General features: G+C 45.3%; 39 protein-coding genes, 1 other RNA gene and 3 pseudogenes. 8 read left to right on the forward strand and 35 right to left on the reverse strand.

What is annotated here, in order from left to right; all coding sequences use genetic code 11:
* From ACKX14_RS12365 to ACKX14_RS12405, 9 genes are all read right to left on the reverse strand, one after another.
* A partial coding sequence (locus tag ACKX14_RS12365; protein WP_422448157.1) for a transposase occupies nucleotides 1–158 on the reverse strand: 158 nt, incomplete at its 3' end.
* Between the two features lie 101 nt (nucleotides 159–259).
* On the reverse strand, nucleotides 260–1,336 hold the full coding sequence (locus ACKX14_RS12370; protein WP_422448084.1) for an LPO_1073/Vpar_1526 family protein: 1,077 nt from the start codon (nucleotides 1,334–1,336) through the stop codon (nucleotides 260–262).
* Nucleotides 1,330–1,563 (reverse strand): hypothetical protein, encoded by a 234-nt coding sequence (locus tag ACKX14_RS12375; RefSeq protein ID WP_422448086.1) that lies wholly within the window; start codon nucleotides 1,561–1,563, stop codon nucleotides 1,330–1,332. The genes ACKX14_RS12370 and ACKX14_RS12375 overlap by 7 nt, the downstream gene beginning before the upstream one ends.
* A gap of 101 nt (nucleotides 1,564–1,664) precedes the next feature.
* Entirely contained in the window at nucleotides 1,665–3,614 is a 1,950-nt protein-coding gene (locus tag ACKX14_RS12380) for an AAA family ATPase (RefSeq protein WP_422448088.1), read from the reverse strand.
* A 152-nt stretch (nucleotides 3,615–3,766) separates the two neighbouring features.
* On the reverse strand, nucleotides 3,767–6,478 hold the full coding sequence (locus ACKX14_RS12385; RefSeq protein WP_422448090.1) for a phospholipase D-like domain-containing anti-phage protein: 2,712 nt from the start codon (nucleotides 6,476–6,478) through the stop codon (nucleotides 3,767–3,769).
* 16 nt (nucleotides 6,479–6,494) lie between these two features.
* Nucleotides 6,495–9,434 (reverse strand): anti-phage-associated DUF1156 domain-containing protein, encoded by a 2,940-nt coding sequence (locus tag ACKX14_RS12390; protein WP_422448092.1) that lies wholly within the window; start codon nucleotides 9,432–9,434, stop codon nucleotides 6,495–6,497.
* Nucleotides 9,427–9,996: a DUF3780 domain-containing protein gene (locus ACKX14_RS12395; RefSeq protein WP_422448094.1), complete on the reverse strand. Its 570-nt coding sequence runs from the start codon at nucleotides 9,994–9,996 to the stop codon at nucleotides 9,427–9,429. Before ACKX14_RS12395 ends, ACKX14_RS12390 begins: the two co-directional genes overlap by 8 nt.
* Nucleotides 9,996–13,106, reverse strand: coding sequence for a DUF499 domain-containing protein (locus ACKX14_RS12400; protein ID WP_422448159.1), 3,111 nt, complete (start codon nucleotides 13,104–13,106; stop codon nucleotides 9,996–9,998). Before ACKX14_RS12400 ends, ACKX14_RS12395 begins: the two co-directional genes overlap by 1 nt.
* A 58-nt stretch (nucleotides 13,107–13,164) precedes the next feature.
* The gene (locus tag ACKX14_RS12405; protein ID WP_422448096.1) at nucleotides 13,165–13,542 is read right to left on the reverse strand and encodes a hypothetical protein; all 378 of its coding nucleotides are present in this window, start codon (nucleotides 13,540–13,542) and stop codon (nucleotides 13,165–13,167) included.
* Nucleotides 13,543–14,605: 1,063 nt separating this feature from the next.
* Between ACKX14_RS12405 and ACKX14_RS12410 the strand changes: the two genes are divergently transcribed.
* The 3 genes and pseudogenes from ACKX14_RS12410 to ACKX14_RS12420 all read left to right on the forward strand — a co-directional run.
* Nucleotides 14,606–14,806 (forward strand): hypothetical protein, encoded by a 201-nt coding sequence (locus ACKX14_RS12410; RefSeq protein ID WP_422448098.1) that lies wholly within the window; start codon nucleotides 14,606–14,608, stop codon nucleotides 14,804–14,806.
* Nucleotides 14,807–14,911: 105 nt separating this feature from the next.
* Nucleotides 14,912–15,466 carry a recombinase family protein gene (locus ACKX14_RS12415; RefSeq protein WP_422448100.1) on the forward strand — a complete coding sequence of 185 codons (555 nt, stop codon included), beginning with the start codon at nucleotides 14,912–14,914 and terminating at the stop codon, nucleotides 15,464–15,466.
* A gap of 100 nt (nucleotides 15,467–15,566) precedes the next feature.
* Nucleotides 15,567–15,914 (forward strand): annotated as a pseudogene (locus ACKX14_RS12420) (recombinase zinc beta ribbon domain-containing protein); the annotation flags it as partial.
* A gap of 494 nt (nucleotides 15,915–16,408) precedes the next feature.
* Here the strand turns inward: ACKX14_RS12420 and ssrA are convergent.
* Nucleotides 16,409–16,758: a transfer-messenger RNA gene (gene ssrA, locus ACKX14_RS12425) on the reverse strand.
* A 67-nt stretch (nucleotides 16,759–16,825) separates the two neighbouring features.
* Complete coding sequence (locus tag ACKX14_RS12430; RefSeq protein ID WP_422448102.1) at nucleotides 16,826–17,137, reverse strand: Fic family protein; 312 nt, start codon at nucleotides 17,135–17,137, stop codon at nucleotides 16,826–16,828.
* A gap of 139 nt (nucleotides 17,138–17,276) precedes the next feature.
* Between ACKX14_RS12430 and ACKX14_RS12435 the strand changes: the two genes are divergently transcribed.
* Entirely contained in the window at nucleotides 17,277–17,660 is a 384-nt protein-coding gene (locus ACKX14_RS12435; RefSeq protein WP_422448104.1) for a VOC family protein, read from the forward strand.
* 131 nt (nucleotides 17,661–17,791) lie between these two features.
* Here ACKX14_RS12435 and ACKX14_RS12440 read toward each other — a convergent pair whose 3' ends face one another.
* The 3 genes from ACKX14_RS12440 to ACKX14_RS12450 are packed head-to-tail and all read right to left on the reverse strand — an operon-like array spanning nucleotide 17,792 to nucleotide 18,882.
* Nucleotides 17,792–18,538, reverse strand: coding sequence for a glucose 1-dehydrogenase (locus tag ACKX14_RS12440; protein WP_422448106.1), 747 nt, complete (start codon nucleotides 18,536–18,538; stop codon nucleotides 17,792–17,794).
* A 22-nt stretch (nucleotides 18,539–18,560) separates the two neighbouring features.
* Nucleotides 18,561–18,710, reverse strand: a complete 150-nt coding sequence (locus ACKX14_RS12445) for a hypothetical protein (RefSeq protein WP_422448108.1) — start codon at nucleotides 18,708–18,710, stop codon at nucleotides 18,561–18,563.
* A 16-nt stretch (nucleotides 18,711–18,726) separates the two neighbouring features.
* A complete protein-coding gene (locus ACKX14_RS12450; RefSeq protein ID WP_422448110.1) occupies nucleotides 18,727–18,882 on the reverse strand; it encodes a HEPN domain-containing protein in 156 nt (51 codons plus the stop codon).
* A 406-nt stretch (nucleotides 18,883–19,288) separates the two neighbouring features.
* Between ACKX14_RS12450 and ACKX14_RS12455 the strand changes: the two genes are divergently transcribed.
* A complete protein-coding gene (locus ACKX14_RS12455; RefSeq protein WP_422448161.1) occupies nucleotides 19,289–19,378 on the forward strand; it encodes a DUF438 domain-containing protein in 90 nt (29 codons plus the stop codon).
* Nucleotides 19,379–19,562: 184 nt separating this feature from the next.
* Here ACKX14_RS12455 and ACKX14_RS12460 read toward each other — a convergent pair whose 3' ends face one another.
* The 6 genes and pseudogenes from ACKX14_RS12460 to ACKX14_RS12485 all read right to left on the reverse strand — a co-directional run.
* Nucleotides 19,563–19,862, reverse strand: coding sequence for a sensor histidine kinase (locus ACKX14_RS12460; RefSeq protein WP_422448112.1), 300 nt, complete (start codon nucleotides 19,860–19,862; stop codon nucleotides 19,563–19,565).
* Between the two features lie 263 nt (nucleotides 19,863–20,125).
* Complete coding sequence (locus ACKX14_RS12465) at nucleotides 20,126–21,004, reverse strand: HAMP domain-containing protein (protein ID WP_422448114.1); 879 nt, start codon at nucleotides 21,002–21,004, stop codon at nucleotides 20,126–20,128.
* Nucleotides 21,001–21,570 (reverse strand): annotated as a pseudogene (locus ACKX14_RS12470) (response regulator transcription factor); the annotation flags it as partial. The pseudogene ACKX14_RS12470 and the gene ACKX14_RS12465, both read right to left, overlap by 4 nt.
* Nucleotides 21,555–21,863 (reverse strand): ABC transporter permease, encoded by a 309-nt coding sequence (locus tag ACKX14_RS12475; protein ID WP_422448116.1) that lies wholly within the window; start codon nucleotides 21,861–21,863, stop codon nucleotides 21,555–21,557. The pseudogene ACKX14_RS12470 and the gene ACKX14_RS12475, both read right to left, overlap by 16 nt.
* On the reverse strand, nucleotides 21,863–22,621 hold the full coding sequence (locus ACKX14_RS12480; RefSeq protein WP_422448118.1) for a lantibiotic immunity ABC transporter MutE/EpiE family permease subunit: 759 nt from the start codon (nucleotides 22,619–22,621) through the stop codon (nucleotides 21,863–21,865). Before ACKX14_RS12480 ends, ACKX14_RS12475 begins: the two co-directional genes overlap by 1 nt.
* Nucleotides 22,622–22,700: 79 nt before the next feature.
* Nucleotides 22,701–22,973 (reverse strand): annotated as a pseudogene (locus ACKX14_RS12485) (hypothetical protein); the annotation flags it as partial.
* Between the two features lie 368 nt (nucleotides 22,974–23,341).
* On the opposite strand from ACKX14_RS12485, the gene ACKX14_RS12490 reads away from it, so the two are divergent.
* Genes ACKX14_RS12490 through ACKX14_RS12500 form a run of 3 tightly spaced genes read left to right on the forward strand, consistent with a single transcriptional unit; the run spans nucleotide 23,342 to nucleotide 25,243 of the window.
* Entirely contained in the window at nucleotides 23,342–23,734 is a 393-nt protein-coding gene (locus ACKX14_RS12490; RefSeq protein WP_422448120.1) for a GntR family transcriptional regulator, read from the forward strand.
* Nucleotides 23,719–24,588, forward strand: coding sequence for an ABC transporter ATP-binding protein (locus ACKX14_RS12495; RefSeq protein ID WP_422448122.1), 870 nt, complete (start codon nucleotides 23,719–23,721; stop codon nucleotides 24,586–24,588). Before ACKX14_RS12490 ends, ACKX14_RS12495 begins: the two co-directional genes overlap by 16 nt.
* The gene (locus ACKX14_RS12500; protein WP_422448124.1) at nucleotides 24,581–25,243 is read left to right on the forward strand and encodes an ABC-2 transporter permease; all 663 of its coding nucleotides are present in this window, start codon (nucleotides 24,581–24,583) and stop codon (nucleotides 25,241–25,243) included. The genes ACKX14_RS12495 and ACKX14_RS12500 overlap by 8 nt, the downstream gene beginning before the upstream one ends.
* 157 nt (nucleotides 25,244–25,400) lie before the next feature.
* Here the strand turns inward: ACKX14_RS12500 and ACKX14_RS12505 are convergent, their stop codons facing one another.
* From ACKX14_RS12505 to ACKX14_RS12575, 15 genes are all read right to left on the reverse strand, one after another.
* Nucleotides 25,401–25,973 carry an HDIG domain-containing metalloprotein gene (locus tag ACKX14_RS12505; protein WP_422448126.1) on the reverse strand — a complete coding sequence of 191 codons (573 nt, stop codon included), beginning with the start codon at nucleotides 25,971–25,973 and terminating at the stop codon, nucleotides 25,401–25,403.
* Nucleotides 25,974–26,171: 198 nt separating this feature from the next.
* Nucleotides 26,172–27,641 carry a glutamate--tRNA ligase gene (gltX, locus tag ACKX14_RS12510; RefSeq protein ID WP_422448128.1) on the reverse strand — a complete coding sequence of 490 codons (1,470 nt, stop codon included), beginning with the start codon at nucleotides 27,639–27,641 and terminating at the stop codon, nucleotides 26,172–26,174.
* 143 nt (nucleotides 27,642–27,784) lie between these two features.
* Complete coding sequence (larC, locus tag ACKX14_RS12515; RefSeq protein ID WP_422448130.1) at nucleotides 27,785–28,975, reverse strand: nickel pincer cofactor biosynthesis protein LarC; 1,191 nt, start codon at nucleotides 28,973–28,975, stop codon at nucleotides 27,785–27,787.
* Nucleotides 28,972–29,730 (reverse strand): nickel pincer cofactor biosynthesis protein LarB, encoded by a 759-nt coding sequence (gene larB, locus ACKX14_RS12520; RefSeq protein WP_422448132.1) that lies wholly within the window; start codon nucleotides 29,728–29,730, stop codon nucleotides 28,972–28,974. The genes larC and larB overlap by 4 nt, the downstream gene beginning before the upstream one ends.
* The gene (gene larE, locus ACKX14_RS12525) at nucleotides 29,718–30,551 is read right to left on the reverse strand and encodes an ATP-dependent sacrificial sulfur transferase LarE (RefSeq protein ID WP_422448134.1); all 834 of its coding nucleotides are present in this window, start codon (nucleotides 30,549–30,551) and stop codon (nucleotides 29,718–29,720) included. The genes larB and larE overlap by 13 nt, the downstream gene beginning before the upstream one ends.
* Before the next feature lie 66 nt (nucleotides 30,552–30,617).
* Nucleotides 30,618–32,810 carry an SF1B family DNA helicase RecD2 gene (recD2, locus tag ACKX14_RS12530; RefSeq protein ID WP_422448136.1) on the reverse strand — a complete coding sequence of 731 codons (2,193 nt, stop codon included), beginning with the start codon at nucleotides 32,808–32,810 and terminating at the stop codon, nucleotides 30,618–30,620.
* Between the two features lie 156 nt (nucleotides 32,811–32,966).
* Nucleotides 32,967–34,661: a sensor domain-containing diguanylate cyclase gene (locus tag ACKX14_RS12535; RefSeq protein ID WP_422448139.1), complete on the reverse strand. Its 1,695-nt coding sequence runs from the start codon at nucleotides 34,659–34,661 to the stop codon at nucleotides 32,967–32,969.
* Between the two features lie 251 nt (nucleotides 34,662–34,912).
* Nucleotides 34,913–35,392, reverse strand: a complete 480-nt coding sequence (locus ACKX14_RS12540; protein WP_422448141.1) for a glycosyltransferase family 2 protein — start codon at nucleotides 35,390–35,392, stop codon at nucleotides 34,913–34,915.
* A 59-nt stretch (nucleotides 35,393–35,451) separates the two neighbouring features.
* Nucleotides 35,452–36,093: a response regulator gene (locus tag ACKX14_RS12545; protein ID WP_422448143.1), complete on the reverse strand. Its 642-nt coding sequence runs from the start codon at nucleotides 36,091–36,093 to the stop codon at nucleotides 35,452–35,454.
* A 2-nt stretch (nucleotides 36,094–36,095) separates the two neighbouring features.
* A complete protein-coding gene (locus ACKX14_RS12550; RefSeq protein WP_422448145.1) occupies nucleotides 36,096–37,262 on the reverse strand; it encodes a sensor histidine kinase in 1,167 nt (388 codons plus the stop codon).
* An 88-nt stretch (nucleotides 37,263–37,350) separates the two neighbouring features.
* Nucleotides 37,351–38,547: a methionine adenosyltransferase gene (gene metK / locus ACKX14_RS12555; protein ID WP_422448147.1), complete on the reverse strand. Its 1,197-nt coding sequence runs from the start codon at nucleotides 38,545–38,547 to the stop codon at nucleotides 37,351–37,353.
* 28 nt (nucleotides 38,548–38,575) lie between these two features.
* A complete protein-coding gene (locus tag ACKX14_RS12560) occupies nucleotides 38,576–40,159 on the reverse strand; it encodes a HEAT repeat domain-containing protein (protein ID WP_422448149.1) in 1,584 nt (527 codons plus the stop codon).
* A 65-nt stretch (nucleotides 40,160–40,224) separates the two neighbouring features.
* Nucleotides 40,225–40,890 carry a class II aldolase/adducin family protein gene (locus ACKX14_RS12565; protein ID WP_422448151.1) on the reverse strand — a complete coding sequence of 222 codons (666 nt, stop codon included), beginning with the start codon at nucleotides 40,888–40,890 and terminating at the stop codon, nucleotides 40,225–40,227.
* A gap of 55 nt (nucleotides 40,891–40,945) precedes the next feature.
* On the reverse strand, nucleotides 40,946–41,368 hold the full coding sequence (locus ACKX14_RS12570) for a PPC domain-containing DNA-binding protein (RefSeq protein WP_422448153.1): 423 nt from the start codon (nucleotides 41,366–41,368) through the stop codon (nucleotides 40,946–40,948).
* A gap of 98 nt (nucleotides 41,369–41,466) precedes the next feature.
* Nucleotides 41,467–42,270 (reverse strand): S-methyl-5'-thioadenosine phosphorylase, encoded by an 804-nt coding sequence (locus ACKX14_RS12575; protein ID WP_422448155.1) that lies wholly within the window; start codon nucleotides 42,268–42,270, stop codon nucleotides 41,467–41,469.
* Between the last annotated feature and the right edge of the window lie 103 nt (nucleotides 42,271–42,373).

The following is a 42,373-nucleotide window of genomic DNA, read 5'->3' on the forward strand; positions in this document are numbered from 1 at the left end:
CCATCGTTAGGGTTTAAAAGCTTTTTTCTCCAGTAATCGATTGTAGTTTTTGATATTCCGTATTTCCTACAGACAGCTATTTTAGTGGTACATGAACTCTGAGCTTCGGATAAGATAGCAAGCTTTTCTTCCGTAGTAAAATTCTTCCTCGCTGCCATAGAAAAATTCCCCCTTCAAGAGTTATTTTATCATGTTGTGCGTTTTGGTCTAATTCTCTTGAGGGGCCAGCAAGTCCCAAAATACTGATAAAATGCTGCTGTTATTTAATCCATATAGACAAATTAAAACTTTCGTTAATTTTGCGGCGTATATTAGCATGTGCAATTGCAATACCTACACTGGTTAGAACTATATTCTTCATATAAGAGTTATCCCAGTAATCAAACAATTTATCCATACAAGGATGAATCTTTTTTAAGAATTCTTTCACTTCTTGTTCAGACATCAAGTAATTTGAATAAATGTTTTTTATCTTAGTAATATTGTCTTTACTTATTCCCTTTGATGCACAAAGTTTCTCTAATTCTTCGTTGTCTTTGACTCTAAGCTGGTATAAATTAATGCTATGGAAACATGGAATAAAGAGTTCCACAAGTGCATTTATTTCTTCAGAAATAAATGTTTCGCTAGAAATAATTTGGTTCATAAATTCATCTTTTTTAAACCCTCTACAAAATAAACCAGAATATCTCTCACGAAATGCTGTTTCAATACGAATTTCCGCTATGCTTATTGAACCACATCCAGTATATTGCAAGTGTTGGTAGCACGATGCTTCTTTTGTTAAGTTGTCCATGAAAGGAACATAATATTTACTTATACAATCTGACAAAGTTTGGATACTGTCTACACCTAAGAATTTAGTATATTTAATAAGAAAAATCAATGATAAAGCATCGAATTGTTCTATTGTCAGTTTTGGTACAACGGATAAAGACTCGTTTAGAACTATTTGCATTAATGTTCTCTCGCTGTTTTTCGCACGGTCCACTAGAATGTCAACAAGTAGTTGACCAAGGTCTTTATCACCTGTCCGAGCATATTCTCTTTGTGAGGTATAGAGAGCGAACTGCATGTCAGGGTCTAACATTGATGAAAGGGCATTTGGAGCTCTCTTTTGAAGTTCAGAAAGAAAATAATCGGTAATTTCATTGGCCCTTGCTTTAGCTACTTGCATAGCCTGTTCTGAAAGACGATAGAAATTGGCTTCAAATACTTCTTCGGCAATTTGTCTAGCTTCTGAGTAAGTAATCCCATTTATTATCTTTACTTCATTGGCTTGAATGTTAGTTGAATTATTACCGCTTTTTTGAACTTGTTTAATTCCATCTAACATTCGACATCATCCCCAGATTTATTTATTTTTACAATTTCGCCAATTTGAATGTTCATGGAACTATCCCCTGCAATTTGTTTTTGGTTAATACGCTTATCTCGTTTGGACTTGAAAAGCGAAAATATGACTGTTAAAACAGCAACACCTATGCCACTAAAAATCCATTCCTTATTAGCTATAAGCCAATTCCACATAAAAATAACACCTTCTTTTTTTCTTAAATTCATGAGCCTTTCCTTTTCAAAACCTTACATCATTCTCATCTGCGATGTTTTTACCTACCGCAGCTTTAGCTAAATCAGTAGATTGATATTCAAATACTAATGCATCAGAAATGTGGTATTTCAGATGTGCGAAAGATCGCATCAAGAAATTCCTTTATTTCTATAACATTAAATATGCTAGAAATTTTCTGGCCTTTATTTAATATTGAATTTATCTCGAAGATTTTTTCTAATGATAATTTATGGGTTTCGTCGACTAATTGAAAATCCTTGTTAAAAAAGCTTTCAATATCCCCAGAGAGAATACATATACCATTTGTCCTTAAGGTTTGTAAAATAGATTCGAATTTGTCAAAGTTTTCTTCACCTCTAAAAGCTTCTATGCTTTTTGCTGTATAGAATTTTTCTTCGTAGTTTCGCTTTATAATATTCCTAATTTTTGCTATTAATCCAAACATTTTCTTCCCTTCTTCTTCCCCAAAACGACTAATAAAGAATTCTACTCCTAAATTTTCGATACTCTCATGGCACTTAGCACCTTTATATTTTTTAACACGCTCATTATCTTTATCCCTTAAAAAATAGTCAAAATCAGCCATGATATAAGTGTCAATTCCCAATTCCAAAGTTAAGTCAACAAATTTACTAAAATTATCCTTGCCTCCAACACTTATAACTGATATATTTTCCTCATTAAGTTTATTGCCATAGAATTCCTCTGCGATCCATTTAATTATGTAGTTATCGTACCCCTCACAAACAATTACTTTATCTGCAAAGAACATCTCATTTTGATTGCTATCAATTAAAACATCTTTAAACTCCTTAATATTTAATTGATTTATCACAGTTCGGCCTTCATACTTTCTTGCAAGGATTAAATTCATATTTGGCTCAATTGTTTTTAAAAATTCTGGGCTATGCGTTGTAATAATAACTTGGTTGTGCCCCTCATGTAAAAACTTGTCTAACTTATAATTAATAGTTCTGCAGGCATGTGGATGTAAATAAAGTTCTGGTTCTTCTAAGCATAGTAAAACAGATGTTTTTGTATTAACATAATTTGTATAGTAACTGAATAAACCTATAATCGTAGCACTTTGAATACCTGAGCCTTTATCTGTAATTAATGATTTGTATCCATCGTCAATATATATGACCACATTCCTATAAATATCTGGCTTTTCATCGGCACTAAATTGAAACAATATTTCAGTACCAGGAAAGGCTGCATTAAAAGAACTGTCACTAATTTTTTGTTTTACATCACTAAATAATTCGTCAGCAATTTCTTTAACTCGTAAAAAAGCTTTCTTCAACTCATCATTTTTACTATGGTTTTTAGTTAAATGCTTTAATAATTTCCCATACCAACTCCACTGGTTAATTCTTAACTGTATCATTGGGTCTCTAAAAGAAGGTATTATTGCACTTTGAATAAATTCATTACGAATTGGTGCTGTAAATCCCATAGTCCAATCTGACTCTTCATCTTTTCTATAAAAAAATCGCAACTCTTTCTTTACATCCCCATCTTCATTCCTATGTGCTTTTAAAATAAAAGCAAATATATATTTATCATCAAACTCCCTTATAATAAGATTAATATCTTTTTTGGGATTTATATATTGCTTTTCCTCGTATCTTAACTCGTCAGGATTAATTAAAAACTCGCTTTCAAAATAATTTTCTATAGCGTCCTTATTTATCGGTCGTAAATACTTATAAAATCCTGTACAATCAAGCATTGTATCGTATGGAATATCTTCTCTTTCACTTCGCCGTAATTCACAATATATAAAAATATCATTAGTAATTACAACTTCTTCTGCCGTTTCACTCTTAATCTTATATGTGAAAAAATCCTTCTCTGTTATATTTTCATTTTTCCCGTATGCTGGATTACTTTCTCCCAAAACCAAATCAATTGCTTTTATAATATTGCTCTTGCCACAATTGTTTTTCCCAACAATGATATTTTTCCCTTTAGAAAAAGTTATATCTGTCTCTTCAATGCTTCTAAAATTCTTAATAACTACCCTATGTAAATACACTTTTCTCACTCCATTTAAAAATGGTCATACCTCACTTAAAGCTAATACTCATCTATTACGCCACATCTTCAAACAAATATACAGCCTGTTCTATGACCAGTTTCACCACTTCGGATACAAATTTTAAACAATTTTAACTTACTAAAAAACTTCTATTTCCACCCCGCCATCAGATGTTTCCGCTTCTCCCTGCTGTCCAGCACTTTTGCACAGCTTTCCCAGTCAACTTTACCGACATTGGCATGATACCTCAATTCAAAGGGATGCTGCTTTGGAATGGCATCGATTTTCCGTTTTGCCTCCTCAATATCGTTTAATGCCACATGAATCCAGACATCTTCCAAAACGTCAGGAATTTGCCCGAACATGCCATAGATATTGGCGAGCCGCTCGGAAAGAAGGGAATGCACCCTGTCTTCTACCGACCCTTTATATCTCATGTTGTAAATAAAAACCTTGTCATAAATTTGCCCGATACGTTGAATCCTGCCTTTACGCTGTTCAAGTCTTGTGGGGTTCCAGGGCAGGTCGAGGTTCACCAGGGAACCTAAAGTCTGCAGGTTTAGCCCTTCGCTGGCGGCATCGGTGCCTACTAAAATCCGCAGTTCCCGCCTTCTTACCATTTGTTTGATTTCTTCCTTGCTCCGTTTTTCATAAATACCGCCGATAAATATTCCTGACTTATCTCCGCCTGCATAAATACCGATTTTTTCATTAGGCAGGTCACTGGATAAATTCTCGGCCACCCAGTAGGCGGAATCATAATACTGGGAGAAAATAATACAACCCCGTTCAATCCAGTTGTCATCGAGGAGAAGTTTTAAAAGCAGCTTGTATTTTGGGTCTTTCTCCTTATTGGCATTAAGGGTTTCAATAAATTTCACCAGGCAAGCTCTTTCTTCATCCGTAATATTTTTGATTTCGCTCTGCAGGGCCTTTTCTTCTGCCATATCCTCTTCTTCATAGTCTTCCTCATCGATAACCTGCCCCCAGTTAAAAAGCATTTTTTCGGCGGTATTTTTCCCTGCAACGATGGTACTGCCAACCCTTTTTAAAAGTAAAGTCTTTAAAAAACCGCCCCCCTTTACTCTCTTCTGTAGTAATGTACAAAATTCTTCCGCATACCCGTAGGCTTCTTTTAAGTACGGCGGCAAGACAATGGCTTCCTCATCGCTCTCCCCAAGCAGTTCTACCTCGACTTTTTTCAAATAAGGCTCGCCCGTTTCAGGATTGATGGTGTTTTCCAGGAAATCCCGCGTCCTGCGCACAATATGCCTGATAAATGGGTTGTGTTCGGCGATAAAATTATCATCAATTATTCTCCCAATCCTTCTTTTGTCAGGACCGCTCAACTCTTCAATCGCCTCTGGCTTGATGACGAATTCATCATCAGCCATGCCGAACTGCCGCCTGATGCGTCCGAAGGTCATCTCCCCCTCGGCAGCAGGTGGGAAAGGATCCCTTAGCCATTCCCAGTTCTCCTTATCAAAACGGTCGAGGCTTTCTTTGCCCATAATCAGGTTAAGGGCTCGGGCAGGATATCTTCTCCACTTGCTGAACTGACTGCCCAACACACTATCGCTGCCCTGGGCCAGGACGTTTAAAAGATCCCAGGCTTCAATAGGATACAGCTGCACAGGGGTAGCAGTAGCCAACAACATGCTTTTGGTGCGTTTGGAGATTTCAAGAAGGAATTTCAGCAAATTATTGGGGTTTGGTTTTTCCTCCTCTTTTCCAGGCCCTAAATTCCTTCTTCTTGCCCTGTGGGCCTCATCGACGATGACGCATTCGTATTCCATATTTAAAAGGTGTTGTACCTGTTCGGAATTGGCGGTGATCAACCCCTGGGAAATAATGCCCACCCGCCTGGGGCATCTTTTGATGGCTCCATCGCCGTTAGCAGGATATTTAATGCCGTTCTCATCCACCCATTCCCTGCCGTTCCAGACTGCCGACGGCATATCCAGAAGGTTCAATATTTCGTCCTGCCACTGCCATAAAAGGGTCTTAGGGACAATAACCAGGATGGGTTTATCGCCGTAAAGGGCCATGAGCTGGGCCGATAAGGCAAGCTGGACTGTCTTGCCCAGCCCAACCATATCCGCCAGCACATACCTGGCGCCATACTTTTTGTGGTCATTAAAGGCCAGATTCACGAAGTATTTTTGGTGTTCCCACAGGCCGAATTCCTGTCGGTAGACGGGAGCCTCGATCACAGCGGATGCAGGTTCGGGATTTTCCTTCCATTCGTCAACCGAAGAAATAACCTTTCGTTCAGAAATCCGTTTGATGTCTTCAACAATAAAGTCCGCCAGGGGCACAGCATAGGGGCTGTTCCAGAAATAGTCAAATTCTTCCTGAACCCACTTAACCCCCTCGTCGGAATCGTCTTCCCAGAGGATTTCGTAGTTCAACTTCCAGCCCGTATAAGTTTCGTTCACACTGCCGATAAAAGATGTTTTTCTCCCGTCTTTTAAAGTAATCACGCCTGCTTTCCCGTGAATAAGACCGAAAACATCGTTGGGAACTACCTTTATCTGAAGTTTTCCGCTTTTAATCAGGTTATACAACTTTTTCAGCCGTGCAGGGGCGCTGCTGTAGATCTCTTCTGGTTTTTTGCTGCACCACTCTCGCCGCATGGCATTGACCGCGGCGCTGGCCGTAACGGCATCTTCCTTTTGCATTTCCGCATTGCAGACGACCCTGACACATCCCTGTATTTCTTCAATAGCTTCCCCTGCAATCTCCAAAATGGAAGAGCTGAAATAACCTGCAATCCTGTCGTAGCTCAGCGCTCCTTTTAACTTTTCATTCAAAAAAGCTGCATCCAGCTTTTTTCGCCTGGAAGAATACCGATAAATCATTTTTCCCTTCACCTGCTTATACACCGTCATTCTTTACAAGTTCAGCCAGGAGCCTGGCATACCTTGCCTCTTCCTTCCAGTGCGGCATGTTTTCAATATGCTCAAGAGCGGAAATGTAATTAAGAATTTCTACGATTGTATTCCGCTGGTTCCAGTAGTTGGGCAGCTCATTTTTCAGCCAGTTTCTGCCCTGCATGGTGTCTTCGGCTTTGATTGCCTGATGAAGAGCCGCGAGCACATTGCGGAGCAGGGAATTGCTAAAACTGTCGGCACCGCCCAAGCCTCGCATGCCGAATTCCATGGCGGTCTTCAATCTTGCCTGATTGGCGCGGGTAGAAGCGAGCAAGTCTTTGTATTCTTTCACGCCAAACCCCCTGGCTAATTCCTGATAAGCCCCGATTTGGTATATACCGTCTTTTTCCAGGTCAAGGCCTTTGATGTAGAACCTTTCTTCAGGCGTCAGCATCTTCCACAGATAAGAGTCAAAGCCGCTGGGCGTCAGATAATCGTAAGCTATTTTTACCGCCTCGTTGATGATTTTCTCTACAGGGGACTCCTCTCCAGAAACTCTGGTCTTGGAAAGCTCGTAGTTAACATCAATGTCTTCAATCCGCTTATATGAAGTCAATATCTTCAGGGAAGCCGCATAGGCTGCCAGCAGATAATCCGTATCGCTGAAGTTGGGATCTTCCTTGTCGTCCAGCTCCCGCATGCTGTCAATCTGCCTTTTCACTTCCAGCTCTATCTCTGGGTAAAGCTCATCAAGATAGGCTGTTTCTTCCGAAGTCTGCTTGCGAAGCACAAGAAGCACAGTACCCTTAACATAGTTACCCTGCTTCAGCCCGCTGGCATCGGTTTCTGTGGCAATGTTCCAGGCTGCCGTAACCCTAAGACCCGCTGCCCAGAGGATCAGGGTCAAGTCTGCCCATACGCCTACATTCTGGTGGGTAAACATGACAATCTGCATGCCGTCCTCTGGCATATGTTCAGCCAGATTCCGATAAATTTCCACCATACTCTGATTAAAGCTCTCTCCCGTCCCTTTTACCGCTAAAGCCCTTTTGCTGTCTGCATACCAGTCAGGAAAGATATCAAGCAGCATCTTTTTGTCCCAGGCCAAGAAGAATTCGGAGAGCTCGTGGTAGTTTATAGCATCGGCATAGGGAGGGTCGGTGAGCCAGAAACAACATGTATTTACAACATTTCTTGCATCTTTTACTTGTAAATACGCATCACTACTAATCGAATAATTTTTTATATCAAAAAACCATACATTTATTAGATCTTGTAATGATCTAGCCCCAAAATTATATATGGTATTTAAAGCTTGATTACTATAAGTATCCACTACTTTTTCCACACCATCTCCTGGATTCCACCTACTTAGTCTTGAATTCCAATTACAACACTTATTGATCCCCAACAACCCCACAACCTTCTCCTTCTGTGTCTTCGCATGCTTATCAATCAGCTCCATCAGCAGCCCGTGCACTAAGAGCTGCCTGGAGTTGAACAACTGGTGCCAGTATGCCCAGCCTCTTGTCCTGATTGGTTCAAAAGTTTTTTCCCCTTCTTCGATAATACTGTTTGGAATATACCCCTTCTCCTGCCACTGGGCAAACCTCTCTTTGAGAAGCCGTATTACCTTCTCTTCCCTGGCTAAATCCTCTTTGGTCGGCGCAGTGTAGTACCTTTCGGTCTTCACTTTGCCGTTTGCATCAACATACTCTTTTTCATACCTGATACAGTACAGCCGCTCCTGGAAAACATCATCGGGGCGGGGAACAAACTCATGAGACTCCCAGCGGCGCAGGCCGTATTCCACCGTCCCATCATCGTGCCTTCTGTCCTTGCGGATAGCAGTTATAGGAGTGGTATTTTGACAGTGAGGACAGTACAAACTGCTGTCTTTAATCGTCGCCATCTTCTCTGCCTGTTCCATCTCTGTTTTTGTGGCATTCGATTTTATTTCGATGTCAAACCCTTTTTTGTCTGCATTTTCTTTTAAGATAGCCACCGTTTTTGTTCCTTTACCGATTACCCAGGAAGGGGCCAGGGGCACACTCCAGCCGCATTCGGGGCAAACCGTTTCATTGCAGTAAAGATAGGAATTTGCCCTGTGTCCCTTTTCGTTGTGCTCTATCCCCCACTCGGTAATCTGCTTGTCGGCAAGTGCAAATATCTTCTCTTGAAATTCCCGCAGGCTTGCTATTTCTTCATCGGAGCTGCCGTTGATATTGAGGGCTGCCCAGGTTAAAAGCATGGCAATGGGGTTTAAATCGGAAGCATAAACATCACAGCCCATCCTGGCTGCCTCAAAGGGGACACTCCCCCCGCCGCAAAAGCAGTCGCCCACCACCGGGATTTTGCCAAACCTTCTCCTGCCAAGTTCCTGCACCAGTTCCTGGAGGTTTGATGCGTTTGTGCCAAGATATTCGTTGATTTTTTCCCACTCGGATTCGGGGAGGTTGTCCACTTCTTCAGGCCTTATGCAGTAAGTAAGCTTTTCATCATAAGAAAGCCTGTTGAAAACCAGTTTCTGCAGGTTTTCCTTTTCTTCCCTGGTTATATCTTTACGGTAAGATATCTTACCGTTACCTTCTTCTTCAAAGTACCTTTTTCTCTCCCCTGGAGTAAGGTTATCATAAATCTCCTGCAGGGGTATGGATTTATTTTTCCTCAGCCATAGTCCTTCTTCATCCATGGTCAGGATTTTCAGGAAAATCTCCCGATCAAGTTTTGGATTATCGCTGGCAGGCATTAACAGCCCAAGTAATGCCGCCCTTACAAGGATGAGAGGCTTCCTGCCCCACCACTTGCCAAGTCCAGTCAAAGTTTGCCCCAAATTTGCCTTCCTTTCCTTGTAGCTCTCCTTGGATACCTTGGATACTGGAAACTGCACCTCTATAAATGATTGAGCATAATCAGCCATTTTTACACCGCCTCTTCTAGTCATCAATTTTCCTGCCGATCAGCAGGTCGAAAAGCTCCATCTGCCTATTGGACTCTTCCACGGGGTTTTCGGTCAGGGCATATCTTACTGCCTTTCGCCATCCCCGCCTGTCTTTTAACCCCCCCGTGGCAGCATTGGTCATGGTGAAAAGCCACCAGCGCTCCTCAGGGCTTAAACCCAGCCAGTTCTTGATCGCCGTCGGAATAACCGACGGGTCGCAGTCCTCGATGGCCCAGGCCAAAAGCACCATTTCTTTTCCGAAAAGCCGCTGGACGGGTACCTGCCCGATATGCCACTTCCCAACAGGCAGTTTTTCTTTTTTCAGCCTGCTGTTGAATTCGTCTTTCAAAGCGTCTTCGATCAGTTTCCATTTGTATTTGCCAAGCTCCACCTTCGGCCTGTCTATGGTATAATCAATAGCCTGTACCTGAGCATCATCCTGCCACTTAAAGCGCTCGTAGATAACCACCTTCCCGTCATTACTGCGGGGGATGGTGACTAAAAAATGGTGCTGGGACTCTTCAGGAATAAAACCAAAACCAATTACCTGTCTTCTTTCCGCCATTATTGCACAATCTCCTGTTCCTTAAAATCTTGCAGGGATTTTTTCTTCGCAGCCACCCAGTCCAGAAAGTCCTGTCCTGTGGCAAACCGCGTAATGCCGTATTCCAGGCTTATGTTTACTTTGCCCTCAGATAGAAAATTACTTCTGACAGCATCCATGCTGTTTTCTAAACGTTCTATATCCACTTTCAGGGAAGAATCAACGGTCAGCTCAATCCAGCCTTTTTCTCCGCCACCGTCATCCACCCTGTAGAAGGTTACAATCACATCGGAGAGCTCTGCGCCATGTTTTTTTAAGAGTCCAAGCTCCTGGTAGGTTTCTGCCGTGTCATTGGTTTTGCACCGTTTGTAGAGTTTCAAAGGTTTGTTTTTATCGATGGCAATACTCGTTCCTTTTGCTCTGTCAATCTTTACCTGAATAGTGTCGGAATATATTCCCTGGGCTTCCGCCACCGCCAGTACAAAAGTGCAGTTTTTCGGGACGATAATTTCCTCATCATAGATACCGCCGTACTCTTTGGGATTTGAACCGTCCGTTGTATATTTGATGGTGACAGGGGGGGCTGATAGAAGTTCTACGACCTTGTCTTCACCCCTATCAAACACCCTGTATTTGAGCGTGATTTTATTCTGCCATTCCACAGGGTCCCCCGTCTCGTGCTCTCCTGTACTGTCTACGCACAAAAATGACAGTTTCATCTCCCTTGTTTTAAATTCGTTAAGATTTTCTACCAGGTTCGAAGCTGCTGTAGCAGGCGCACCTATTTCGTAATGTACTCTGTCCCCGTATTGGGGGATAAGCTTTAAGGTTACCTCTCCCGTTGTGTCGTCTCTGCGTAATTCTTGAACTAAAACCTTCGTTTTTTCTTTTGGAAAGGGAGGCTTTTCAATATAACCGCCGTGTTCCCGCCAGATGCCTTTTTTCAGCATGTCATCTTTTAAATCATCCAGGGCCCGCGGCAGGTGCCACTGCCAGGCAGGATTGGTAGCTGCCCGATCTTTTACATCGCTCCAGCGCATTTCCTTCTGGGTAAACAGGCGGTCTTCGCATTTTTTCCTGAAAGTGTCATCTGCCACATCCGTAGTAAATTTCTGTCTCTGTAAGAGGACATCCCTGATTTGTTTTTCACCGTTATAATCATTGCCTGTAAACTCCATGAAGAAGTCGGCCTTTAAAAGCCCAGTTTTGGCAGGGTAGTAGAGCTGGACAAAGGTTTCCCTGGCCGCCTGCAAAAGCTCAAGCTTGATCCTGTCCCGTTTCTCCAAAGCCTTTTGGTACTGAGGATTATTGGCAGGGGTTTTTTCTTCTTCCATCCTGGCAATGATCTGGTTAATCGCTTTGTGCTCTTTGGCAGCGTGATAGAGTTTATCCATGGTGCTTCTTGTGCCAGATAGAAACATCACCCTGTTTTTGTAGCGTTCATTTTCGTAGAATTTCTGCAGGTCTGGGTGCAGGCCCGAGCCTCCCGTATAGGGCTCGAAAAGGACAAGGAGCACCTTGTCTTCGGAAAGGCTGATTTCATCAACGGCTGGGAAGACCTGCACTTTTTGATAACAATCTCCTACTGTCGGCTTAAATTTTTCCTCCAGAAAAGTCCTTAATTCTTTTTTGGCGCTTTCGTTATCATAGGAATCCACAAGGGAATTCAATTCGGCAATGAGGTTTTTGGTGTTTTTAAAAAAGAGCCTACCGTCCCTGTCGGTAAAGAGGTACCAGGCCCGCATGACAAATTCGTCCAGAGCCCTTTTGACCCTTGTTATGTCCTTACCTGGTTCGCACAGGTACCCTATTGTTTCCTGTAAGGAAAGCCCCAGAAGAGCATTGGGAATATCAGCAAGGGACGCCACAAGAATAAGTTTGGCCAGTTCCTGCATGCAGGTTTCGTTCATGGTCGCATCAACGATTTCGGCAACAGCTTTACCATTGGCAGCGATATCATGGGCAATGGCGTTGGCAAGGGAAGGCTTGATCTGGGTCACAGCTGTAAGCATTTCGGGGTCGTTTAGGTCAAAATCATACACATTAACCAGATACTTCTCCTGTGCCTTCGGCTTGTCTCCCCTGTATAACTGAGAAATGATAATCCGCATGAGGCGAATCAGGCCCCGCGTCTGCTGAAAGCCTGGATTTTCTTTAAAGCGGGCGTACAAGTCCCTGATAGAAGGATGGAAGGGGTAAGAATCCTTGATCCCTACAAAAACCTGCTCTGGGGATAGATTGGTATATCCCATCTGTTTTGCTTCCAAAACAGCCTGTTTGTAAGCATTGGCAATTTCGTTTATTTCACTTTCCGCAGGCAGCTCCTTAAAAAGCCTTTTTCTTAAGATGTGGTAGATTTCATCCGAAGTGCTGCTAACTGGCTCAATATTCAGCGCAGAACGGTTGACCTCGTTTTCCAGTTCCTTAAAAGAAGACTGCAATAACTCGCTCCCGCTCTCATATGTAGCTTTTAAGTCGGAAATAACAACACAGACATTGGAAAGCTCTTCTTTGCCCAAAGCATTGAACAGATTGGCCAATGCTGTCGTCGTCACTGTAGCCAAATTCGAATCGCCGATCATTTTCGCTTTAGCGTTTTCCAGATAAGGAGGCAGCTCGTCTAACAAAATCAGGAGCGGTTCACCTTTTAAAAGGTTAATCCACGCTGTCTGCCCAGGCGCCTGCAGAGGGGTATAGTAATCCTTAAAGACTTCTTTTTTGCCCAGTTGCTCGGCAATGGCTCCCCAGATGCCATAAGGTGCATCGCTTTCCCTGCCCGTGAAGGCCACAACTTTGATCTTCCCAAGATGGCTGTTTTTAAATCTATCGCCCATTACTTTTTGTCTGAATTCGGGATGCTTTGCCAAAAGCCCTAGGGCAATCATGTTGTGAGTTTTACCGCCGCCCATTGATTGAGTCAGTTTTATTAAGCCCGTCGCTCCCTGCCTGTGGAAACGCTTGAAAGCAGTTTCCAATAAGATTTTCATCCCTTGAGTCATGAAGTTCTCCTCAAAAAAACGATGCGGATCGATGCGGTTTTCAATTAAATCAGCCAGGTCTAAAACGTCGCCCCTTTGCGTTTCATCAAAGACGCTCTCTCTCGGCTTGCAGAGTTCAAACAAGGTTTTCACCATTTCAGCCCCTCTCTTAATCCACTTCATATTTTAACAAATTGCATAATTAAATCCTTTATTCCATGGTCTGTTTTTCCCGCATATCAATTGAGCCGCCAGCTATTTCCCCCTTATCGAGGGTGTAAAAATAGGTATAAACCATGTTGCGCAAAAGGCGGCTAATTGTCACGTTATACTTTTGAGCCAGGTTTTCAATATAAGACAGTTCAGTTTCCGAGACCTTAATATTAATCATTTTTCCTTCTTTCGTGCGAAAGGTATAGTCCTCTAAAAGCTGCTTTGGGTGGAAGTGGAACAGTATATACATAATCATTTTTGCTCTCGTTGCAGCAATTTTGTTCTCTTCTGCATACTCCTTTAATTTTCGGTGCATCTGCGGTGTTACCACAGTCCAAATTTCATTCGTCTTTTTCACTAAGTCAACACCTCGCACATAGTCATCCAATATAATAGTAAATTATGGAATGAAAATAATCAAGTTTTTTTTAAATTTTTATTTAAAATTAATCAGGCAAATGCGTTAGCTTAGTGAGGCTTTCCGTAGCTCTCGCTTGATAATAGGTTTATAATTACAAGATAAAATTTATCAAAATTACGTTTTTAAGTTAGCCTTAACGTATTATTTAGTCTTATCCCAATATTAATGCGTTTTTCTTTCAGTTTTTAGTGTTTTCTTTACTGTACACTTTAAAAACCTCTTTACTTGTGGCGTTTTAAAATCGTAATTATAACAAGCCCCACTTCTTTTCTATGTTTTACCAATTCCATTAATACTGGCCAATACAAATTAATTTGTGTTAACACATACTAATGTGAATTAATACATATTAGTAGAAAATATCTTATTCGCTTTTTCTTTGCACGATTTTAAAAACATAAAGTAAAATCATAATACGTTTTTAGAAGTAAAAACTTATTTGCTCAAGTTTTTTCTACTAATTTTTTTATCGATTTTTTTAAGAAAATATATTGATGACCAAAATACATAATGGTAAAATATTACTGCAGTAAGGCTTAGCACCGATTTCCGAAAGGAGATGATAATAGCATGGTTACCTTCAATAAATTTGTCTGCTCAAATAAAGGTATTTTTTGGTTAACTGTCCTAAAAAGAGACTTTTGGCACGCTGACGCAATAATTGAAGTCCCGCGTATAGACGGAAAAAGAACTGTAGTTTTCCGAAAAACATTTTTTGCCCCCTTTGCTGCCACACTAACAACTTTATCCATGCGCCTGGCGGAGGCATTTACGGTATAGATTTATAGGACCTGATTAAAACCCTGACAACAGGGCTTTTTTTGTTTTACCACCATCCGAAGAAAATTGCCCATGAACATGTTACTTTTTAACCCTTTTTATTTTTTATGGAGTAAAATTTGAGTTTTAAAATTTGCTTCCTTATAATTGTTTTTGTAAATAAACCCCTTGAAATAACTCCAGCTTAAAACATGAAAGGAGGTCAACTATTATACAAATCATTAAGGGGTGGTAAGCATTGAAAAAGGGCAACGTAATAATTAAAACAGAGGAGTGTATTTCAAAGGTAAAACTATTGAAAAGAGAATACATGCCAGATGTTGTAAAAATCATAGAACAAAAAGCATTTATGAGTACAGAGGAAGAAGATGAATTTTATAGGCCAGCAATAGAACTGCTTGACTTCATATACAGCCAAATTCAAAACAAAGCAAGCTGAATAATTAGCAAAAGGAGGGAGTCACAGCGAACAAAATAAAATCGTCTATTTTCAGCAAAAAAATAAAATGTATGAGCAAATAAAGGCAAGTAAAGGGGTGATAACATGGAAAACACAATCAAAGCAGCTGCTTATGCTCGATATTCCAGTGACAACCAATCGGACTCGTCGATTGATGCGCAACTCAGAGCTATAGAAGAATACGCAGCAAGAAATAATATCACTATTGTTAAGACTTACATTGACAGAGCTAAGACGGCCACCACAGATAATAGACCTGAGTTTCAAATTAACGATAGTAAACTGGGTTTGTTTAATGTTGTAATTGTCCATAAACTGGACAGGTTTTCAAGAGACAGATATGATAGCGCTTTTTATAAACGTCAACTGAAAAAGAATGGTATTAGGCTTATTTCAGTTCTTGAAAACATTGATGACAGCCCTGAGTCCATAATCATGGAATCCGTGCTTGAGGGTATGGCAGAATATTATTCTCGCAACCTCGCACGGGAGGTAATGAAAGGTATGAAGGAAAGGGCTTTTTTATGTCAGCATTTAGGTGGTATTCCCCCGTTGGGCTACGACGTTGATCCTCAATCGAAGAAATATGTCATAAACGAGTATGAGGCCGAAATTGTAAAGACTATCTTCAAAATGTAGCTCGATGGTTACGGCTATTCTGCAATAATAGACTATCTAAATACAATAAGGTTATAAAACAAAAGTCGGTCAGCCTTTTGGGAAAAATTCCATCCATGACATTCTTGTAAATGAAAAATATTCTGGTACTTATATTTTCAATCGATGTGCATCAAAAAACGCAGATGGTAAAAGAAATAACCATGCGTCTAAATCTGAAGAAGAAGTGATCAGAATACCTGGCGGAATACCCGCTATCATATCCAAGGAAGATTTCCAGAAAGTCCAGGAGAAGATGCAACGAAATAAGAAACGGGCTTCCGCTTACAAAGCAAAGGAAACGTATTTGCTTTCAGGACTAATATACTGTGGGGAATGCGGGCACGCCATGATAGGAAACGTCAAGCACTCTGGCAGAAACAAACTCAAGTACGTTACTTATAGATGTGGAAATAGAGACAGGACAAAAGGCTGTAAAAACAAGGAAATCTACAGGGAATATATTGAAGAGTACGTGTTACAGCAATTGGAAGAAAAAATATTCAACGAAGCAAACATACCGCTTCTTGTCGAAAAACTGAATAAGAACAATAAAAACGATGAAGCTAAACAAAAGATCAAGGCTCTCACTGAAAAGATTAGACAGGTAGACATACAAATAAAAAATGTCCTATCTATGATTCGCAGCGGATGTAGTTCCAGGATATTAGCCGAAGACCTGGAGAATCTAGAAAAAGAAAAAATGGAGCTAGAACTCCAACTCCATGAAATAAAGGATAACTCACCAAAAAATATAATTGACGAGAAAACGCTTGCCAAGATTTTCTCGTCGTTCCGCCAGTTTGTGAAAGACAGAAACATACAAGAAGTGAAGAGATTTATTCATCAATATGTAGAAAAAGTACTCGTTTATGAAGATCACGTTAAAGTGGTCTTCAAACTGTACATAATTGTGGCTACATTTGGTGGAGGCGAGGGGAGTCGAACCCCTGTCCGAAGGTGCATCGATAAAAGCTTCTACAGGTTTAGCTCTCGATTTGGTTCTCGCCGGCTTTTCTCCCGAGAGCAGGATAAAAGACCGGCCAGCTCCGTAAGTTTCTCCCGCAGCGCCGGAGCAACGCCACAGGAAGATCCCGCTATTATGACACCCTTTTCCCGGCCGGCGGGCGCGTTCGGGAAGGGCGCGCCGCTTTTAATTAAGCGGCGAGAGCCAATTCTTCGTTGGCGTTTATTTTACGCTTCCGGATTTACGAGTCGGAAAGCTCGACCTGCAGCTTTTATCCCTGCCACCCCCGTCGAAACCACACGCCCCCATATTCAATTTATGGGTTCTACATTATTATACAACAAAAGAATCCCGATATCAAGAAACATCAGATTTCATATCCGTCCTCGTTTCTCGATATGCTTTTCTATAATATCCAATATTAGCCTGAGACTGTTTCTTTCTTCCGCGGCCAACAACTGAATAAAGTCGTCCATTTCTCCCGCATCGGCTTTCATCAAAGCTTTATAATAATTCTCCCGATTTTCCTGCTTTATAACTACGGGAGCACAACCATATTTCATTAAGATCAAATTCATGAGCAATCTTGCTACTCTTCCATTGCCGTCATCAAAAGGATGGATTGCACCCGGCTTGTAATGAGCTCTGGCACTTAGGTGGTCTCCACTAAACACAACTTCCCCCACGGTCTCGCTGTCCCCTGAGCTTGAAATAAAATATTGGGAATAGGAAGGATTTTAAAATTTTATAGCGAATGTATATTATAGTGAGACGTCGTCTCATAATATGAACCTGCCAAAACTTTCTTGAAAGGAGAGGATTCATATGTTAAATCTGGAACATGTGGGTATTTGCGCAAAAGACACGGTGGCTTTAAAAGACTGGTATGTCAGGCTTTTTAACCTCAAAGTGGTGTATGACAACAAAAAAGAAAAACCCACCTTTTTTCTTATGTTACCGGATGGCGGTTTAATCGAAATATATCCTGCGGAAGTTTCAGGTGAGAGTGTAAATAACAAATATCAGGGTATAAGGCATCTGGCTTTCGGTACAGATAATATAGAAAAGGAATACGAAAATCTTTTAAAGAATAACGTAGAAATCCTGACCGAATTGAGCACAAATGCAAAGGGCGTAAAAACCGTATTCTTCAAAGACATCGAGGGAAATATAATCCACTTTATACAAAGACCCGAGCCCTTATGCTAGCGCTACCCTGAAGTGACAATTTCTAGGGCCCGTCAAAGGCTAACCCCTCGCCTTCCGGTGGGGATGGGGGTTTGGGAGCAAATCTCCATCCGGGTCCGCGAAAATGTATCTGTAAGGTCAAAATATGTTTTCTATGGCTCGTAGATCATCTTTCGGGTCATGCCGCCGTCGATTACAAGGTTTATCCCGGTAATGAAGCTGTTCTCATCGGCAGTAAGAAAGAGGCACGCCCTGGCGATATCTTCGGGCTTCCCCACGCGGCCCGCCGGGTGCTGAAGGTGGTCTATTTCGCGGAGCTTTTCATAGTCGCCTGTTTCTATCCACCCGGGACTTATGGCGTTCACCCTTATACGGTCAGGGCCCAGAGAAACCGCCAGAGCATGGGTGAGGGCAAGTATCCCGCCTTTTGAAGCCGCGTAGCTTTCGGAGTCGGGCTCGGACATGATGGCCCTGGTGGAGGCAATGTTTACTATGGAGCCTCCGCCGCTTTTTCTCATGATCTTCGCCGCTTCCCGGGAACAGAGGAATGTGCCGCGCAGGTTTGTATTTATGACGCTGTCCCATTCCTCCACTGTGAGGTCATAGGGAGATTTCCAGCAGCCGAACCCGGCATTGTTTATGAGAATATCCAGCCTGCCGTACCTTTCTTCGGTCTTTTCCATTAATTTTACCACATCCTCGGGCCTGCTGACATCGGCGAGGACGGCCAAGGCTTCGCCGCCTTCTTGTTTTATAAGCCTTTCCTTTTCTTGCGCATCCTGGAAATTCCGGTCGGCTATGACCACTTTCGCGCCGCGGCCTGCGTACATCCCGGCGATGCTCCGCCCTATGCCACGGCCGGCACCCGTTACCACCACCACTTTATCTTTGAAATCCATGCCAGCTCTCTCCCTCCCGCCGTCATTGAATTTTATCAGGATAAATCCACACCGCTTCCTTCTCCAGTTGCCTGTAAAAGCGCCGGTTTTCAGCCCGCAGTTTGCCGAACTCTTCTTCTGTATAAATCAACAAATCCACCGGCACCGGTATTTCCATGACATCCCATTCCACCGGCCTTACAGTCTCCTCACTCTGCAAAGGACCGTAATGCTCTTATAGCTTTTTCTCCCGCCTGCTGGGCGGCAAAACACGCCCATTCATGATGTCCACTGCACCGGGATTCCTCCGCATGCTTCAAATCCTTTATAGCCTGGTTCAACCAGTCGAAAGCCCGGTTCGGCATAGGATGCCCTCCCTTCACTCGTCCTTAATATGATATCAATTTTCAGACAGTTTGTAAACTATATTTTGATAAAATCATGCTTATATGTGAGAGATGTTATACTTTTTACACCAGGGCGTGGTGATATTATAAAGCCTGCATCAGCCAACCTACCGTACCGTTGGTAAAATTGGTGCAGGGCATTGCGTGAAGGTTTCATGCAGGATTTTCGTCGTCTGGTAAATCGACATTTGCCCTCGAGGAGCGGTTCGAGCTGAGAAATCACAGTCAGCATCAGGAGGATGTATAAAATGTCGGACGTAAAAGAGATTTAGACTGAACAGTCGAAAAAAGTATTGAAGATCAAACTGGGGTGTAAATCCGAAGGAAGTTCGAAAACAGACAAAAGAACTCATTGAAAATATTGATGCCTGAAGTTTCCCCGGCGGAGCAAAAACTTATAGAAGGAAGCTACTCCCCTGAAGAATTGAGAGGGCTTTGCACCATACACATGTAGATGTTAAAAAGTGAGCTTGGCGGGACCATATATTTAAAGAGTGCTGGAAAATATTATCCCATTTTACCTTCTTACTTATAAGTCAGGAAGCCCGGGACTGTGACCTGGGCTGTTATTCACTCCGTCTGGATTGATAAATTTTTCTGATTTCATCGAACACGATATGTATTCCCTACTTTATTTATCACTTACAAACTGCTATGTCAAAGGCTATGCAGGCTCCGCCTTCGGGAAGGTTAAAGGCCTTTATGGCACCTCCGTGCGCTTCCACGAGTTTTCCGGCAATATAAAGCCCGAGGCCCATGTGCCCCCCCTCTGACCTTCGGGCATCATCCCCTCTATAAAATCTATCGAAGATATGGGCCAGGTCTTTTGGACTGAATCCTTTCCCGGTATCGCAAATCCTAAAGTATAGCCTGTCGTCTTTTATCGCCACATCCATGTTTATGCGCCCCGAATCCGGAGTATAGCGAATACTGTTCATGACTATGTTGTCCAGTATTCGCTCCAGCTTGTCTCTGTCTATCAGGCACGGTGCCTCGCGGGGCCTTGCATCGTATACGTTTGTATAAAATTTAATATTTTTCTTCCGGGAAAGCAGCCTGTAATTTTCCTCTTTCTGCAGGATAAAAGCTTTTACGCCAAGTGGTTCAGGTTCCAGTTTAATATCCGAAAATTCCAGTTCAGAGGCATAGTGTATTTTTTGAACAAGACTTGAAACCTTTCCTTCATTTTCCTTGATTACACTTAAATATCTGCGCAGCTTATCGCTGCTGTGCTGGTTCCCTTCATAAGGGCTTCCGCATATCCCTGGATGATGGAAAGCGGCGTTTTAAGGTCATGGGCCAGCGCCTCCAGCATCTCCCGCCTCTGCTGTTCCATCCTCCACTGGAGGACCAGCGACTTTTCCAGCTCATTCTTCATTTCATTAAATGCTTTACAGAGCCTGCCCAGTTCATTGGGAGCATCATAGTCGATGACGAAATCCAGGTTTTTCTCCCCTATTTTCACCGACGCCTCTATCAGCAGATTTAAAGGTTTTGCGATATTCTTGGCGAAGATCCTTGCGAATACCCAGGTGAAAAGGATTACATAAAAAAACGGGGAAAATATGACCGCAAAAAATATAATGGAAATCCACATTTTATCCGTTAAGCTGCGGTAAGTAGGAGCCAGAGCGTAGGAAAGGGATACGGCACCGGCTATTTTCCCCTGGGGATCTATTACCGGCACCAAACGGACGTACTTTCTTTTTAAGCTGAAAGTGGTGTTTATCTTTCTGTAGAGCTGGCTCTGGTCCTCTACGATTAACTCTTTATCTGTGCCGTAGATCCGGCGGCCGGAACTATCCATCACCTGGTAGGAGATGCCTTCAGCAGGAATGATTTTTTCAAGAGCCGCCTGCCCCGCGCGGCTGAAAATATACACCTCCCTCTTCCTTATATGATCCTCTATGTCGGGGATTTTTTTCTCGTAATAATTGGCCGGATACATGTTTTTGTATTCGATTTTCCCATACAATACAAAGCCCAAAAAATATGTGGCGATGGTGGCGGCGACGCTGAACGCCAGTATGAGTATGAAACTGATAATAAATTGAGCTTTTAGAGGCTTTTTTTCCATCATCTTATTTTCTCCCACCGGTAGCCGATACCCCATACCGTAGAAATATATTCGGTGTGGGGGTCGGCTTTGGCAAACTTTGCCCTTATATTTTTAACGTGCTCCGCCACGGTGGAGGAATCCCCTTCGGCATCATAACCCCAGATTTTTTCATAGATCTGGTCTTTCGAAAATACCTGGCCGGGATGCAGGGATAACAGCTCCACTATATCGAACTCGATTTTTGTGAGCGCAATCAACCTGCCGTTTATTCTGACCTGCCTCCCCTTCAAATCTACCGTTAGATTTTTAAAATTTATCAGCGTCCTCCTCCCGCAGGTATTCAGGTATACAGCCCTATTTTCCCGCCGGAGGTGGGCTTCAACCCTTGCCATAAGCTCGCCCAGGCTGAATGGTTTTACCACATAATCATCTCCTCCCAGGGCAAGACCCTTAATCCTGTCGGTTTCCGACTGTCTGGCGCTGAGAAAAATAATGGGGCACAAGACTTCATCCCGGATGCGCCTGCAGACATCGAATCCGTCCACCTCCGGCATCATGATATCCAGTATGATTAAGTCAGGCTGCTGCGGGGCAATCTGCTTGCTAAAAAACCGTTGAAACCTCCTGCCAGTTCTTCTTGATTTACCATCATTCCCGAAACAAGCCCCGCCCCCGCCGGAATAACCACCGCAGCCCATACTTCAAAGAAGGCCTGGTATATTGCGGGCTGAATATCCGGAGTAACTTTTTTCAGTGAAAAATACCATGTCAATAATGCCGCAAGGGCAAACGGGGTTAAGAACGACACCCATCCTGCCGGTGTGCGTTTGGTTTTCAGCCATTCGGCCGACAGTATATTTAAAAAAGACACCCCATCCATCACCACACTTCCCTTCTATTAAACCATATGGCCGTCAAGGCAGTAAAGATGGTGAAAGATACGATTGCCGCAGCTATTCCCGGAAGTATCACCGAAGGATTTAAAAGAGGGTCTCCCGGTTCCAAAAGTACACCATTGGGGTGAACCCCTATTATGGGGCACATCAGCCTTGTGGGCCTGCTCCACGGCACAAATATCCAGTAAGATTCAGGGGCAGCCATGACTCCCGCCGCAAGGCCCAAAAATCCCACGGCCATGCTGGCAAAGGCGCCCTTTTTCGCGGCCACCCACAGCTGCAGCGGTATTAAGTCCATGGAGCTTACCCACATGGCAAGGCCGCCCGCTGTAATTTTAAACCATGGTATATTCCCATCCGCGGTAATAAGCCCCGATATGACGGTGGAGGCGATGAGGACCAATGTGGCAAGCCCTGTATGCGCTGCCATCACCAGAACCCTGGCTGCCCACAGGCCCGGGAGTGAAATATCGCGGGTGTGCAGGTTCCGGTAATTGCCCGCCCTTTCTTCCTGAACCTGCACCAGTGCGGCAAACAGGGCAGTACCCATGGGAATAAACAATACCGACCACCAGTTGTAAACTTGGCCGAGAAGCAGCTGCCACGTTTTTATAAAGTCCTCAGGTATGAATAATTTTTGAAGCAGTGCGAGCAATATAAAAAACAGCGGTCCGAATATTATAAGGCGTCTTGCAAAAGTCTTTTTGTATTTGAGATACTCGGATTGGATTATACCAGTCATCTTTTATCCTCCTTAGGTTCTATACAATTTTTTAAAAAATAAATGGTCACAATCTTGATTTGGCGTGCTTTTTTATTTATTATGTTTTTCCATGACTCTCAGTACGGCGCCACACCGTCTCATTTTTATCAGTCTTTACAACTTCCATAAAAAGAGACTCCAGGTCTTCGCCGGGGCTGATTTTCCCCTGATATTTCAGCTCGCCATCGCTGATAATTCCTATATAATCTACAACTTGCGATACTTCCTGTAGTATATGGCTTGACAGAATTACTGTGATACCCCTTTTCGAAACCGAGCGGATCAATTCGCGCAGTTCCTGGATCCCGATGGGGTCGATGCCGTTGGTGGGCATCCTTTTCCTCATATCATCTCCTTTCTATAGGAGATATCAATTTAAACCCCATACCGCCAACTGGCACCGGCAGAGGCCAAAAATACCATTTGTGCCGTATCACCTCTATAACCGCTGGCGCAGGAAGGACGCTTCAGCCTTTATTACCTTTTCTGTATCGTTATTTCAGTGGAGCGGTAAGCCGGATGGGCCCGCACTTAAACGACTTTATTCTTTGCTCCGGTATGGAAAGTAATTTTTATTTCCATAAATTAAACTAACCCGCATTTATAAAGAATTTATAAAGTAAAACTGTTGACATCAAACCATAAACTGTATATACTGTTTATATACGGTTAATACTTTATATACAGAAGGAGGTGCCTATGCAGATCATCATCTCCTATGCATCCAAAGAACCCATATATGAACAGATAGCCAGGCAGATCAAAAATCAGATACTGACAGGAGAGCTGTCGGCAGGAGATATGCTCCCTTCCATCAGGAGTCTTGCCAGAGAACTCCAGATCAGTGTCATCACCACCAAAAGGGCCTATGAGGAGCTGGAGAAAGAAGGCCTCATAGAAACCGTCGGGGGGAAGGGAAGCTTCGTATCGGGTGAGAACAAAGAACTCCTGCGGGAAAAGCGGCTCAAGATGCTGGAGGAAAAACTGGAGAAAGCAGTGGAAGACGCGCGGCTATTGGGTTTAAGCCTTGCAGAGCTTCAGGAAATGCTGGAACTTATTTATAGGGAGGGTGAAAAATGTACACTATACTGAAGGTTGAAAACCTGAAGAAAAAATTTAAAGACTTTGCATTGAAGGATATCAGCTTCAGCCTTGAGCGGGGCTATATCATGGGGTTCATCGGCCCTAACGGATCCGGCAAGACCACCACCATTAAGCTGATAATGAATTTGATAAAAAAGGACGGCGGAAAGGTGATCTTTTTTGAGGGGCTCGACAGTATCAGGAACGAAAGGGAGATAAAACAGAGGATAGGCTTCGTATATGATGAAAACCACTATTATGACGACCTGACTGTACAGGAGATGAAATATATCATCGCAAGGTTTTACACAAACTGGGATGAAGCTGTCTTTCAAAAATATTTAAAGAGATTTGAACTCCCTCCCCGGAAAAAGATTAAGGACCTCTCAAAGGGGATGAAAATGAAGTTTTCCATTGCCATGGCCCTGTCGCACCACGCCGAGCTCATACTAATGGATGAACCCACATCAGGCCTGGACCCGGTATTCAGGGCGGAAATACTCGAAATCCTCTCCGACCTCATGCAGGACGAAAACATGGGGGTGCTCTTCTCCACCCACATCACCAAAGATCTGGAAAAGATAGCCGATTACATTACTTTTATTAACAAAGGAGAAGTTGTGTTCAGCGACACCAAAGACGCCGTAATGGAAAGTTACGGTATAGTAAAGGGCGGTAGAGAACTGCTGAACGCCGATATCAGGAAGGAGTTTATCGGAATAAGAGAGAACGAGTTTGGTTTTGAGGCTCTGATCAGGGATGTGAAAAAAGCCAAAAGGGTCCTGGGAAGCAATGTGGTTTTTGAAAGGCCCACTCTGGATGATATCATGTTATACACGGTAAGGGGGAATAATAATGCTTAACCTGGTATTAAAGGATTTTCTTGTACAGAAAAAAACACCCCTGATATCCATCATATACAGTGTGTTTTTCTTCATAGTCTTTCGGGGGGATGTCTTCAAAGATTTCGTATATATCATGGGCTCTGTAGCCATAAGTTATATTTACCTCATGTATACCGTCAACCTGGATGAAAAGAACAAGAGCGATTTAATAATAAACAGCCTGCCGGTAACAAGGAGACAGGTGGTGATGGCAAGGTACCTGTTTTATATCGCCGCGATACTTTCCGGCATATTAACAATGGCAGTGGCGGGCATTATCCTTAAAACAGTCCCGGGATTTTCCGGCTTTTACTTTATAAAACCGGTGGATTTCCTGGCGGCGTTTTCTATATCCGGCATCCTGGCCTCCTTTCATGCACCGCTGGCTTATAAGTTCGGAATCAATGCAAGGTATTTTGATATGGCCATATTTTTTGGATTGTTCTTTGCTCCCGGTTTTCTGGCGGATTATATAAAAAGGCATTCCGGTCTGGATACAATCAACTACTTTAAGAATTTAACACAGCATTCCAATTGGAACTCAATAGGTTTGGCAGCATCAGGCTTTACCTTGATCATTATAATGATCTCCCTGGCGATTTCCATAAAAATATATGAAAGCAGGGAGTTCTGAAGGCCCTGCAAATATAAATACACGCACTGCACAGACAGTCCCATGTACGGGCGGAACCGGCGGCGGGCGCCGCTTTCAGAGCAGAACGCACCTGCATATTCCCCCGGCTGATGAACAGCCGGGGTTTAACACGCTTCAACCTGCTTTTTAATTCAAATTATTCACCTTTCAGGCCTATTTCACCGGCCACCTTCTGCATACCTTTAATGGTCTCCTCGATGATCCAGTCCAGATCCATACCTAGCATCCTGGCGCCTTCTTCAATGACCTCCCGGTTGACGCCGGCGGCAAAGTTTTTCTGCTTCCATTTCTTTTTTACGGACTTCACCGTGGTGCTCATGATGCTCCTGTCGGGCCGAAGCAGGGCGGTAGCGGTAATAAGGCCAGTCAGTTCATCGATGGTATAAAGTACCTTTTCCATCCTTTCAAGGGGCTCTATATCAACGCAGATTTTCCAGCCGTGGCTCTGGACGGCCCTTATGTATTCTTCAGGCCATCCTTCTTCGGTGAGTATATCCCTCACTTTCTTGCAGTGCTGGTCGGGGTACTTTTCGTAATCCAGGTCGTGCACCAGGCCAATAATACCCCATTTTTCCACATCTTCCCCAAACAGCTCAGCGAAGTGGCGCATCACGGCTTCCACGGCCAGCGCATGTTTGATGAGGCTTTCATTCTGGTTGTACTTTTTTAAAAGCGCAAAAGCTTCTTCCCGCGCAGGAAATTTTACCATGTCCCGACATCTCTCCTCCAGCTTAATAATGTATGCTTCCATAAAAGCCGATCAGGGCGGCACGCGGCGCACGGCGGAACCATGAAATAAGGCGGGGGCCGCTCCTAAATCCGAACCTTGCGGACGGCAGCTATATTGGGAATAAATTAAGGCCCGGGGCTTCATCGAGGTGCGAAACGGGAAGCACCGCAGGCGAAATTAGTGCTTTCTTATCCACTCCGCCGCCTTTTTCATGCGTTTTACGGTTTCCCCTTTCCCCAGGAGCACTATTATCTCGAAGAGCCCGGGACCCACAGTCCTGCCGGTGATGGCAAGGCGCGTGGGGTGGATGAGCTCCGCGGCTTTAAGCCCCATGCTTTCGGTAAGGCTCCTGAAGGCATGTTCGGTAGACTCGTGGGTGAACTCGTCCAGTCTTTCCAGTGCTTCGGCTCCTTTAATCAGGAGTTCGGCGGCATTTTCTTTACAAAAATGCTTTTTTACGCCTTTTTCCTCGTATTCAGTCACATCTTTGAAGAAGAAGGCTATGGAATCGGCCAGTTCATCCAGTGTTTTGGACCTGTCTCTGGAAATGGCCACCGTCTGCTTGATGTATTCATATTTTTTATTAGATTCTTCTTCGGTGATGATACCTTTTTTTATCATGAAGGGAATTACCTGATTTGTTATATAATCAAGGTCCAGTTCCCTCAAATAATGGCCGTTGATCCAGGTGAGTTTTTTTACGTCGTATACGGCTGCGGTTTTGTTGACTCTTTCTAAAGAAAATTCCTTCACGGCTTTTTCCAGGTCGAAGATTTCCTCATTGCCCTCCGGAGACCACCCGAGCAAAGTCAGGTAGTTTACGATGGCCTCGGCGAGATATCCCTGATCCCTGAATTCCTCCACCGACGTGGCCCCGTGGCGCTTGCTCAGCTTGCTGCGATCGGGGGCCAGTATCATGGGGACATGAGCAAATTGGGGGATTTCATACCCCAGGGCCTTATACACCTGTATTTGCTTGGGCGTATTGGAAAGATGTTCCTCCGCCCTTATGATGTGCGTTATGCCCATGGCATGGTCGTCCACCACGCAGGCAAAGTTGTAGGTGGGTATGCCGTTGGACTTGAATATGATGAAATCGTCCAGCACCGAGTTTTCAAAAACCACCCTCCCCCGGATTATGTCTTCCACCACCGTCTGCCCCTCTTCCGGCACTTTTATTCTGATGGTGGGCTTCCTGCCTTCCGCCTCGAATTTAGCCCTATCTTCGGGAGTGAGGTTCCGGCAGCAGCCTTCGTATCTCGGCGCCCTACCGGCCTTCAATGCGGCTTCACGCCTTTCGGCCAGTTCCTCCGGGGTGCAGTAGCAGTAATAGGCCTTGCCCTCGTCCAGGAGCCTCTGAGCTTCTCTCCTATAGAGATCCAGGCGCTGTGACTGGAAATAAGGGCCGCAGCCGCCGCCTTTTTCGGGGCCTTCATCCCAGTCAAGACCCAGCCATTTCAAGGACCTTACAATCTGGTTTGCCGACTCTTCGGTGGACCGCTCCGTATCCGTATCCTCAATTCTGAGTATGAAAGCCCCGTTGTTGTGCCTGGCAAAAAGCAGATTGAAAAGGGCCGTCCTGGCGCCCCCTATATGCAGGCTTCCGGTGGGGCTTGGCGCAAATCTGACTCTGACTTTATCTGACATCCAGTAACACTCCAATCGAATAAATAAAATTTTTCGACCAAATAAAGTATAGCATTGCCGGAGAGCTTTTACAAGAAATCATGCGAAGGTTTGATTGCAGCCGCTATGAGCGTGTTTGACATTTTTTCAGAAAAGGCGGCGGTTTACTGCTCGGTGTTTAGATATTTACCGACCATCTCAGATACCCTGTTCAGCGAAAGATCGTGCCTCCTGGCCAGGGCCTTCAAATCGTCGTACTCCGGAGTGACCCTGACCACCCTCCCGCCCTTCTTTGACACCTTTGCCCTTATTTCCCCCAGCGGCGTCGGCACGGATTTTATCTCCCTGAAAAGTTTCATCCGGTTCATCTCGCACTCCCGCACCCCGATGGTGGTGGTCTCCTCCAGGATAACGGCTGAAAGTTCCCGCTTCCTTTCAGGGCGGCAGATGCACGTAAGCTTTATCGCCGGGCGGCTCTTTTTCATTATCACCGGTGTGAGGAAGACGTCAAGGGCACCCTTTTCAAAAAGGCTTTCCATAACGCCCTCGTAAAACTGAGGGTTCATATCGTCTATATTCGCCTCCAGCACAGCCACGCTGTCCCCGTCGAATTCCCCTTCTTTTGGGTCTTCATTTTTTTTTTGCTCCTTGAGCACTACCGCCCTCAGAACATTGGGAGTTCTTCTGTCTGCCTTCCCCAGGCCGTATCCTGCGCTTTCAGGGACGCCGGACGGCATGGCTCCAAACTCATCCACAAAAATCGAAAGCAAAAGGGCACCGGTGGGCGTGGTCAATTCACCCTCTTCTCCGCGGGAATATACCGGAATCCCCTTGAGAAGTTCCATCGCGGCCGGGGCTGGCACGGGCAGAACGCCATGGGCGCATTCCACTGTGCCGGAGCCGACGTTTACAGGCGAGGCGTAAATTCTGTCCGGGCTCAGCATGTCCGTTAAAATACACGCACCCACGATGTCCACAATAGAATCCACGGCTCCCACCTCGTGAAAATGGATCTCCTCCGGCGGCCTGCCGTGGATTTTGCCTTCGGCCCGGGCAAGTTTCAGAAAGGCTTCCTTGCTCTTTTGCTTTATTTCCGGATTTAACGAACTGTTGTCGATAATATCGTATATATCCTTGAGCCCCCGGTGGGGGTGGTGCTCGTGGGTCTTGACGTGGACGGCGGTGCCCGTTATGCCTCCTTTCGATGATTTTTTAATTTCCACCTCGTAATCCGTGAGGGGCAGCTTCTTCAATTCTTCCAGAAATGTTTTTTCATTAAGCCCCAGATCCAGCATGGCGCCGAGAAACATGTCCCCGCTTATGCCGGAAAAACAGTCCAAATAAAGCACTTTCATTGTTCTTCCGTTCCTCCCAGCCTGTTTATTTGATGGGCTACAAACCCCGCCCCAAAGCCGTTATCTATGTTGACCACCGATATGCCTCCGGCACAACTGTTGAGCATTGTTAAAAGCGCCGAAAGCCCGTGAAAATTGGCGCCGTAACCCACGCTGGTGGGCACCGCCACCACGGGTTTGTCAACAAGGCCGGCCACCACGCTGGCCAGGGCTCCTTCCATGCCGGCCGCAACTATAATGACCTGGGCTTTACGGAGAACTTCCATGTTCATGAGCAGCCGGTGAATCCCCGCCACTCCCACGTCGTAAAGCCTCTCCACCCTGTTGCCCAGCACCTCTGCGGTAACCGCCGCCTCTTCGGCTACGGGGATATCGGAGGTTCCAGCCGTCACCACCGCAATTATCCCTTTGTTTAATGGCACCCTTTCCCTTTCTATGACGAAGATCCTCGCATCTTCATGATATTTTGCATCCGGTGCAATTTGCTGGACCTCCCGGAAAGTTTTCCTGTCCGCCCGGGTGCCCAGGACATTGGTGCCGGATTTTAGCATGCGCCGGGTTATTTCCACCACCTGGGAAGACGTTTTGCCCTCACAAAAAATAACCTCGGGCACACCCCGCCTCAGGCTGCGGTGGTGATCTATCCTGGCAAAGCCCAGGTCCTCGTAAGGCAGGTTTTTGAGTTGTGCCATAGCTTCTTCCACATCGAGTTTACCCAGCTTTATGTTTTGCAGAATTTCCTTCAGTTTTTCCAAAGCGCCTTCTCCCCTTCTTTTAGCCCTTCATTCAGGCTTCCCGTCCTGTAACCCAACAGATCCAGCGTCACATAGGTGAACCCCATTGATTTTAATTTCGTCGCCACCTCTTCGCGAAAAGTCCTATCAAAAAATTTGCCCATCTCTTCGGGTTTTACTTCAATTCGCGCCATATCTCCATGGCTCCTCACCCTGTACTGGGAAAAGCCTGAATCCCTCAGCACTTCTTCCGCACGGCCAACCCTTTCCAGTTTTTCTCTCGTAATTTTTTCGCCGTATGGAAATCTCGACGAAAGGCATGCGAAGGAGGGTTTATCCCAAGTGGGGAGGCCCATTTCCCTTGACAGGGCCCGGATGTCGTCTTTTGTAAGCCCCGCTTCCTTCAAAGGGCTTTTCACCCCAAGCTCTTTAACGGCCTTCATTCCCGGCCTGAAATCGGATGTGTCGTCAAAGTTGGAACCGTCCAGCACAAAATTCAGCCCTTCTTTTTCGGCAATTTTTTTCAGTTTTCCGAACAGCTCCCGCTTGCAGTAGTAGCACCTTTCAGGGGGGTTGTCGGAAAAACCGGGGATATTCAGTTCTTCCGACTCAATCACCCTGTGGCGGGCGTCCAGCATCTCAGCCAGCTTAATTGCCTCGTTTAATTCTCTTTCAGGGTATGTGGCGGATTTTGCCGTCACCGCAAGAACCCTGTCTTTTCCCAGCACACCAAGGCATACTTTTAGCAGGAAGGTGCTGTCCACTCCGCCTGAAAAGGCCACCAGGGCGCTGGAATACTGTGCTATGATTTGCTTTAGATTACTCAGTTTTTGTTCAAGCATATGAAGACCCCTCGCATTTAAATTTATTTATATATAATGATGCGGCTATGTGCAATTCGCCCCCAATTAAATTCTCAGGTTCCCCTCGCCAAACTCTTCTACAATCCTGTCGGCCAGGCGGCTGTACCGCAAAAGGGCCCTGTTGTTTCGGATGGCGATGCTCAGGGCCTGTTTTGTACCCACCAGCACTATCAGCTTTTTGGCTCTGGTGATGGCAGTGTAAAGAAGGTTTCTCTGGAGCATAACATAGTGCTGGGTGGTTATCGGCATCACCACCACGGGGAACTCGCTCCCCTGGCTCTTGTGGACCGAAAGGGCGTAGGCAAGGGTAAGTTCTTCCAGGTCCTGGGCCTGGTAAACCACTTCCCTGTCCTGGCCGGGGGCGGCAAAAGACACCACAACTACGCCATCCTCGTCGATTTTAACTATCCTGCCCAGGTCGCCGTTGAAGATTTCCTTGTCGTAGTTGTTTTTTACCTGCATAACCCTGTCCCCCTCCCGGAATGTGAGCATCCGGTAGCGCCACTCCCTTTTGCCGGGGGCGGGGGGATTTAACAACTCCTGGAGTTTCTGATTTAAATTTAAAACTCCTGCAATCCCCTTTTTCATGGGGGTAATAACCTGTATGTCCTCCATCGGATCAAATCCTCCATAGGCCGGCAGCCTGGTTTTAACGAGTTGGAGAATTGTATTCAATAAGTCTTCCGGTGCCTGCACCTGTTCAAAGAAAAAGTCTTTATCCTTTATGTTTAAATAGGGGAAAAGCCCCCGGTTTATCCTGTGGGCGTTGACTACTATCATGCTTTCTTTGGCCTGGCGGAAGATTTCGTCCAGCACCACCACGGGAATCCTGCCGCTGGCGATTATCTCCCTCAGGACGCTGCCGGGCCCCACCGACGGCAGCTGATCCTTGTCCCCCACCAGTATTAGCCTGGCGCCGGGTTTGAGCGCGGCAAGCAGGTGGTACATAAGTATTATATCCACCATCGATGTCTCATCGACTATAACCACGTCTTCCTCCAGAGGATCCTCCTGGTTTTTCCCGAAATCCATGCCGCCTTCTTCGTAAGCCTTATATTCCAGCAGGCGGTGTATGGTCTTGGCCTCTTCTCCCGTGGCCTCGGACATCCTTTTGGCCGCCCGGCCCGTGGGAGCGGCCAGGGCTACTTTCAACCCACGCGCCCTGAAAAATTCTATGAGGCTCTTTATGGTGGTGGTCTTCCCCGTGCCCGGTCCCCCTGTTACGACCAGCACTCCGCAGGACGCGACCTTTTCCAGCGCTTCCCTCTGCCTTCTGGCAAGGCTGATGCCGCATTTCTTTTCTATGAGGCGAATATCCTCTCCGGTGATTTTTAGAGGATTTCCCGCCATGGTCGACAGCAAAAAAAGGCGCCGGGCCACGGATTTTTCCGAAAAGTAAAAGGCTGAAAGGTAAACATCGTTCCTTCCCCAGGTGTTTTCTATGACCACGTCCTCTTTTTCCCTTAAAGCCATGAGAGCCTGGTTTATCAGTTCTTCATTTACTTCCAGCAGTTCCGAAGCTTTATGTATAAGTTCCTCCTGCGGCAGGAATACGTGGCCTTCGTCCGCCGCACTGTAAAGCACATATTTTAATCCGGCCGAAAGCCTTTCCAGAGAATCGGCCTCCATGCCCATCATGCGGGCAATCCTGTCGGCGGTTTTAAACCCAATGCCGTATACTTCATCGGCCAGGCGGTAAGGGTTTTGCTTGAGCACCTCAATGGACTTTTCGCCGTAGTTTTTATACACCCTGACCGCAATCCCCGGACCAATACCGTATTGCTGCAGAAAAAGCATTATCTCCCGGGTTTCTTTTTGCTGTTCGTAAGACTCCATTATCATCTCGAGCTTTTTCTGGCCAATGCCGTCTATCACCAGGAGCTCCTGCGGCGAAGAACCGAGGACCTCCAGGGATTTTGCCCCGAATTTTTCCACGATCTTTCTCGCGGTGGTGGGACCTATCCCCCGGATTACACCGGAAGCCAGGTAGTTTTCAATTTCCTTTACGGTGGCCGGCATCAGGGTTTGGTAAAACTCCACTTTTAACTGGTAACCGTAGTCTTTATGCATAACCCATCTGCCCTTCAGCCTGAGGACCTCCCCCACCTCCAGTGAAGGGAAATACCCCACAGCCGTTATGGTATCGTTATTATCCTTTACCGATAGTTTAACCACCGTAAAGCAGTTTTCTTCGTTGTGATACGAAATTTTCTCCACGGTGCCTTCAAGTTCGACCATTCGGCACACCTCAACGGTTTTTTTCATATTCTTTTTATATCATTTTTTAACACCACATGCAACAGGTATCGCCGCTTCCATGGTTCGGCCTCAGGGAGATGCTTAAAAAAAATAACGCCCGGCGACGGCCTGGGATGAAAGAAGATATAAAGCCTTTTACGACATATATCGTTTGAAGGTGATAACCTTGTTCCTGCCTTCCTGTTTTGCGCCAAAGAGCAGGGCCTTATCGGCTTTGCTCACCAGGTCGTCCACCGACAGGGCGTCCTCAGGGTAAGAGGCGACACCGGCACTGATGGTAATAAAGATTTTCTTGCCGGATACGGACCTGGCCATTTCCGTTTTCTCGACAACGGCCCGGATTCTCTCGGCTATGCCGGCCGCTTCCGCGGAAGACGTGTTTGGCAGGATTATGGCGAATTCCTCCCCGCCGTATCTTCCCACCACGTCCTGGCTCCTGACGTTGTTTTTCAGCACTTCTGCCAGGTTTGAGAGTATCTCGTCTCCCACCAGGTGGCCGTACATGTCATTATAGGATTTAAAATAATCTATGTCTATTATTATAAGGCTGAAAACTCCGCCGGTACATTTTACCCTGTTTGCCTGTCTCTCCAGTTCTTCATATATATAGCGGTAATTGTAAAGTTTTGTCAGCCCGTCCGTAATCGCCAGCTGGGCCGTTCTATCAAAGAGCTTCGCATTGGAAATGGCCACCGCCGCCTGGCTTGCCAGAATACTTGTAAGGGTAAGATGCTTTTTTGTATAGATGTAATTCTTATTGCTGGTGAGGGTAATGGCGCCTATCAATTCATTCCCTGTTATTAGCGGAACCACCATCATTGATTTGGTTTTCGGCGGATAACCGGGTAAAAGCCTGAACCTGGGATCCCTGTCGCAGTTGTTTACAATCTCTCCCTTCCCTTTTAAGAGGCAGCAACCGGTTATGCCTTCTCCCAGCTGTATCCTTGTATTTTTAAAGTCGGGATCGTTAAAGCCGTCGTAAATAGCCGGCACCAGAGCGTTTTGCTGGTAGACAAACAAACAGGCGGTGTCCCAGGGTGCTACGCTCTGGATGGACGTAAGGACTGTCTCCAGGACCTCCTGGATATCCAGGGTGGAAGTCATGGTAGCCGCCATGTCATAAAGGGCCGTTAATTCCCGGTTGATGACCACCATGTTCATATACATCCTGTATGTATACACCAGACCCATATAGGGGATAAACACAAACAGCGCCGGATAAAAACCCCCGCGCCGGTAAATAAAGATCATCAATATTCCAGCCGGCAGCGCCACCACGTAAGTTGCAAGGTCATTCCACAGAGATTGCGCAAAATTCGTAAAGGGACGGGTGGAGTTTTTCAAGGACAAATAATATTCCACCAGCACGTTGTTTGCCAGAAAGTAAGTCACTATACCCGCGGCCTGAGCCAGGCCCTCGTAAAATAACATGCCGTTAAAAACACTTCGGGCGGCCAAGTATATGCCCATACCGCCGAAAAAGCTCAGCATGTATTGCCCGACATTAAACAATACCGAATAAACCCTTTCATCGGGTTCATCCTGTCTATGGAGATGGATCTGGACAGCCAGGGTGCTTAAGGCTTTCATAAAGGCTGCGGGTACGGGACCGAATATAAATATCGATGAATATACAAAACCGAATTCCATAGTTAAAAAAAATCCATTAAACGGAATCGCGTTAAATTCCGATACTGCCATAATAGATAAAAATATTAAAAATCTATGCCAGGGTTCTCGCATTTCAATACCGAACAGAACTGCCGCCATCGCCAGAATCCCTATACCTGAAGTAAAAACAACCCCGGCAAATCTTTTTTGTGCCCTCATTTTGGGAAGGCCCCCCCGACACCTTTTTATTAATAATAATTTACCATCATTTAATAAATATTTCTACACCATCAGTATATTTCCTTTTTTTATGAAAAAAAAGAGACCCTCTTTACAGGGTCAACACCACGAAAGAAAGGGGGGCATACAAAAGAACTAAGGGGTAAAACTGTCGAGAAAGAAATAGGGCTTTTACGATTATAATTATATATTATCATGGAAAAATTTGATATCACTCGGTTGTCCTAATTTTAATGGGAATTTAGACCTATTTCGACACCTTTTTTCGACGAATAGAAATTTGTAAGCTTCTTTACCTCTTTATAACTCATGCGGGTCGCGTCAATGATGACAACTACCGGTTCGCTTATTAAGTTCAGAGCTTCCATGATGCACCCTCTGAAATGGCTGTCGGACAATAAAATCACCTTCAATCCGGGAAATTGAAGGGAGAGTTTTTCCAAAATCCCCCGGGTTTGATCCAGGGAGCCGTTGTCGACAATTATCAGTTCCCTGGAATTCATGCCCGAAACATGCCTGTAAAAGTTTCTTACAATATCCTCAATATGATCCTGGGCATTTTTTACCACGATAATTACATCCGGATGTCTGCCCGGCCTGCTTTCCGAAAAACCCGATGCAATAATTTGAAATATATATATAATCCCGAAAACGGCCAGCAGTGTCAAAAAAGCCAGGCTTATGTCTGCGGTTGAAATAATCCTTTCCACTCCGCCCCCCCCCTTTTTTTAATATATAATATTCTATTCAGGGGGAAACGGAACCGTTCTTACACAAGCTTATTTTTTAAGGCGAAAACAGCCACCTGGGTCCTGTCCATGAGGTTCAGCTTTCTCAATATGCTGCTCACGTGATTTTTAACGGTCTTTTCGCTGATACCGAGTTTGCTGGAAATCTCATAGTTGTTCATGCCCTCGGCTATGCACACCAGAACTTCTTTTTCTCTTGGGGTAAGGGGCTTCTTCGCCGTGGCAATGGGTTGAGTTATCCTGTTGAACTCGGCGACCAGGGCTCTGCTCAAGGTGGGTTGTATGTATGTCTCCCCCCGGCTCACAGACCTCACGGCTTCAAGCAGCCCCTGGGGCTCTATGTCTTTCAGTATATAACCCAAAACGCCCGTTTTAATGAGCTCCAGTAAATACTCCCGGTCATCATAGATGGTCAGAATTATTATTTTTGTAGACACTTTTTCACTTTTCAATTTTCTGGTAACCTCAATGCCGTTTAACCGGGGCATATTTATGTCCAGCAGCAGTACATCAGGGTTTTTGGCCTTTACCTCATCTATGGCCTCATAGCCGTCCGAGGCTTCCCCCACTACCTCGATATCTTCTTCCATCTCCAGAATTTTTCTGAGCCCCTTGCGCATAAGGACGTGGTCGTCCGCCAGCACTACCGATATTTTCCCCATTGTTAGATTCTCCCTTCATCCTTTATTGGTATTGTAACAAAAATTTTCGTGCCCCTGCCCGTTCCCGTGTCAACACATACGGAGCCGTTCAAAAGTTCCACTCTCTCTTTAATGCTCATTAGACCGAAATGTCCCTCTCCGTCCTGCATGGAACTCATAGAATTCCACTCAAAACCCCTGCCGTCGTCGGCGACAACGAGATTCACCAGACTGTTGCTAAATTCCAGTTTCACCATGGCGTTTCGTGCCCCGGAATGTTTTTTAATATTGGTCAGCGCTTCCTGAATTATTCTGAAGAGTGTAACCTCTATGCTGGAACTGAACCTTAATCTGTCCCCCATCATTTTAAACTCCACATTTATACCCGTATCTTCTTGAAATTCCGTGCAGTACCTGCATGTAACCGCCTCAAGCCCAAGGTCGTCCAGAGCCGACGGCCTTAAATTGAAAATTATTTTTCTCAATTCTTTCAACGAAGCCCGCACAATCTGCTTTAATTCCTGCAGCTCCGTCCTCGCCCTTTCCAGATCTTTTTCAAACAGCTTTTCACATATTTCAGCTTGGATGATGGCATTAGCCATGGTCTGGGCCGGTCCGTCGTGGATATCCATGGCCACCCGCCTTCTCTCTTCCTCCTGGGCTTTGATGATCTGGGCGGCAAAGTTCTGTTTCTGCGTTATATCCGAAAGATGACCCGAGATGTTCTCCAGGTTCCCCTTGAGGAAACTCAAAGCCACACCCACCTGCATGGTAAGGTGTTCCGCCTGTTTGAGAATCGTCTGCATGCTCTTGAAAGCCCTCTCCAGGTCGTCTCTTTTCTCTTTAAGCTGGTTTTCCCGTTCTTTTTCCAGGGTGAGCTTTATCTGGATGTCTTTGGCCTCTTCATAAGCCGCCCTTATATCGTCTTCTCTGTACTTTCTAAAATCTCTGCTCACGGCCATTAGTTTAAATCTTGCGGCTTTTTCGAGTTTTTCCAGGGCTTCAACTTTCTCTATGGTCTCCTTCACCTTTTCCTGCACCTGGAGCAGGTCCTTTTCCAGCCGCTCGCACTCTTGTTTGGCGTGTTCGGCTATATTGAAGATTTCTTTCTGCCCTTTTTCTACGGCCTCTATGGTGGAATTGATAACGGTGTTCAGGTGAGCGACATCCAGCCGGGATTTTTTCAACACTTCACCCCTCCTTTAAGGCCATATATATATTCGATAAAAAACGTCAAATTTCCTTCCATTGCAACAAAATGCAATAAAAAGGCAGCCGTTAAAGGCTGCTTGCTTGTTTTTTCAGAATCTCTGCTTTATCGGTTCTTTCCCACGGCAGGTCCAGATCGCTCCTCCCAAAATGCCCGTATGCCGCCACCTGCCTGAATATGGGCCTCCGAAGATTCAGGTCGCGGATTATGGCCCCCGGACGTAGATCAAAGTTGTCAATAACCAGCTTCTGTAATTTTTCATCGGGTACGACGCCGGTGCCGAAGGTATCCACCATAATGGATACCGGGCGGGCGACACCGATGGCATAAGCCACCTGCACCTCGCACCTGGATGCAAGACCCGCAGCCACGATATTTTTGGCCACGTACCTGGCGGCATAGGATGCCGAGCGGTCCACCTTGGTGGGGTCTTTGCCCGAAAACGCTCCCCCTCCGTGCCTGGCGTAGCCGCCATATGTATCCACTATGATTTTCCGCCCTGTCAGACCCGAGTCACCATGCGGCCCACCTACCACGAACCTTCCGGTGGGATTCACGTAAAACTTTGTGTTTTTATCTATCAGATGTTCAGGTACTACCTTCTTTATCACATGTTCTATTATATCGGCCTTGAGGGCGGCAAGCTCCACCGCCGACTTGTGCTGGGCTGAAACCACTATCTTGTCCACTCTAACGGGCTTCGAATCCTCATACTGCACCGTTACCTGGGTCTTGCCGTCAGGCCTCAGATATGGAAGCAATTTTGACTTTCGAACTTCGGCAAGCCTCTTTGCCAGCTTATGAGCCAGAGATATGGGAAGCGGCATCAGTTCGGGGGTCTCATCCACCGCGAAGCCGAACATCATACCCTGGTCGCCGGCTCCTATCCTGTCCAGGTCGTCGTGAACTTCCTCCCCCTCCCGGACCTCATAGGCATTGTTCACACCCATGGCTATATCGGGCGACTGTTCGTCAATCGAAGTGACCACCGCACATGTGTCACAGTCAAAGCCGAATTTTGCGCGTGTGTATCCGATCTCCCTGATGGTTTCCCGCGTGATTCTGGGTATGTCCACATAACATTCCGTGGTGATTTCCCCCATCACCACCACAAGCCCCGTAGTAACCGCCGTCTCGCAGGCCACTCTGGCGTAAGGGTCCTTTTCCAATATGGCATCAAGAATAGCATCCGAAACCTGGTCGCATATCTTGTCGGGATGCCCTTCGGTCACCGATTCCGAAGTAAAAAGGAAATTCTTTCCCAATTTAAAACCTCCCTTTTCAATTACTTTTTCATTGAAAGGCATCGGGATTTACTCTCAGGTCAAAACCGTTTTTCATATTGTTGAGGGCTACCCTGATGCTCTCTATAACCATTCTCTGTATAAAAGGGTGATAGTAAAGGGGCTTTAAGTCCATGTTGAGAAGGGCGGCGAGCACCACTTTCGCCAGTTCGCCCTGACCGGCTCTTACCAGAAAATCGGCCGAAAGTTCCAGCATCCTCTTTATCATCTCTACATGGGGTTCTATAAGTTCGCGGGTGAAATCGGCAAAAAGTTTTTCCGTTTTTCGATAAGTCATCTTTTTTAATACATAACCCTTTTTAGAACGATTTTCATCGGCGTAATCGTACACCCTGGGCTCCGCCACAAACCAGTCGTCAAACGGGCCATAGTTAAACAGGTCAAAAGTTTTCCTGAGATACTCCTCACTTTGGGAAATAAATTCCAGGTCAAAGTCTTCAAAAACGGGTTTATAAAACTGGGGCTGGAGGTTGTAACTTTGTTCCAGAAGATGCTTCCAGAAAAAGAACTGGTAGGGAATATCCGTATTTTTCCGGTAGTTGCAAAATAGCGCGTCTTTTATAAGGGTGAGGGCGTACTCCATGTCGCATTCCGCTACCATCGTAGTTTTGGAAAGATCCTTGACAGAGGCGTTAAATTCCCGCATACTTATCTGCGACACACCCCAGCAGTCTTTGACACCCACATCGGCGTTCAGCAGCAGGTTCATGGAACAGAGCTTCCTGCTTTTCAATGGGTTTCGCCACGCTATCCACAGTGCCCTGCTGCCGAGACCGTCTATGGAAGAAATTATTACCTTTACAGGCTTTTGAAGGTTTACCGGCGGCACGCAAATTTCCATCTGAATACCGCTGAACTTGAGCCTCTGTGCCTCTCTTGAAGCGACCTTCTTCAGGCCTTCATCAGTCAGTTGATTTGCCAGTTTATTAAGCGAAAAAAGCGCTTTCCCCGATTTTATCTTACCCAAAGCCCTGACGGCCTCCTGCGCTATGGGGAGGTCGTCTATCATGGCGATTATCTCGAGTAAAGGTACGGCTTTTTCGTCCCTCTGTTCGCCGATATCCCTTATATAGGCCAGTTTCATGTCAAGGGGGAATTCTTCAAAGTCGTCCAGAATATATGGAATTAAAAAATAATCTTTGCTTATATCTTCAAGCATCTCCACAAGGGAGTCGGTCGCCACTTTGTCAAAATCATTCATGATGATATCAAGGGGCAATTCACCCGCGTCTACTCCGTAATGTGAAAGCACCGTAAGTATCCTGGCTTTGACTTTATCCGATACGTTAGGCATGACAAGGATGTCCATTAAAGGTTCCACCACATCGTAGTCGTTGGCGAACTCCAGCGCATAACACACTACCGGAGCCAGGACCTCGTCACTCTCTCTGAGCTTGGCCAGGCACACGGGTACCACCTGGTCACCCATGCTGAACAGCTTTTTCATGAATTCGTCCATTTGCCAGACGGTATAGTCCTTATCTTTTAATGACTCCAGAAAATCTATAATTCTCTTTTTATGTAAAAGCCGGTAGTCTACTTTTGAGGCTTTTTTCCCGGTCTTACGCCGCATGTCGTGCTCCTTTCTACCAGGGGCAAAATCTCACTTCGTTTATTATATTACAATTATATTTTTTGTCAATGCCGCGCGGCCTGCTCCGAATCCTGCCCGTAACAGGTTCTGTAAAAACCTCTCAAGAAATTTATTTCGTCCAGACTTAAAGAAAAGGGCCGGCCTATAATCATGGACTTTATAAATACTTCCGCCGTTTTCTCTACCATCAGGCTGAGTTTAAAGGCTTCCTCCAGGCACCGGCCCACTGTCACAACCCCGTGGTTGGCCAGTAAGACGGCGTTCCTGTCTTCCAATGCCCGGACAACATTTTCCGCCAGTTGCCGGGTTCCGGTAGGAGCATAATCCGCCACCTTTACGGGCCCCCCCACTACCGAAGCCATATCTTCCATAATGCAAGGGATTTCCATCCTTGCGGCCGCACACGCGCTGGCGTTAATGCTGTGGGTATGTATTATTGCTTTTACATCGGGCCTTGCCCTGTAAATAGCGGCATGCATCGGCGTCTCCACCGAGGGTTTTCGCCCCGGGTGCAGCGGGTTCCCGTTCAAATCCACCGCGACTATATCTTCGGGTTCGAGCGAAATATAATTCATGCCGCTGGGGGTAATAACAAAAATATCCTCACCCTCTTCTCGAGCGCTCAAATTCCCCCATGTGGCCACCACAAGGCCTTCTTTTACGATCTTTTCTCCAAATTCTACTACTTTTTGTTTTATCTTTATCAGCATCGTAAACACCTTCCATATTAAATTGCTACCACATTATTGCTACCACATTAAATTGCTACCATAGTGCCAGGCCAGTTGTTTCATCGAACTTTCTATCTAAAATGGCACCCTTTAACTCCCTTATATAAAATTCACCGGCAAAGACCCTGGTTCCTTCCAGCACATGCCCTCCAACAACCATGCCGTCTTCGCCCGCAAGAGTTATATGCAAATGGAGGAATGTCTTTCCTTCCTTTTTGGATATGTTACCTGTGCAGCTTAATATTTCCATGGGTTTTTCAAAGGACAGGCAATTATAGGTCTTTTTCTCCTGGTCGTATATGGCAACTTTCGCCTTCCTGCAGGCTCCAATAAGCTCAATTACCCCCGTCTCTATATTCATTTCACTGGCAATAGCCGTCAGGGAATTGTAAAGGTCGCTGTCATAATCGAGTCTCCCCATAAACTCCCTGCCGGTCGTATATTCTTTTAATATCATAAGGTTCTCCTTTCCTTCAATTATACATTACTTATATTATTATATTTTCCCACTCAAACCAGTCAATACTTTAATTAAAGAAGCCGCCGGTCGCATAATTAAACCATCCTGGCGGTCTTTAATTCTTCGCCGCACCTGCAGCTTCTTTCACGCGGTATTCTCTTTATAATTTCATAAAGCAGTTCTTTTAATTTGCCTATGTTCTCATTGAAGACCTTCAATACCATCTCATGGCTGACGGGCTCTATCTCCGGGTGGCCCTCCAGACCCACATCGTAATCGGTAATCAGGGTAATATTGGCATAGCATATCTCCATTTCCCTGGCCAGCACCGCTTCCGGGTACTGGGTCATATTTATAACCTCCCAGCCGTGGCTTGAGAATTCCCGGCTTTCGGCCTTTGTGGAAAACCGCGGTCCCTGCACAACCACCACCGTGCCTTTCTCGTGGACCGGCAGTTTTTTTTCTTTTGCCACTTCAATGGCGATTTTGCGAAGTTCCGGACAATAGGGTTCGGCACCGCCGATATGTGTGGTGATAGGGCCATCATAAAAAGTATCTTTTCTTCCCCAGGTGCGGTTGACGAACTGGTCGCATATAACAAAATCGCCTGGCTTTATATGTGGCTGGAGGCTGCCGGACGCGCAGGGGCCCAGTATCCGTGTAACCCCGAGCATTTTCATGGCGTACACATTGGCCCTGTAGTTGATCACATGGGGTGGAAATCGATGATCTTTTCCGTGCCTGGGCAAAAACGCCACCGTCTTATCCCCTATCCTGGCCAGCGCAATTTTATCGCTGGGATGCCCATAGGGGGTATCAAGGGTTATTTCCCTTACATCGTCAAGGAAAGAATAAAAACCCGAACCCCCAAAGACACCGATATCGGCTTTTACATCCATAAAAAAACCTCCTCCAAATAATATATGATCAAAGAGAAAATACCAGCATGAGGGCAGCCATTGAAGGAACCAACTCAGCATTAAAGCGTGGGCATGAGCTTGA

The organism is Thermorhabdus hydrogeniformans (genome assembly GCF_049310025.1).
Classification (GTDB): Bacteria; Bacillota; Thermosediminibacteria; order Thermosediminibacterales; family Tepidanaerobacteraceae; genus JBJYKD01.

What these genes read in the sequence shown, in the direction of transcription:
- ACKX14_RS12565 (WP_422448151.1), bottom strand. Translation starts at nt 40,890, where the DNA reads ATGCTGATAAAGATAAAACAAAAAGTAGTAGAATTTGGAGAAAAGATC.
- ACKX14_RS12560 (WP_422448149.1), bottom strand. Translation starts at nt 40,159, where the DNA reads ATGCGGCGTAAGACCGGGAAAAAAGCCTCAAAAGTAGACTACCGGCTT.
- ACKX14_RS12415 (WP_422448100.1), top strand. Translation starts at nt 14,912, where the DNA reads ATGGAAAACACAATCAAAGCAGCTGCTTATGCTCGATATTCCAGTGAC.
- ACKX14_RS12545 (WP_422448143.1), bottom strand. Translation starts at nt 36,093, where the DNA reads ATGGGGAAAATATCGGTAGTGCTGGCGGACGACCACGTCCTTATGCGC.
- ACKX14_RS12385 (WP_422448090.1), bottom strand. Translation starts at nt 6,478, where the DNA reads ATGATTTATCGGTATTCTTCCAGGCGAAAAAAGCTGGATGCAGCTTTT.
- ACKX14_RS12465 (WP_422448114.1), bottom strand. Translation starts at nt 21,004, where the DNA reads ATGATGGAAAAAAAGCCTCTAAAAGCTCAATTTATTATCAGTTTCATA.
- gltX (WP_422448128.1), bottom strand. Translation starts at nt 27,641, where the DNA reads ATGTCAGATAAAGTCAGAGTCAGATTTGCGCCAAGCCCCACCGGAAGC.
- ACKX14_RS12475 (WP_422448116.1), bottom strand. Translation starts at nt 21,863, where the DNA reads ATGGATGGGGTGTCTTTTTTAAATATACTGTCGGCCGAATGGCTGAAA.
- larC (WP_422448130.1), bottom strand. Translation starts at nt 28,975, where the DNA reads ATGAAAGTGCTTTATTTGGACTGTTTTTCCGGCATAAGCGGGGACATG.
- ACKX14_RS12575 (WP_422448155.1), bottom strand. Translation starts at nt 42,270, where the DNA reads ATGGATGTAAAAGCCGATATCGGTGTCTTTGGGGGTTCGGGTTTTTAT.
- larE (WP_422448134.1), bottom strand. Translation starts at nt 30,551, where the DNA reads ATGCTTGAACAAAAACTGAGTAATCTAAAGCAAATCATAGCACAGTAT.
- ACKX14_RS12370 (WP_422448084.1), bottom strand. Translation starts at nt 1,336, where the DNA reads ATGTTAGATGGAATTAAACAAGTTCAAAAAAGCGGTAATAATTCAACT.
- ACKX14_RS12455 (WP_422448161.1), top strand. Translation starts at nt 19,289, where the DNA reads ATGCCTGAAGTTTCCCCGGCGGAGCAAAAACTTATAGAAGGAAGCTAC.
- ACKX14_RS12450 (WP_422448110.1), bottom strand. Translation starts at nt 18,882, where the DNA reads ATGCCGAACCGGGCTTTCGACTGGTTGAACCAGGCTATAAAGGATTTG.
- ACKX14_RS12535 (WP_422448139.1), bottom strand. Translation starts at nt 34,661, where the DNA reads ATGAGGGCACAAAAAAGATTTGCCGGGGTTGTTTTTACTTCAGGTATA.
- ACKX14_RS12460 (WP_422448112.1), bottom strand. Translation starts at nt 19,862, where the DNA reads ATGAACAGTATTCGCTATACTCCGGATTCGGGGCGCATAAACATGGAT.
- ACKX14_RS12570 (WP_422448153.1), bottom strand. Translation starts at nt 41,368, where the DNA reads ATGATATTAAAAGAATATACGACCGGCAGGGAGTTTATGGGGAGACTC.
- recD2 (WP_422448136.1), bottom strand. Translation starts at nt 32,810, where the DNA reads ATGGTCGAACTTGAAGGCACCGTGGAGAAAATTTCGTATCACAACGAA.
- ACKX14_RS12490 (WP_422448120.1), top strand. Translation starts at nt 23,342, where the DNA reads ATGCAGATCATCATCTCCTATGCATCCAAAGAACCCATATATGAACAG.
- ACKX14_RS12480 (WP_422448118.1), bottom strand. Translation starts at nt 22,621, where the DNA reads ATGACTGGTATAATCCAATCCGAGTATCTCAAATACAAAAAGACTTTT.
- ACKX14_RS12505 (WP_422448126.1), bottom strand. Translation starts at nt 25,973, where the DNA reads ATGGTAAAATTTCCTGCGCGGGAAGAAGCTTTTGCGCTTTTAAAAAAG.
- ACKX14_RS12495 (WP_422448122.1), top strand. Translation starts at nt 23,719, where the DNA reads ATGTACACTATACTGAAGGTTGAAAACCTGAAGAAAAAATTTAAAGAC.
- ACKX14_RS12435 (WP_422448104.1), top strand. Translation starts at nt 17,277, where the DNA reads ATGTTAAATCTGGAACATGTGGGTATTTGCGCAAAAGACACGGTGGCT.
- ACKX14_RS12440 (WP_422448106.1), bottom strand. Translation starts at nt 18,538, where the DNA reads ATGGATTTCAAAGATAAAGTGGTGGTGGTAACGGGTGCCGGCCGTGGC.
- ACKX14_RS12500 (WP_422448124.1), top strand. Translation starts at nt 24,581, where the DNA reads ATGCTTAACCTGGTATTAAAGGATTTTCTTGTACAGAAAAAAACACCC.
- ACKX14_RS12375 (WP_422448086.1), bottom strand. Translation starts at nt 1,563, where the DNA reads ATGAATTTAAGAAAAAAAGAAGGTGTTATTTTTATGTGGAATTGGCTT.
- ACKX14_RS12390 (WP_422448092.1), bottom strand. Translation starts at nt 9,434, where the DNA reads ATGACTAGAAGAGGCGGTGTAAAAATGGCTGATTATGCTCAATCATTT.
- ACKX14_RS12395 (WP_422448094.1), bottom strand. Translation starts at nt 9,996, where the DNA reads ATGGCGGAAAGAAGACAGGTAATTGGTTTTGGTTTTATTCCTGAAGAG.